This is a genomic window from Ezakiella peruensis (assembly GCF_900215725.1).
In the GTDB taxonomy this organism is placed as follows: Bacteria; Bacillota; Clostridia; order Tissierellales; family Peptoniphilaceae; genus Ezakiella; species Ezakiella peruensis.
In genome coordinates, this window is sequence record NZ_LT962471.1 from 115,343 (window position 1) to 160,031 (window position 44,689).

Below are 44,689 nucleotides of genomic sequence, written 5' to 3' on the forward strand. Positions count from 1 at the left end.
ACTGGATTTAAAAATGAGGACCGTTTGAAGTTAAAGCCTCTGCCATTTGTCATCAACAAGACAAATAAGACCAAAAGTGTGGTCACGTAAGTGATATTTATAATTATCTTGCCAGTTTTATTTACATCACTTGTATCGATTACCTGCATCAAAATCGCTGTGCCGATCAAATAGATAACTGCGATAATGGTGATTAATTTTTTAGCATTTAATTTTCTCATACTAGTGGCTTGTATTCGCCGTACCCCCTTTCGTCCATTTCCTCATAAGGAATAAAGGTGATGGCTGCCCCGTTGATGCAGTACCTGAGTCCGCCTTGGTCTGCAGGTCCGTCGTTAAAAACGTGACCCAAGTGGTTGTCGCCAGCCCGGCTTCTGACCTCGGTCCTAATCATGCCGTGGGAAGTGTCTTTCAAGTAATTTATTTTGTCTTGCAAGATTGGCCTGGTAAATGATGGCCAGCCGCAGCCTGCATTAAATTTTGTCGACGATGCAAATAGTGGTTCGCCCGTAATCTTGTCAACGTAAATTCCCCGCCTGTATTCGGCGTTTAATTCGCTGGTCCCTGCGCGTTCGGTCTTGTTCTCACGCATAACTGCGTATGAGAGCTCGTCCATCTCGGCTTTTAACTCGTCGTCAGATTTCATTTTATAGTCGCCCACAATTAAGGGCTCATGTGCCAAGGCTAAGTTGACATGGCAGTAGCCTGTAGGATTTTTGTCCAAATAATCTTGGTGGTAGTCTTCGGCCTTGATGAAATTTTTTAGTGGCTGAACTTCCACAGCCAGGTCACCGAGTTTTTCTTCAAAGTACCTATAGACTGACATGATTGCTGGCAAATCGCTTTCGTCTGTATAATAAATTCCGGTCCTGTACTGCCTGCCCCTATCTCCACCTTGCTTGTTAACTGACTTTGGATCGATAATCCTAAAGTAGTGGAGGAGAATTTCTTGCAGGGAAATTTTTGAAATATCGTAAATGATTTTCAAAGTTTCTGCGTGATCGGTTGCGTCCACCTCCTGGTAGTTGGTGTAGTCTGTATTGCCGTTGGCGTAACCAACTTCTGTATCCTCGATGCCAGCGATTTTTTTGAAGTAACCTTCCGTTCCCCAAAAGCATCCAGCCGCCAAATAAATTATCCTATGTTTCATTTTGTCCTCCTTATTGGTCCAAGAGTTTTTGTAATTCTTTGGCCAGTTCAAAGTACTCGTAGACTTCCAAGAACTCGACTTCGCCTGCGTCTACAGCCCGGCCAATGTCCGTATCAAAAGGAATTTCTGCAATCCGCTTTAGGCCTGGGCGTTCGTCGTACTTGCCAAATAAATATTCTTTTTCTCCGCAATTTTTGCACCTGTAATAGGCCATGTTTTGAACTTCGCCAATTAAATTTTGGTTGAGCCTTAGAGCCATCTCAACGGCCTTGTCAACTGCCACATTGGCCATCTTGGATGGGGTCGACACAACTACGACTCCGTCAACATTATATGATTGGTAAATAGTAAGTGGCACGTCGCCAGTTCCCGGCGGCATGTCCAGAATTAAAAAGTCCAGGTCCCCCCAATTAATTTTGGAATAAAAATCCGAGAGCACGTTCATAAGTACGGGCCCCCTCCAAATTACTGGGTCAGTCTTGTTTGGCAAAAGCAAATTCATAGACATGAGGCTGATGCCTGTGTCAGTTACATTGGGATAGAGCTCGGTCTCGGTCCCGTGGGCCAGGTCCTCTACGCCAAAAATTTCTGGTATGGATGGACCTGTTAAGTCGCAGTCCAAGATGCCGACCTTGAGTCCCAGCTTGTTTAAATGGGTCGCGATAAGGCTTGATGTGAGCGATTTGCCAACCCCGCCCTTGCCGCTTACAACAGCGAGCGTGTATTTTATCTTTGAATTTTCATTTAAATTAAATTTTTCTACTTGCATATTAATCCTTCTTTATCATAGCTATGGCCAGAGCCTCGATTGAAAGCCCTTGACCGCTTGCGTCCATCTTTTCTTTTGTGGTGGCCTTTATGGCGATCTGACTCTGGCCAAGATCCAATGCCGCCCCAATATTTGCCTTCATCTTTTCTATGTGGGGATTTAGCTTTGGCTCCTCGGCAATGACTGTCGAGTCGATATTGCCAATGGTATAGCCAGCCTCGTCCAATTTTTTCTTGACTTCTTTTAAAAGTTTAATTGAAGAAATCCCCTTGTACTTGGGATCGGTGTCAGGAAAATAATAGCCAATATCCCTGAGGCCAGCCGCGCCCAAGAGGGCGTCCATAATGGCGTGGATGAGGACATCCGCATCGCTGTGGCCCAAGAGGCCATCGTGGTCCCTGAGCTCCTCCCCACCTATAATTAGCGGCCGCGACTTTTCAAAAACGTGAATGTCGTAGCCTTGTCCAATTCTAAACATTAATTTTTAATTCTCCTTTAATGACTTCCTGAAAAGTTCCGCCAGGACCAAGTCCTCTGGTGTGGTAATTTTTATATTGTCGTAGGACCCCATGACCATGGTCACCTGGAGGCCAAATTTTTCCACCAGGGACGAGTCGTCGGTTCCCTCGATATTTTCTCTTTCTGCATAAATATAAGCCCGCCGCAAATCTTCCGCATAAAAAATCTGCGGAGTTTGAGCCGCCCAAAGTAGGGCCCTCTTTGGCGTCAGATAAACCTTGTTGGACCCATCGTCAAAAACATTTTTGATCGTGTCCTTGACCGGAACGCCAACCACGACCGCCCGTAGGTCCAGCATCTGCTCAATTGCCGAATCAATGGTCTCCACATGGACAAAGGGACGAGCCCCGTCATGGCTGAGGACAATGTCCACATCGTCTGATAAAATTTTCAGGCCATTTTTTATGGATTCCTGGCGTGAAGATCCGCCTTCTACAAGGGCGACCACTTTTTTAAAGCCGCCGGGCTCAATAATATTTTCGCGGACATAATCGATTTCCTCCTTGCGGGCAAGGACTATAATCTGGTCCACGTACTTGGATTTTTCAAATTTATTAATGGTGTGGGATAAAATTGGCTTGCCATCTATAAGCAAAAAAGTCTTGTTGATATCCGACTTCATCCTGTTGCTCATGCCGGCCGCCGCAATTAAAACCGCCACTTTCATTGATTCAATCATAGTTCACCTAAACAATTTTAACGAAAATCATCCGCCCAGCCGAAGTTTGCAAAACACTGGTAACCTCCACGTGTTGGCTGGTATCTACCAAACCTGATCCATCTTCGACCACGACCATGGTTCCGTCGTTTAAAAATCCAACGCCCTGACCAGCTTCCTTGCCCTGGCGGACAATTTGTAAATCAAATCTCTCGCCCGGCAAAACCACCGGCATAAGGGCAGCTGATAAATCATTTATATTGAGAACGCGAATGCTCTTGACTCCTGCGACCTTGTTTAAATTGTAGTCGTTGGTCATGACGACCCCGCCTTCCTTCTTGGTCAATTCCAAAAGTGCCAGGTCAACCGTGGTCTTCTTATCTTTTTCGTAATCCACAACCCGGACTTGATCTTTAAACTCGTGGGTCATTTGATTTAAAATATCCAGGCCTCGCCTGCCCTTTTCCCTCCGCATGGAGTCGGCCGAGTCCGCAATAAATTGGAGCTCTTCCAAGACAAAAGAGGGCACAATGAGGTCCCCATCAATAAAACCAGTTCGAAGGGCATCCAAAATCCGCCCGTCAATAATAACAGAGGTATCTAAAAACTTTTTACTAGCCTCAGTCCCCGCCGACTTGTACTTTCTAATATAAGCTTCCAGATCATCCTTGCGTCTTACGGCAATGCCCACCGAGACCATGATAACTGTAATATAAATAATAACTGAAAGAATATCCACAACGATCGGAATCTTGATTCCAGAAATTATTTTAACAGCAATATATGAAAGGCCCAGGCCAATCAAAAGCCCCACCGTCCCCAAGATAACATCGAGGACGCTTAGCTTTTTGATATCGCTATCCAATTTGTCAATTAATTTCCTAACCCGGTCAATGAAAAATTCAGATGATAAATAAAAAATAATAAAAAATAAAAGAACAGCTGCGGCATAAGTCGCAATTTCATATCCCAGTTTAGGAAATTCAAACTTAATTAGAGAAGTTACAAGCAGGGCCAAACCATAGCCTATAACTCCTCCCAAAAGGGCAATTAGCCACTTAATTATTTTTCTTGCCATAATAAACCTACTCTAAAATGCACTCTTCAATTCTCTTAATTGCAGTGGCCTCGTCAACATCGTAGGCCATAATGATTTCGCTCAAAAGCAAATTCATAGAATTGGTCAGCATCCGCCTGTCTCCGCCAGATAGATTTCTCTCCTTGCTCAAAAGTGTCAGGTCACGAACAACCTCGGCCACCTCTATAATATCGCCTGACTTGAGCTTTTCAAAATTATTTCTGTGCCTCTTGGACCAATTGCCATTGGTCTTTTTGGCTTCGGCCTTGAGAGTTTCCAAAATCCCGTCCAGCTCGTCCTTCTCAATAATAGGACGCAGGCCCAAATCTTCGGCCTTGTCAACTGGCACGGAAACCACAACCTCGTTTACAGGAATCTTGATCGTGTAATAATCCTTGACCTCACCCAAAAGCTCCTTCTTTGAAATTTCGGTGATAACTCCAGCCCCATGCATAGGATAGGAAACCTTGTCACCAATATTAAACATAAAACACCTCCTTATGTGTGTATGTAAAATTAAAAACTAATTTTGCTTACAATACGCCTTCTATACCATTGATACCCAAAGAGCAAGCAAATTACCCAAAAGGCATTTACGGTTAATTTCGCAATTGAGATTTCTCATACGAATATTTATCAGCATGTTGTAGGGTCCACTTGCAGCCCTGCCCAAGAGACAAGTCCGCAAGGACGCCGTCGATTGGTATGCATGACTCACGCAATTTGTTGACCAAGAAAACAAAATTGTATGTAGACTGTCTGTAAGAATCTAAAAAGCAAAAAAGCAAGGGCCATCAAGCTCTTGCTTTTAATTTTTCTAATATTTAATTCCCAGATAGTCCAAGATTTTTACTAAATCTTCCCTTCCAATAAAACTAGTCTTGTCTTCGATATTAAAATCCGTCATTTCAATGACCATATCGTCGATTCTCATTTCCTTATTTTCATTGTAGATGATGACTTTCTTGTCGGCCTTTGTGATCTCGGTCGTATTGGTATCTCTGATCCAATTAACCTCTGCACCCAGACCTTCAAGAGCTTTTCTCATGTAATAAAGATCAGCTGTTTTTTCATAGGCCTTTAGGATATCCTCTTTATCCGTCTCTTTACTATCATCAGCTTCGTCTGTAATTCCTTTTGCCTGTAGAATTTCAATTTTTTCTGGGGCTGCAATCGGTGGAAGGCTCCTGGTTGCGATTGTGTAGAGAACTAAAAGCTCGTTTGGCAAAAAGTCCTTCACTTCTTCGCCTGCAAAGTTTTTTGCCTTGCCGTCTTCGCCCAAATTTAAATCCAATCTATTGCCTATGCCGTGGCCGTCTTTGTCAAAATAATCCACGTCTATAGAAAATTTTGACTCGTCCACATTTACTCCGATGACGTCCGGAGTCATCTGTGCTGGTAGTGAAAGCATCATTGGCGTATCAGCCCTATAGAAATATTGGATTTTTTCTCCTTTTTTGAATTTGTAGCCTTCAACAAATTCGCCCGTCTTTAGGTCGACTACTTTTGTCTTTACATATAAAAACATTTCCTTTTCGCCCATGTCGCCCTTGTCCATATCGTTTTCGACTAAGATTCCCTCATAGTCGCCCTCTGGAACTTCTGTTACTGTGGCAAATCTCACTTCATATTTCATTGGCTTCTCCTCATTTTCCTTGGCAAATGACAAGCTGGTAAAAAGCATGACACAAGCCAAAGCTATAGATAAAATTCTTTTCATATTACATCTCCTTTTTGAATAACAAATATAAGCCTATCGCTTTATATCAGTACAATTATTTTAACACAAAGGGATTTTATTTTCAAATTTTACGATTGGTTTAAAGAATTTGATGTTTTGCGACCGAGTTTTATCATACGGATATTCTTTTAGCCATGTACCGTCCACTTTATTGTGGACACCTCGTCCACGGAGACTCGATGTCCCGTGGGCGAGAAAAACATTTTCTCCTGCGTATGCTTTTCAGAACGCTTTTGCCTGGCAAAATTCTCTTGCATATGATAAAATTAATACACACGATAAATATACACGAGGTGATTACATGAACATAGGAATCCTAGTTGCAGTAGAATTTGATGCTTTTTACAATATATATGGAGAACCCCTTGAGTCATACAAGCACGGGGGATTTGAGGTTTTAAAATACCATATCCACGGCAAGGACGTTTACGTTTGCCCTTCAAAGGCTGGACAAATTCGTGCGGCCATGGCTATGACCCTCCTTCTCGACTTTTACAAGTGCGAGACCATCATCAACTACGGTGTGGTGGGCGCCTTGAGCAACCAAGAGGTCGAAGATCTAGCAGTGGTCGATAGCGTTTGCCACTACGAATGGGACACAACTGACGCTGATGGTGGACCCAAGGGCAAGTACGAAGCCTTTGACGAAATATTTTTCAAGTCCACGCCAAGGCTTGTGGACCTGGCCCAAAAAATCGACCCGCATTTAAAAAAGGTCAAGCTGGCTTCAGGCGACAAGTTTGTGGCAGGCCTTGAGGCAAAGACAGCCCTCCACGAAGAATGGGGTTGTGACATCGTAGACATGGAAGGGGCTGCCATAGCCATCGCTTCAAAACTCTACGGAGCCAACTTCGTCATGATAAAGGCGGTTTCAGATGCCCTGACCGAAGGCGGCGCAGCCTTTTACGACAACTTTGAACGCGCATCCAAGGTCGCAGTTAAAATCATCGACGACCTGATAAGAGAAATTTAATTTATAAATGCACCTTACAATTTAAGTCCTGGCCACCTGGTCGGGGCTTTTTGTCTTCAAAAAAATATTAAAAGACCGGCTGATAAATAAAAATCAACCGGTCTTTTCTTTTGCAAAAATTCCCAAACAAAAAGAAAAATTCGATCCACATAAAGTGGACCCTACAAGCTTTGTCTTATTTTTCTTTTTTGATTAAATATAAATTAATGTTTGCCCTTCATTTTAAAAATTTCCCTGACCATGGGGAGGGACCCGCAGCACAAAACTATATCCTTTTCACTAGCCTTGTCCACAGCGCACTTGTAGGCCTCTTCAAGGTCTGGAATCACCTGAACATCTTTCCTGTATTTCAAGACCCTAGCCTCTAAGTCATCAATGTCACATGAGTGATTTGGATCGTAAGTTTTTGTCAGCACAAGGTCATCTGCCAGGCCACAGACTTTTTCCAAAACATAATCGTCGACCTCATCACAAGTATAAAGGACCACAAGCCTGTCATAGATAAAGAGTTTCAAGGCCTCAGCCAAGGCGTCAACCGCCACTGGATTATGGGCATCGTCAACCAGGACGCGTGGATGCTTAAAGGCAAGTTGCAAACGCCCGTCGGACTTAGCCGTGTAAATGCTCGGCCTGATGATCTCTGTATAGACTTTAAAGTCACCCTTTAAACGATGCAAGACGATCATGGCGAGGGCAGCATTGTACATCTGGTGGATGCCAATAAGGCTAGTTATCATTCCAGTGTAGCCCATAAAATGAAAATCCGTTTCGTGCTCGTTAATGGCGTCGACAACGACCTCTTCCTTTTTAAAAGTGTAATAGTCCGCATGATTTTCTTGGGCAATTTCCCTTAAAATTTCGTCAACCTCATCCTCTAGGGGGTAGGCAAAAACTGGGCAGTCTTTTTTTATAAGCTTTCCAATATTTTTTGCGACCTCTTCAAGAGTCTCGCCCAGACCCGCTGCCTTGTCCACATAAATTTTTGTAAGCACAGTGGCAAAAGGCGAACTCACGATATTGAAAAGTTCAGCCGATTTATGGGCTGCAAATTCAACCACAGCAAAGTCCACATTTTCCTGGCAAAAATACATAAACATTATAGCCATCAAAATGTCCTGGCAAGAGACCCTTAAGCCCTCCTCGTTCAAAGCAGCAATCACTGGACGCAAGCTATCAATATAAAACATGAAGCGTTTTTTGGAAATGCTCTCATAGTTAATGGAAATACTATTGTTGATTTCGCCCAAATAAGGATCTATAAAAAGCCCACAGGAACCCGTCTTCCGTAAATTATTAGTCAGGAAATTACAAACCGACGACTTGCCATTAATTCCGCCAACAGCAATTACCTTTAACTTGTCCTGAGGCTTGTCAAAAAATTCCATCAGCCTCCTCAGGCCCTGACCATTAGAAAGCCCCACCCGCGAACCTATAAAATCCACGTATTCACCAAAGTCTGCCTCATCGTAATCCTCATCCTTAAATTCCAGATTCCTTATTTCATCAATAGAAAAATCTTTCATCCCATCACCCCTTTCGTATAATACACTAATTTAATTTTATCAAAAAGAGGAAAATACTTCAAGAAAAAAGCCCAGGATTTGTCCTGGGTCTTAAATTTCTTACTCGTGAATTATATCGGTATTATAATTCGCTTCAACATATTTTATTAGTCTATCCATTACTACAGCAAAATATTCGCGAGTAACTTCTTTGTCATAAGCATTTTCTCCATACTGGTTAACTTCAATAAAATCTGCTTCAACTAAATCAATAACTTCATACTTACACCAATCAAGTAAATATGAATAATCATTCTCATCCACATCTTTTACCTTTGGTAGTTCAACACCAAATTTATTAAGCATTCTATGAAGCATTACAGCAAATTCTTGTAAAGTTATCTTTTGATTTGGTTTGAAAGTTCCGTCTTCATAACCCTTAATAATGCTCTTAGCTGCAGCCCATCTAACAGATTCATAATACCAATCACCAAATTTGATATCCAAGAAATTTATACTCTTATCAATCGACTTGTCAATCGATAATCTCATAAATACTTCTGTGATCATAGCTCTTGTAATTGTTGTTTCTGGCTCAAATTTATTATCACCAGTACCCTTCAAGATACCTCTGGCCACTATATCTCTGATTGCATCGCCTACCTCGGTTATAGGAATATCAATCAAATCTACAGTATAAATTGGCTTTTCAATCAATAGAGGACTGTCTGGTTTTTCTTGACCTTTAGTTTCATCTTCAGTATTTTCTTTGTTTTCATCTAACTCAGTTCTATCGCTATTTTCTGGTTTATATTCTGGGCTAGGTTCATAATAATGACCATCGTAAATTGGCCAATCATCAGGTCTAGGCCTTGGGCTTACTTCAATTTTTTCCCACTTTGCATATAAAGTAATATTAGAAATTATACGTGTATTAAAATCAAATTTTTCAGTCAAATCTTGATCCAAATACCATCCTGCGAAGTCATAACCTTCTCTTACTATTTCAAGAGCCGAGACCCTTTGACCTTCTATAACCTCTATAAATTCATCTTCTGACCCATTGCGTTTTACGAATCTAACTTCAAAAGTTCTTGGCTCTACAACGATTTCTTCCCACTTTGCGTAAAGAGTTGTGTTTGATTCGATAGGAGTTTCGAAATTAAATTCTGTAGTTAGTTCTTTATCTGTGAACCATCCTACAAAGTCATATCCTTCCTTTTCTGGGTTTTCAGGTTTCGCGATTTTTTCGCCGTCTCTAACTTCAACAACTTCGTTATCTGTTTCGTTGTTCTTTACAAAAGTTACTTCGAATTTTGCTGGATCTACTACGACTTCTTGCCACTTTGCGTAGAGAGTTGTGTTTGCTTCGATAGGAGTGTCGAAATTAAATTCTGTAGTCAATTCTTCGTCTACAAACCATCCTACAAAGTCATATCCTTCCTTTTCTGGTTTTTCAGGTTTTTTAACTTTTTCTCCTTCTTTAACTTCTACAACTTCGTTATCTGTTTCATTATTCTTTACGAAAGTTACATTAAAGGTTTTCGATTCCTTATCAACTATTACATTGAATTTTACTGGTGTATAGCTACTTTCAGAATTATAATAAGTTGTCTTAATTGGATTTTCAACAACCTTCATGCCTTCAGGAATATTAATTGCCTTTACTTCAGATTCATAACCGGCAGCTGCAGGAACCTTATCTATTGGAAATTCACCATATTTTTCACCTTTTTGTCTAATGACTATATATTCTAAGTCAACTCTTTCTCCATCTTGGTCCACAGCGCTTACATCAATCTTAGTTGGTTTCCTAAAAAATACTGCATCTGTAGATTTAAAAGTGATTGGTGAGCTATAAACATTAAATTTACCATAACTTTGATATTCAGGTAATAGTCTATCTTCATCTAAACTCCTAGCCTTTATCTCGTACCTGCCTTTTTTAAGATTAAACTCAGCATTATAGTAATTAGTATACTTACCCTTAGTTACAGTTCCAATGTGTTCATTTCCATCTTTATCAACTACATAAACTTCAGCATTTTTATAGTTGAAATTCCTGCTTAAATCTTGTATAGGAATAATTACTTTGACCCTAGACTGATCGAGTTCATGCCACTTAGCATAGAGGGTTTTATCATCCTTAATTGGGCTTTCAAAGTCGAATTCTTCACTAAAGTTTGCATCTGTAAACCAGCCCAAGAATTTGTAGCCTTTCTTTTGAACTTCAGGTACCATTACCTTTAATCCATCAGGAACTTTTTTAATTTCATCGGCTGAACCATTGTCTTTAACAAATTTAACCTGGTGGATTCTTGCACTTGCATCTACTGTGATTTTAAATTTAACCGGTTCAAAAGCTCCTTGTATAAAGGTTGGACCATTAAAAGAAGTCTTAAGTGGATTTAGTTCAACCTTTATACCCTCAGGAATATTTATTACATAAACCTCATAGTTATTATCGCGAACTGCAGGAACCTTGTCTATATTATATTCGCCATGCATATCCCCAGATTTTCTAACTACCTTATATTCTAGCTCAACCTTATCTCCATTTTGGTCTTCTGCACTAACATCCACGCTAAAGGCCTTCCACAAATAAATTTTATCTTTCAATCCTACCTTTGTGGTGTCGGATTTAACTGTAAAGTTGCCATAGCTTTCATATTCAGGCATTACAATGCCATCCAAGCTTCTTGCCTTTAATTCATAATCGCCATTTGGCAATTCAAATTCCACCTTAAAGTTACGACGATTTTGGATGATTTTTCCTATGTGTTTAACACCCTTTGAGTCAACAGCATATATTTCCACATTGTTATTTAGCATCCCTGTTTTATCAAAACCATCGGCGCTAACTTTAATTAATCCATCATCATATTTTTCCCATTTTGCATAAATGGTTGTATCGGCTTTAATTGGGTTTTCAAAATCAAATTTTTCAGTTAATCCCTCATCTTTAAACCAACCCACGAAGTCAAAGCCGTCTTTTTTAACTTGAAGTGGCACAACTTTATCGCCTTCTATAACCTCAACAACTTCATCTGCTGAGTCATTGTTTTTTACGAAGGTTACCTTGTATTTTGTTGGCTCTGGTTCTGGTTGAGTTTCTTCCCACTTTGCAAATAGTTCTAGCTTTGATGTAACTTCTTTGTCGAAATCATAGGCTTGTGAAAAATCTTGATCCATATACCAGCCTTTGAATTCATAGCCATCTCTCGTTGGTTTTGCAGGCTCTTTTGCTTTTTCACCTTCATTTACTTCTGCTATTTCAACTTTATCATCATAGCCATAATTAAATTTTACTTGATATCGCTTCATATTTGGGTCGACTATTACTTTGAATTTTACTGGATTAAATGATCCATCAAAGTAGTTACCGTAGAAGGCAGTTATTAATGGATTTTTTTGAACCTTTATGCCCTTTGGTAGATTTATTGCTTCAACCTCGCATTCTTTACCCCTAACTGCAGGAACACTATCAATAGAGTAAACTCCCGTTTTACTTTTATCTTTTTTTGTTACTTTATATTCAAGGTCAATTTTATTTCCGTTTTGGTCTACTGCGCTTGCATCAATCTTAAAGGCCTTGTATAAATTTGTCTTTAAAGCATAAATAGATTTTCCAATCTTATCATCAATAGTAAATTTACCATAATTGGTAAATTCAGGTTGGATTCTGTCATCCAAGCTCTTGACTTTAAACTCATATTCTCCGTACGGCAATTCATACTCAACTCTAAAACTTGATCCATCTGGAACAATCTTGCCCTTATATTTTTTGCCGTCAGTAGAAATAGCTGTAAACTCTACGTTGTTATCAAGAAGTTTTGAGTTGTCATATATATCAGAATAAAACTGTTTAATCTTTTGACTAGTCTTTCTTACTTGGATTACAATTTCTTTTGTTTGACTATCTATACTTACATCTTCAGTCTCATTAATAACTTCAAATTTAACCGGCAAGTCTTTGATAGATAACTTATAATTGCCAGCCTTAACTTTGTTTACTCCATCATGCATGGTCACGTCGTCCAAAGTAAATTCTACCGGAGATACAAGTTCGCCCTCGCAGACAAATTTAAATTCAACATCCACCATGCTATCGCTTGTCTTCTTAACGATTTTAATTGTTTGATCAAAGTTTTTAGACGATACTATAAAGCTCTTAGGTTCAGTGGTGTATCCATCTTTTAAATTTGAAATTTCAATCTCATAAGATCCATAAGGAAGATTTATATTTTTAGAATCAGGATCTGCACTTTCATACCTGTGGCTTATCTTGCTTCCTATTTTTGGACTTAAAATATAAGAATAAGAATAATCTCCGCTTGAAGATTCATCTTCTATCTTAATTTTCCCATGGCCCACTGGATCTTGACCGTTGTACTCGTTATATTTAAATTCTACAGTCTTTGCAATATCTTCTAGATTTACAAAAGTGTAATCCTCACCTGTATCAATAGCTAATCCGTAATAGCTTTCGTTGGATGGAGTTTTAACCATATACCTGCCCTTGGCCAGTTCAATAGTTCCATTTGACGCTACAATATATTCATTGCCTCCATCCATGCCCAAGTATGACTTGTAATCATAAATCATATAATTAACAGGCTCATTTGCAGGTAGGTTATCTATTACTGTGAGGGAAATCTTGGACCCATCATCTTTAACATAATCCATATAAACATCCGCATATGGCTTATCTTCTGTTAGAGTAACCGTTGGATATGCATCCTTTACATAATATCCTGCTGGTGGATTTACCGGAATTATTTCATAACTTCCTGTCGTAAGCTTATCCAAGCTTGTAAACTCTCCAGAACCAGGCTTAGATGCAACATATTCAATCTTGTCATGACCAAGCTTGCCTAGGCCACTTTCAATTACATTTATCTTGTTGTCGCTCTTGATAACTTTACCAATTATAATTTGCTTATCTTGGTATTGGTCGTTGATAATAAATGGTATTGTTGTATCTTCAAGCTCAAGTCTATAGTTTCCTTTTGTAGGGTCTTTCAAACGGAGTTTAAAATCATAGGAACCATAAGGAAGTTCTATAGTGTGCATATTTTTCATAGTGCGGTGACTCTTAAATGGATATACCTTGTCAGCTATCTCTAAGTCAACAGCAACTATATCAAAGTCATCATAAGATAAATCAGAAATATCACTTACATTTATAGAAAGAGTTCTTCTCTTGGTCCAACCAAATGAAATATCTATATTTACTTCTTTTTCTTCAGCTGTAATTTCAAAATCTTGAATAGTTGGAGAAAGCAACTTATATTGGTCGCTGTATTTGGTAACTTCTAATTTATACTTGCCTATGGGAAGAGTTGTAGATGGATGAGTAACTTCATATTCTTTACCGCTTGCATCATATATCTTATACTCTGCATCGACTGAGTCAGGTGCATACTTAACAAAATTAACATTTACTGTGCCGTATTGGTCAGCATTTACAATTTGATCAACAGTTTTGATTCCCTTGTTATAGCCTCCATCAATAGCTTGGATATTAATCTTGTCTAGGTCCACATTGGCTGGAAGTTTTACAGAATAAATTCCTCCCTCAGCTTCTTCTATACCAACAAAATCTCCACCATCGACCTGGTAATTAACCTCCCTAATAAAAGATTGGTCTTTAACTTTAAATGTGAGGGTGTTGGTAGATTCATCTAATTTTGCATCTATAAATTCAGGCACCTTTGTATCAACAGTAAAGTTAAATCTTGTATAGGTGTCCTCATACAAGCCCGTAGAGCCTTTTAAAGGAGATGCTATGACCTCTAGTTCATATTTGCCATCCTTTAAAGAGTCCAGAATAATTTCTCCAATATTAGTATATCCAGCTTCAATATCACGGTCGCCTTCAGGCATATAAGAGAAATTCTTAGCTTGTGTTCTTATATAATCTCCACCAATTATTTGTTTTTTCTCATCTAAAATCTTGATATAAATTGGAGCAGTCCTAGTCATAACCAAGTGAAGGCTAGGAGTGTCGTTTAAACCATCACCATTTGGTGAAAAAATCAAAGGTTCAAACTCTGGCTTAGGTTCTTGTGGAGTATTTTTCTTCTCGTTTATTTCATCAAAATTTTTTAATCCAGCAATCTTATAGATTGGCTTGCCATCTTTGTCAAAACCTTTTTCAGTCAATAAAAGAGTAGCAAAATTAAACCATTCTTTTTGAGTGAAATTATAATTCCACCACATTGGCTGTTCTGTATCAAAATCAAATTCATATATTGGCTTTTCAATTGATGGAATAGCACCATAATCGCCCTTGAACGAAACAAAAGCAAAGTTTGCGCTCATTCCGTTTTGATCTTTGAAATTTATAAATCCATCTACAAATGCCCCATTTTTAAAAGGTTCGATTTTTTCTAAATTTCTAATCGGAAACTCAAGAGTAATACTCTTTTCTTCACCTGGGCCAACTTGGAATTGGCTATCAGAAAGAATATCTGAGAATAAATCCTCTGGCCTAAAAGTAAGCTTCTTACCTTCCCTTGCTTCAATAGTTGCAGCCACACTTGGAGTAATGGTCTTTGCCTCTTTGGAATAGTTTTTTACAACTAAATCAATTTTGATTTTATCATCTACATTTCCTACAAATTGTGAAGGGATGCCCGAATCTTTGGAGACAACCGTAAAATCAAGTTCCGTTGCCTTTTTAAGATTCATAACACCAGCACCTTGCCTACGAGGGGATGTCAGTTTTCCAGTCTTTGGATCTTGGTGAGGAACAGCTGAGTTCATCAATAGAATTTTTGTAAACTTAGCTTTTTCTGTAATGTCTCTAAACTTGGGGTTACTTTCCATATACTGGCGCACAACTGCAACTCCACCTGAAACATGTGGTGTGGCCATAGAAGTACCACTCATGTCACCATAAGAATTTCTCACAGTTCCAGGCACATTTGTTTGTGCAGAGAATATATGTCCACCAGGAGCGGTAATATCTGGCTTCATCAAACCACCTGCTGATAAACCCCAGTTTGTAAAGGCGCTCATCTCACCGTATTCTGGATTATTAAATTTTTCTAATCTTGTACTAATTGTAAATTTTTTAGTGTTTGCTTTTTTAAGCATATCCCCAGTTTCAGTACTTACAGATATAGCAGGAATCTTATTATTCTTTACATCCATCGTAAATAAACCAGAAATATTGTTAGCAACAATAACGCCAACAGCTCCTTCTTTTTGAGCATTTAAAACTTTTTCATTAAAAGTAATTCCACCACGATAAATTAGAGCTACTTTTCCATCGACGCTTACACCTTCAAAATCTTCTGGATTACCTTTGCCACAAAAAACATATTCATAGTCGCCTGCTTGGAAATATACATCCCCTGAAGTAAGATATTCATATTTGTTGCCTTCATTAAAAAGTCCATAGGCGTGCATGACTTTATTTTCAAGAGATGCAACAGTAATAGCATTTGTAGCAATACCAGGGTTGCTAATCGTTCCAAAGTCTGGATTATCAATACTCATAAAACCTTGATATTCGCCTTCGTTACCAGCAGCTATAACAAAGTTTGTAGACTTAAGGTAGTTGGTGTCAATCAAATTTTCTAACAACTTATCAACAGAACCCGGAACGCCCTTGCTTGTGCCTAAGCTGTAGTTTACAGCTGCAGATCCCAAAATAACTGCGTCAATAGCAGCAGATATATAACTTTTTGCTGACGTTTGACCTTTGTACATACAATTTAAAAACAGAAGCTGAACATTGGGTGCCACTCCGTGCCAATCCTGTCCATCAACTACTGAGTGATTTCCCCCCATAGTTCCAGCAACGTGCTGACCATGAGCCGCCTTTTCATTTTCAGGATTTAATTCAGCCTTATTAGTAAAATAGTTAAAACCAAAAGGAATCTTGTTAACCCAAGGATCGTCTGCCTTAATGGCATTGGAATTTGCGTCTAGTTTTATTTTGCCATCGCTGCCATCCAATCTCGTTTGTATATCTTGGTATGAAAGTTTACCTTCCACACCATCACTTAAGTAAAAAACTTCATGCGAAGGATCCATATTACCATCAATAACAGCAAGGACTTGACCCCTCCCATCATACTTTGATTGGACAGAACTATCATTACCTATCAAATCATTGGACTCTATCATCATAGGTTTCATAATGTTTGAAGACCTATACATCCTATTTTCTACATTATTAGAGATATAAATAGGTTCGTCTTTATAAACACCAATGACGTGGTCCATGAGCTTTATTTTGTCAATAGCTTCAGCTGTGGCGCTGACAAATAAAGATGGGACCAAAAGATTTATCCTATCATAAACCTTGCAACCTTTGATATTATTAATCCCAGCTTCAAATTCATCTAAGGCCTTATCAGCTATAGACATAGCCAGCTGAAATTCCTCATTAAATAAAGCTTCTTCATATCCATTTGAAATTGAATTAACATCAATATGGATAATGAAATTTTCTTTCTTCTCATTTGCTAATATTTCATTATAACCAGAAAAAACACTAATAAACATTAGTGTAGCCACAATAAACGATATAACTCTTTTTCTCATAACCGCCTCCTTAATTTATCTCATAATTAATTGTAACACTTAAACAAAAGCCCTTCCAATAAAATATATCTATAACATATTTGTTTGTATTAATTTAATCTATAATTTACAAAAAAGATACAAAAAATCTAGGCAAAAATTCCCAAAGAAAAAAGAGGCCGGAGCCTCTTTCTTAAAAACTATTTACCTGTATAGGTCTCTTTGAAATCTAACTTGGTAGATATTTGTTCTGTACTCGTCGTTGTTCAAGATTTCCCTGTAGGTCTTGATGTCTTCGATAGCGGTTGTTGGTCCGTCATCAAATGTTGCATGGTTGACCCAGAGGTCATATCTGCTGTCCTTGTTATCGTAATTTACAAAATAAGTGTTGGCAGCTATTAGGATTTCGTAGTAGGACCACATATCTTTGTTTATATCTTTGAAAGTCTTTAGACTGTCAATATATTCGTCGATATATCTTTGGTCGACAGGTCTGGCAAATGCCTTGTTGGCAATGGCCACTACTTCTTCACGAGTGATTACCTTGTCTACATCAAAAGCCTTTGTGCCCTCTTGGTAAATCTTTAACCAGCCTTCCTTGGCTGCAGCATTTACTTCTGCCCTTGCCCAGTGGTCGTCTCTTATGGTCATGATGTTTTCCATTGAGTCGCTTAACTTTTGGAAGCGTTTCAAGGTTGAAATCAATTCGCCTTGAGTTATTTCCCTGGTTGGTTCAAAGTTGCCCTCGTCTGTTCCCTTGAAGATGCCTGCGTTTGTTACTCTGGCAACAGCCTTTGCATACCAAGCGCTTTCATCTACGTCAGGGTAATTTACATGTGAGTCATCAAAGTATGTCTTGTCATAATCCAGAGCCCTTGCAAAAATTTCTGCAATCTCTGCCCTGGTGATTCCCTTGTAAGGCATAAAGTCGCCTTCATTGCCCTTTACATACCATCTGTATAGATCAAAGGTTCTTTCTTTTGCTTCAGGTTTTTTGTTAAGGTAATCTGGACTTGGGTCATACCAGTAACCAGGATCGTATGGCTCAGGCTTTGGTTCTGGTTTTGGTTCAGGTTCGTCTTCCTTGAAAACATAAGATAGCTTTACTGGGTCCTTGACTTCGCTTTCATCAATTCCTAAATTTTGTTTTAACTGAAAGGTTATTTTACCTGCACTAACACTTCCTGCTGATGCAAATATATGACCTTGGATGGATCCAGTTATATTAATATCATCTTTTCCTTGACCCTCTGCAAGGGCCTTGGCTTTTTTATCAGAAATCCTAATGATATCCTTGTTTTCAAGTTCATCTTCAGATCCCATAACCCTTAGAGTCATATTAGAAATAATTGTTTCAGCAATGGTTTTACCTTTATCTGGAGTAATTTTGCTTTCAGAAATTCTTTCTCCACTAAAAGGTGTTTGATGAGGCTTTTCAACTGTATTATCCCATTCTCTTAAGACAACCCTAACTGTGATATTCCTGTAGTTTTTCTTGTTACCTTCTGCATCTGTATAGTCTGTCTTAACATTGAATTGTGTTTTTGGATCATCTCCCTTTACATTACCTTTGAAATCATCAATTTTGTTTAAAACAACTTTGTTTCCTTCTTCATCATAACCAAAGGCGTAGAGAGGTCTCCAAGAATAGCTCTTAAATTCTAAACCTAAATTATCAGGAATTACTAGGCCATCATCATCGCCAAAATTCATATTTAAGTCAACATAGGTATATCCAGCTTTTTCTCCATCTTCAGTTGAAAAATCACTATTTTTATATCTGTCATTGTAGTCCCTACTTAAAATTGGTCTTAGTTGGTTACTACCTGTTTGATTCCTATAGGCAAGCATGGCAACGACCCAATCCATTTCAAACTCAGCCTTTAGAGTAACTTCATTTATTGTCTTATCGTCATCAGTCTCTTTGTAATAATCAACAATTTTATCACCTGATTCATGGTTTTCAGTATTTTTTAAAACATCGTCAGGCTTTACATTTTCATTAATCGTTACTTTATTATTATTTACTCTTCCTTTTAAATTTTCTAAAACACTACCTACAGCAATCAAAGAAAAGGGATCTTGTGGAAATGGTTTTCCATAAGGATTATTTATCTCATAGTAAACAGCATAGAGTTTTGCATCTTCTGGAATGCCGTTTGGAAAAACATCTGAAATTTTATCTTCTGGTGAGAAGATTCTGGCTCCTTCTGGTAAAACACCATTTGCGGTAGGTTCTTTATCTGACCAAACCAAAAACTGCTTAGCTAAACCCCTTAATAAACCAGAATTATATAAAGGCGTGCCAATTTTATCCGTAAGCTCATAATATTTTGGTGTATCTGTCTTTTCACTTGAATCCTTAACCCATTGACCAACAAGGGTTACATTTGGTTCTGGATCACCAACAGCTTCTGGTTCTTTTTCTTCGCTTATTTCAATTTCTTCTTCTTTTTTCTCTTCTACTTCTTCAGCAGGATTTTCTTCTTCACTTTCTCCTGTTACTTCATCTGTTTTATCTTCAACAGTTACTTCGACAGAAACTTTTTCGTCTTCTTCTTTTTCTTCTTGCACTTCTTGCTTTTCTTCTTGGTCTTGTGCCTGTTCTGCCACTTCTTCCGTACCTTCTGCGTTTTCTACGTTTTCTGCTAGGGCGTGGAAGGGGACCAGGCTGACCAGCATTAGCAAGGCCAGCAAGATACTTAATGTTCTTTTCATAAGTCCTCCATCTCTTTAATTTTTTACTTGTTGTAATGGTATTTTGGTGGGGTGAAGACGAATCTTTCTTCGTTGACTTCCAACCACCTTTCGTCCATACCGTTTGCCAATCTTTCAAAGATGTGACCATTGGCAGCCTCGTGGATTTCGTAGTAAGCCCAGTGGCTAGTTGGCAGGTCAATAAAATCTTTCAAAAGATATTTGTTTCTATCAATAAAATCCTTGTCTGGGTGTCTATTTACCAACTTGTTGGCAATCTTGACCGCCTCTGACCTGGAAATATTATTGTCCGGTTTAAAAGTTCCATCCAAGTAACCGTTGATCCATCCCTTAGCAGAAGATGAAACAATATACTTGTAAGCCCAGTAAGTCTCGGTCACGTCACTGTAAGGATTTGTACCAGTTTGCAAAGCTTCAAAACTTTCAACAATCTTTACAAATTCCGCCCTGGAAATCTTGTTATCAGGTTTAAAAGTACCATCTTCGTAACCATTGATGATGCCCCACTCTGCCAGGTAAGCGATTTCCTTGTAGCACCAGTAATTTTCATCCACGTCGGAAAAATCTTCGTGGTAGTTGTAATTGTCGCCTGGATATTCCTTGAAGAGCCTTGCAAACATAGCAGCTGCTTCGCCCCTGGTCATCTCGCCTTCAGGTTTGAAAGTCCAGTCAGGGTAACCAAACATATAAATCTTGTGGTCATCCTTGTTGAGCTCAGGCCTTTCTATAGGTTCTTCTTCAATAGGTTCTTCAGGTTCTTCCTTTGGATCTTCTCTCAAATATGGAGGACTAGGTTCATACCAATAACCAGGATCTGGTTCAGGCTTTGGCTCTGGTTGTGGTTCTGGTTGTGGCTCGTCTTCTTTTWATGTTGAAGTTGTGCTATCAACTTTAGAATCCTTGCCGTGAGTTACTGTCGCAGTGTTTGTAACTTTTTTTGCAGTTACATCAGCTTCTGTAACTGTATAAGTGTATTCAAAAGTTTTTTCTGCCCCTACTTCTAAGTCAAAAGTCGTGTCGTCACCTAATTTATCACTTCCAACTAGTGAGTCTGTGATGGTTAAGTTTTCTAACTTCTTTTCGCCAGTATTTTTTACAACAACTTTATATTTTAATTGTTCGCCAGCTTTTTCGTAAGTTTGCTTATCAACAGTCTTTGTAACTGAGAAGTCAGATTCTGGTTTTGGATCAGGTTTAGCTGCAAAAGTCCATGTACCTATGAATTTTACATCAGCTTTATCTATTGTTTTTGAATCTGCATCCCATGAAGTGAATGTCCATGTGCCGTTATTTGTTGTATCTTCATATGATGTTTGTGTTGGTTGCTTTGCGTTTACTGTAGCACCATCTTCATATTCGGCATCATCTGTTGGTTTGTATCCTTCAATTGCTGCTGGAAGTGCTTTTCCTTCTGTTCCGCTCTTAAATTCATAGGTTACTTTGTATTTTGTTTGTGGTTTTGCAGCAAAAGTCCAAGTACCTATGAATTTTACATCAGCTTTATTTATTGTTTTTGAATTTTCATCCCATGAAGTGAATGTCCATGTGCCGTTATTTGTTGTATCTTCATATGATGTTTGTGTTGGTTGCTTTGCGTTTACTGTAGCACCATCTTCATATTCGGCATCATCTGTTGGTTTGTATCCTTCAATTGCTGCTGGTAAATCTTTTCCTTCTGTTCCACTCTTAAATTCATATGTTGCTTTATATTTTGTAGTCGGTTCTGGTTCTTTTTCTGCAAATGTCCATGTGCCTACAAATTTTACATCGGCACCATCTATTGTCTTTGAATCTGCATCCCATGAAGTAAATGTCCATGTGCCATTATTTGTTGTATCTTCATATGATGTTTGTGTTGGTTGCTTTGCAGTTACTGTTGCGCCATCAGCATATTCAGTATCATCAGTTGGTTTGTATCCCTCAATTGCTGCTGGTAAATTTTTGCCTTCTGTTCCGCTCTTAAATTCATATATTACTTTATACTTATTTGTAAAAGTATTTGTAAAACTATATCCATCATCACTCTTAGTTGAGGTGTAATGATCTACTGGAGTTTCTTCTAAAGTGTATTTTACTTCTTGTTTGTTTTTATATTTTGGAAGTTTTTCAAATTTCCAAGAATTGCCTGTTTTAGAATTATTTGTAGCTTTTCCGTCTTCATATAAAGTTACAGTAACTTCAGTTGGTTGTTTTTCTTTTGGATTTACGCCGTGTTCCCAAGTCTTACTGCCTTCTATAGTTATAAACTCAGTTGAGTTTTTAACTGTAAAACCATTTATGTCATCGCCAGTTACAACGCCTACTTCATATCCAGTATATTGTTTTGGCTCTTCTTTGACTTGATATCCTCTAAAAATTTTCGGTACTCTAATGTTTCTAAATTCACCCTTCCAATTGTTTTTGGCATTAAGTTCTATTGGGCTTGCTAATAAAGCACCACCTGATAATAGCTTAACTGTAACTTTATCTGGACGGTTACCATATTTATCATTATTATCGTCCCAAACTTTTTCAACCAAAATAACTTTTTCCCAACCAGCATAAAGTTCATATTCATTTGGATCAATTATAGATGTGATTTCACCAGTGCCTTCAACAAGTTTTTGTTCTTTAACTAGAGTTTTACCAGATTTATTTTCGTCAGCTGCATCATCATTTACTTTTGCTTCTTTATACCAACCTGTAAAAGCATAACCTTTGCGCATTGGCTCAGGAGCCAATATAGCTGATTTTGGTCCTGTTGCATAAATGTCATAAATATCTTCTTTCTTGTCTTCAGATGGTAATTTTGTTAATATACCTTTCTCATCATCTCGACCTTGATTAACATCTTCAAATTTAGCAGGAGTACCAGCCTCTCCATTTGCATCTAAGGTTAGTTTTACCCTTTGACCAAGGACAACTTTCTTTGACTGTGGATTTAAAACAAAATCCCATTTTCCAGTGCTTTCTTGATCGCCAAATTCTGCTCTTGCTTGAGTTGTATCTTTTGAAATATAATGGAGTTTATTTGCATCATTATATGTTGCAGTATAACCATCTTTACCAGCTGCAACAACAAAGCCAACTTTTCTACTAGCCTTTTCACTGCCTCCTACAATTTCACTTACAGAAACATCAATTTCTTTTGTTAAGGCTCCTGTTAAAAGTATTTTGGATTGTCCGTCTAAAACTCTTACGTCTTTGCCTGTTGTAATATTTGCTTTTGGAGTTATGGTTACATCTTTTTGTGCGTAAATGTTAACTCCAGCATATTCATTATTTTTTCCGTGGCTTGGAGTATATTCCCAAGTTGAAAGTCCAACAAATCCACCGTTAATTGTTGCTTCATCGACTGTTAAGACTCCGTTATTATAAATTTCTCCACCAAGCTTACCACCTTGTCCGCCTGTTAATGATGAGCCACCACTTATTGTTAAAGTACCTTCGTTATATACTCCACCACCAAGTGCTGCTCTGTTACTTGAAACGGTGTCGCCTGTCATAGTAACTGTAGCTCCAGGACCTACAAAAACTGCACCACCAGCTTGACCACCCCAAATTAGAGTTCCGCCATCAGAAATTTTATTTCCGCTCATAGTTACTGTTGATGGTGTGCTTTTACCTTTATGTGTACCAATGGCAATAGCGCCACCATTATCAGAAGCAGATGCTCCTGTTATTGTATTGCCTTTAATAGTAACGGTTGCATTTGCACCTTCTTCTACACTGATAGCTCCACCAAAGGAAGCTATTTCCGTACCATTTCCTTTACCAGCTCCTGTCATGGTGTTATTATCAATTATATGTTCTCCACCACCGACGATGTCGATAAAGCCCCCTGCGTGGTATAGTTTTGATCCAGTGCATGTAAATTTTGAACCTTCTACTTTACTTTTACCGTTTTCAAAACACAAGGCTCCACCGCTATAACCATATCCATCTCCTAGGCCAGATATTGTAAATGTAGAATCGGTAACTGTTACATTACTTTTCCATGATCTTAAAAAACCACCAGTATTAAAGCCTTTTGCGATTTCAGCTGTAACACCAGAAATTGTAGCAGTTACCTTGTCTCTTGTGTGGATGCATGCACCTTGGGTTCCGGCATTGCCACCTTCAACGTGACCTTTATTATTTTTAAAAGCTGTTCCTGTTACATTTAAAGTACCATTTTCTTGATAAATACCTGCGCCGTGTCCGTAGGCTTTTACCTCATTATCTACAAAAGATCCACCAGTGATTTTAATATCAGCTTTAGTGCTTCCTGAATAAATAGCACCACCGTTTAAATCTCCATCACCTTGTGGAAGTTTTGTGTTTGTGCCAGGTTTATTGTTTGTAAAAACAGTTTTAGTTGCAGTTAATGAGCCGCCTCTTAAAAAGATTCCTCCACCTGGATTTATTGTGGAATCGCTTCCTGGGCAACCGTTACTTATGCTAGCATTGTTTAATTCAATAGTAGAATTTTCAGAATAAATAATTCTATTTTTCTCGCTTCCACTTAAGGTTAAATTTTCAAATTTAACACTTGAATCTTTAATGACAAACATAGTGTTCTTTACTTGATCAGTTATTAAAGCATCCCTTGCATTTATAAAGAGATTGTTTGCACTGAATGTTATGTTTTTACCACTAATAACAAGGGTTTCTGTTAGTTCTATATTTTTCGTAACAGTAATAACATCCCCGTTTTCTGCATTTTCTATTGCTGCTTTCAGATCGTCAAATGTTCCTACGCTTACTGGCGCTGCCTTTACTGGCACGGCGACCATTGGTAAGATCATTGCGAGTGTGAGCAAGATGCTTATTATTTTTCTCATAGTCTCCTCCAAATTTGAATATTTATAGATTACCTATATAGTTTCATTATATATATATATATATTATGTCAATGATTTTCTTTATATGTCTAATAAATATTTTTTATAATTATTTCTTTTAGGTGATTTTTCCCAAACAAAAAAGAGGCCGGGGCCTCTTCTTAAAATTTTTATTTTTCGCAAATGTTTTTGCGGATTTTATTTGTCTTTAGATTTTTTCTTGAAAAGTATTTTTTCACAATTTTTTTCTATCTACAAAAATTATTTGTCAGCCAAGATATTTTGCATGGTGTGCCATGAAAGGGTCGCACACTTTACTCTGGCTGGCATGTTTTTAATATTCTCGAGGACTCTGGCGTCCTTTAGGCTTTTCATTTGATCGGCCGTGAGCTTTTCGCCCCTGATCATATCCAAATAGCTTTGGATGATGACCTTGGCCTCATCAATCGTCTGTCCTTTGATTGTATCGATCATAAAGGACGTGGAGGCCTTTGATATGGCACAGCCTTCCCCATGATAAGACGCGTCTGCAATTTTGTCGCCGTCAAATTTGACCACGATTGTAATTTCGTCCCCGCATGATGGGTTGTGGCCCAGCTCTTCCACATCAGGATTTTCAATTTCCCTTTGGTTTTTCTTGGATGTGGAGGCCTCCAAGATTAAATCTGTGTATATTCTATCTAGATCCAATTTTTAAAACCTCCTTTACATATTGTATGGCCTCGACTAGTTTGTCGATTTCGTCTTCTGTGTTGTAAATATAAAATGATGCGCGGGCGGAAAATGGCCTGCCCAAATATCTATGCAAGGGTTGGGCGCAGTGGTGGCCGCTTCTTACCATGACTCCCCTGGTATCTAAAATCGTCGCTATGTCGTGTGGGTGGGCGTCTGCAATATTAAAAGACATAACTGCAAGCCTGTCCTTGGAGTCGGCCGTGTACATTTGCACGCCGTCGATGGCAGATAATTTATTGTAAGCGATTTCAGCCAAGTGGTCCTCATAGGTGTGGACCTGGTCCATGCCGATGGCATTTAAATAATCTATGGCCGCTGCCAATCCCACAGCTGCGCCTACATTTTGCGTGCCTGCTTCAAAGCGGGCTGGCGCATCCAGATAAGTCGCGTGGGTCTCGTAGACGTATTCAATCATGTCGCCCCCGTAAAGGAGGGGACTAAGTTCATTTAGCTTTTCTTCCTTGCCATACAAAACGCCGATGCCCATGGGGGCTAGCATCTTGTGGCCGGAGAAGGCCAAAAAGTCGCAGTCCATATCGACCACGTCAGTTTTCTTGTGGGGAACGGATTGGGACCCGTCCACGATGATTGTCGCGTCAGATTTATTGCGAATTTCCTTGATCAATTTTTTGGCATCTGTAATATAGCCTGTGACATTTGACGCCTCTTGAAATGATACGACCTTGGTCTTGGCGTTTACCTTTGATAAAAATTCGTCTATGTCCAACTCTCTTTTGTCATTTAAATATCCGATGACCAGCTTTGCCCCAGTCGCCTTTGCCACTTCTTGCCAGTTGACAAAGTTGGCGTGGTGTTCGGCGATTGTAATCAAGATTTCGTCGCCCTCTTGTAATTTCCTCATAAAATAATTGGAGAGTATATTTAAGGATTCAGTCGCGTTTTTGGTAAAGACGATTTCCCTTTCGGATTTTGCATTTATAAATTTTGCTACGGTGGCCCTGGCGTTTTCATAAGCTTCCGTCGCCGCTTGGCCAAATTTGTGGGCCGACCTGTGGGGGTTTGCGTTTGCAGACTTGTAGTAATCCATGACTGCATCCAAAACTGCCTGCGGCTTTTGAGTTGTCGCAGCCGAGTCCAAATAGTGGGCGCCCTCGGTCAGGATTGGAAAATCTTTTTTGATTTGTCTTGCGTCTAGCATTTTATCTTCCCCTTATAATTTCTTCCAGCCTCTTCATGGCCAGGTCCTTGGTATCCTTGTCCATCATGTCCATGGCTGCTTGGAAGTGGCCTTCCACTACCATGAGTGTGGCCGTATCCCTGTCGATTCCCCGTGAGCTGATATAGTCGATGGCCCTTTCGTCAGGCTGCTTGAGGGTTGCCCCGTGGGCGGCCTCGATTGAGTCTTCGCCAACCAAAAGGATAGGCACGGTTACGTTTTTAAAATCGTCGCCAATGGCAATAACCGTTTCAGTTTCTTCGCCCTTGGACCCGTAACAGCCCTTTGGAAAATCGATATTGTATTTGTAAAGCTTGGATGCCCCATCGTCCAGGACCCCGTTCATATTGAGTAAGCTTTCGGTTTCCTTGGAGTCGTGGATGACTTCCAGATTGATGTCGTAATTTGATCCGTCGCCTGCAAAGTAAGCTGCCTCCATGTGCATCTTGGCGTTTTCTTCTTTCAAATGCGAATGGATGTTGTAATAAATATTTTTGCCTTCAAGGAAAACCATGCCCATTTCAAGCTCGGCGCCTTCGTTTACAATAAATTCCACGTCGGCCAGCAGGTCTCCCCCCTTTAAATCGTAGAGGAAAAAGAGTTTGGCCTTTGCGTTTTTTTGCAGCTCGATTTTGAGCCTTTGGGCTTGCTTGTCTTGGCCTGTAAAGATGATTCCGTTTTGCACTTGGCCGCCTTCAAGGACGATAAAGTGATCGCCCTCAATGGCCCAGCCGTCGGTATTTTGAACTTGTCTTTTGATTTCTGTGTCTTTAACTTCTATTGGATTTAAATCACTGGCGTATAGGAGGTCAAAACCCTTTAGGATTTCCTCGTCCCTAATTTCCGTGTGATTTACTTTTAAGTGTTTAAATGTTGGAAATGAAATTTTATTTACTTGCATACTATCACCTAACCTACAGTTCCTTCTAGTTCCAGATTGATTAAATTGTTCATCTCAACAGCATATTCGAGCGGAAGTTCTCTGGAGATTGGCTCAGCAAATCCGCGAACGATCATGGACTTGGCTTCGACTTCTCCCAGGCCCCTGCTCATCATGTAGTCGAGGACCTCTTGGTCGACCTTGCCGATAGCGGCTTCGTGGCCGGCAACAGCGTCTGGGCAAGAGTTAATAATTACTGGAATGGTATCGGCCCTGGATTCGTTATCCAGCATGAGCGATTCACAAGATGCGGCTGACTTTGATCCGTGGGCGTTTTTGGCAAACTTAACCGTGGACCTAAAGACTGAAATGCCGCCTGATTTTGAAATGGACCTTGAGTCGACATTACTCATGGTGTTTGGCGCATTGTGGAAAATTTGTACGCCCGATTCAATAATTTGTCCGCTGCCGGCAAAGTTTAAGGTCAGATTGTCTGAAATTGCGTTTTCCCCGTTTAAAATTGATCCCGGATAGAGCATGGAAACTTTTGAACCAAAAGATCCGCCCACCCATTCAATGTGGCCGTTCTTTTCGACAACTGCCCTCTTGGTGTTTAGGTTATACATATTCCTGGACCAGTTTTCAATTGAAGTGAAGTTCAAGTGAGCCCCTTCTTCGACGAAGAGTTCAACAGACCCCGCGTGAATATTTAAAACATTGTACTTAGGAGCAGAACAGCCTTCGATAAACCTGCATGAGGCTCCCTCGTCCACGATAATCATGGTGTGTTCAAATTGGCCAGCGCCCGGTGCGTTCAAACGATAATAAGTTTGCAGGGGCACTTCGACCTTAACTCCTTTTGGCACGTATACGAAGGTCCCCCCTGACCAAACTGCGTAGTGGAGGGCGGCGTACTTGTGGAGGCCGGCTGGGATTGCCTTTTGGAAATATTTTCTAACCAAGTCCTCGTGTTCTTGGACGGCTGTGTCGAAGTCCAAAAATATAACGCCTTGGTCGGTTAATTCTTTTTGTACATTGTGGTAGACGACCTCTGAGTCAAATTGAGCGCCAACACCAGATAATAGAGATTTCTTTTCGGCTTCAGGAATGCCCAGCTTATCAAACATAGTTTTGATTTCGTCTGGCACAGCTTCCCAATTGTCTTCCATATCTGCATCAGGGCTGATGTAGGTGGAGATGTTATCCAAGTCTACTTCGCTCAAGTCCGGACCCCAAACAGGATTTTCTAGCTTGTAGAAAATATCTACAGCCTTTAACCGGAGGTCCAACATCCACTCAGGTTCGTTTTTTTCTTTTGAGATGGCCCTTACGATGTCATAAGTCAAACCATTGTCGAGTTTTTTTCTAAACTTGACGTCGGAAATGGTATCGTAGACCCCTCTTTCTATATCATCAACTTGCGTTCTTTTTCTTTGTGTCATATTATCCCCTCAAAAAACCAAAGCCTTCTGCATCAATTCTTTGCATCAAATCTTCTGTGCCAGTCTTGACCAGCTTGCCGTCCATAATTACGTGAACGTAATCGCTGTAAACATGGCGAAGGATTTCGTGGTGGTGGGTGATTACAATCAGGCTGGAGTTGTCTCTTTCCCTAAACTTTTCAATGCCGCGGCCGACCACGTCAATGGCGTCGACGTCGAGGCCTGAGTCAGTTTCGTCAAGGATGGCGAGTTCTGGTTCTAGCATCAAGAGTTGCAAAATTTCAGATTTTTTCTTTTCACCGCCAGAAAAACCAACGTTTACATATCTGTCCTTGTAAGAAGGATCCATGTGGAGCTCTTCCATTACGGCGTCCATCTTGTCGCGGAGTTCAAAAAATCCAACTTCCTTGTCGCGGGCCTTCATGCTTGCCCTGATAAAATTTTCGAGTGTAACACCAGGAATGTCAACAGGATTTTGATAGGACATAAACATGCCCATGCGGCCGCGCTTTTCTGGGCCTTCATCCGTAACATCTTCCCCTTTAAAAATAATTTTACCATTTGTAACGGTGTAGCCACCTGTATTCATAATAACATTTGCAAGTGTGGACTTGCCGGACCCGTTAGGGCCCATTACAACGTGGACTTCGCCAGGCTTAACATCCAGATTAATGCCCTTTAAAATCTCCTTGTCATCGATACTTGCACTAATATTTTCTAATTTTAATAGCATAGCTCCTCCTTAAAATATATATTTGTGAGTTCCCTCATAAAAACATAAAAAAATCTACATATCCAAAAACGCTTGTTTGAATATGTAGATAAAATTTCTAGAAAAAATATGTAAATCCCTAAAAGAATATTCTCTTGTCCCTTCAATATATACCCAATTGTATCAAAAAGCAAAACAATTGTCAAACAAATTTGTGATTAAAATGGGATTTATTTTGGGTCGAAAGATTGGATGGGAAAAAGTAAAATTTTTTTAGATTTTTGCGGCGACGACTTTTTAAATTCAAATTGTAAATTTTTTTGACTTTCTGTGGCCGTAAGTTTTGAAATTTAAATCCCAATATTTTTTTATAATTCTCCGCCTCCGACTTTACAAATAAAAATTGCCTTTGCCTTTTATTTTTCTCCATTCCTATTATTAATAGAAGATAATGGGTATGTATTATTTATGATTATATGTGCAAATCTTTAACTTAGAGGAGGTTTTTATGGATAAGATTGACTATATAAATAACTTTGAATACTTTAAGATGGCCAACGAACTGGCAACAGAGCTCTACCCTGATGAGCTTGAGGACAAGGCCGAGAGGGAAATGCTCATCGATTACAAGGCCGTGATCAGAAAGGTTTTGAAATCAAAATCCAAGATTATTGCCCACGACAAGGCCGACACTTTACTTAAATTTTTAAATCCTAAACGCAAGTGGCCTTGGGATCATGGTCAAACTCTAACCATGACCTATGAAATTGAGCCCAGCTTTGAAGTCTTTTTTGAACTTTTAAATGCCTGCAATTTTCACATGGAAAACACCAATGAACATCTGATTTACAAGTTTTTGATTTTAAACGAAATCTACGACCGGGATATATTAAATTATCTCTTTGCAGTTTACGGCTTGGAAATTCCTGTGCCTGGAGATCCTTTTGCCGATGAAAACGGGGCGATCCCGACCGAAGAGGAAATCAAAGAAGGTAAGGCCCACATCAAGAAGGGTAAGTTTAGGCCTGATACTTGCTTGTCTTTACTTAAGTTTTCTATGGAAGAGGACTTTGACTTGGACGACGGCGAAGATGACGAGGAGGAAATCTCCAAGCTCATGAAGATGTCGGGCATCGAAGACCTTGATGATATTGACGACATAGAAGACGTTGACATCGAGGATATCGATATTGAAATCGACGATGTTGAGGTTGAGGAGATTGATTTGGATATGGATATGGACTTGGACGACGAGGACTTTGACGACGAAGACGAATACGAAGAGATGAAGAAGCCCTCAAAGACAGCTCTAAAGACCAAGCCACTCATTCAAAAGACCCCTGACGATAAAAATAAAAACAAAAATAAAAAATAAAAGGAGATTGATTATGAACGACAAAAAATATGCAGAACTTATTATCAAAGAGGCCCTAGCCGTACAAAAACGCGAAAATCCAATCATCTGGATCAACGCCAACACAGAAAACCTGCCCTTTGCCAGAGAGCTCACAAAGATGGCCTACGAATGTGGGGCCGCTGAGGTAAAGGTAAATATAGCTGACGAAGTTTTATCCAGATTAAATATGGAGGGCATGAGTGAAGAAAGGCTGGCCCACTTTGGCGAGTACAGGCTGGACGAACGCATGGACTACATCAAAGACGGAGTCGCCTTTATTTCCATTACAGGATCTGACCCAGATTTATTTAAGGGTATCGATCCAAAGCGTTTACAAATTAGAAATCGCGCTTCATCAAAGGTTATGAAGCCTGCCATGAAATACACCATGAACGACATCAACTCATGGACAGTTGTGGGCTACCCAACCAAGGCCTGGGCCAAAAATGTTTTCCCTGACCTGGACGAAGACGAGGCCTTTGAAAGATTAAAAACAGAGATTTTCAAAACTGTTAGACTGGACCACGAAGACCCAGTTGCAGCTTGGGAAGAACACTTGGACAAGCTAGCAAAGAGGGGTGAGGTCCTAAACAACTTGCAATTAAAAGAACTCCATTACAAGACCGACCGCGGAACGGACTTTAGGATAGGACTCCCAGAAAATCACATCTGGGTGGGTGCGGAATCCAAGGACGACAAGGGTTATCGTTTCCTACCTAACCTGCCAACCGAAGAAATTTTTACAGCACCAGACAACCGTGTGGCTGAAGGGATTGTTTATGCGACAAAGCCTCTCAATTTGAGCGGAACCCTGGTCGAAGATTTCTGGATTCGTTTTGAAGGCGGCAAGGCAGTTGAAGTTGGCGCCAAAAAAGGCGAAGACCAATTGAAGGAATTAATCAGCCGCGACGAAGGTGCTTGCAGGCTGGGCGAAGTTGCACTTGTAAGTGTCAAGAGCCCAATCAACACTTCAGGTCTCATTTTCTACAACACCCTCTTTGATGAAAACGCCTCCTGCCACCTGGCACTGGGCGCTGCATATCCAACTTGCGTGGAAGGCGGAGTCGACATGAATGACGAAGAGCTCAAGGCCCATGGCATCAACGACTCACAAATCCACGACGACTTTATGATTGGCGACGAAACTTTGTCTATCGTTGGCATCGACAAGGACGGCAAAGAACACCAAATCTTCAAGAATGGAGATTTTGTAATCTAGGAGTATAAATGTATCAAAAAAATTATTACGAAGATTTAAAAAGATTAAATAGGGAGGAAGAGGATTGCTCTTCCTTCCAATTACTTACAGCCAGCGGAGAATTTTTGTGGAATAAGATGGCGGTAGCGACCTTGATTATTGCGATCCTCATGACGGTCCTTCCCCTTGTCCCATATATTATCCATGGCAACTTAGGGGCTAATTACTCGCCAGAACATCTGGAGACCTATTTGAAGATCAAGCTTTCAAACTCTTCCATTTGGATAGACTTGGCCAACTTGGTCATCGAGGCTTATTTTATCTTTTTGTTTTTCCTTAAGGCTAAGGACTTTGATGCTTGGGCAAGCAAGTCCAACTTATTTTTAAAAGGCTTGGGGAAAATATTTTGGACTTCAATTTTGGCCTTCCTAATGCTCACCATCTATATGATAATCGCATACTTTTTGCTTTCTGCCATCGGAACTATCGGAACTCTTATCCTTGCCTTTGGCCTGGCAGCAATTCTCTTTTTTGTTCAGGTCTTCTTCATCTCCATTATGGACGACACCAGGGTCAAAATGGGAGAAGCTTGGGACAGATTGACTGAGACCTTTAAGAACAAAAATTTCTGGAAGAAAATTCTCTTTATAGTTTTCCTAAACACTATCTTAAGCTTAACTTATGAAAATCTTATGAAAATTATCCCAGACCCAGCCAAGATCTACGCAGGCTTGGGCTTGGATTTTATTTCAAATATTTTGTCACTCATTATTAGTGCTTTTACTATATCAAGTTTTATTTATTACTCAGACCATGTCAAATATTATCTGCCGGACACTTACGCCCGAGATTATGGACCTGACGATAACGAAATTATAGAGGGGGATGACTATGAACAATACTAGCGGAGAAAGAGTTGGCCTAATCGGGATTATCATGAACCTGATTATCGCCATTCCAAAAATTATCTTAGGCCTCATGAGCCAGTCTATTTCTCTTTTTACTGACGGAATTAACAACGCCTGCGACTCTCTGACGGGAGTGGTAACTTATATTGGCATTAAATTATCCAAAAAGCCTATCGACAAGGGCCACCCCTACGGCCACGCCCGGGCGGAATACATTGCAGGCTTTGTAATTGCAATTTTTACAGCTATTGTGGGCATTCAATTTTTTATATCCTCGGTCAAGGTTTTGATCCATCCGCGGACGCCTGATGTGGATACCATTGGCAGAGCCTTTTTGATTTTATCAATCGTATTGAAGGCAGGCTTTGTCCATCTCAATCATATCGAATACAAGAAACACAAAGCGACAATTTTTGTGGCTAACCGCCAAGACGCCCTCATGGATATAATTATCTCGACCTTTATATTGGTCTCATCATTTTTCTTTGCTGGCCACGAATGGCTGGACGCAGCCTTAGGGATTTTGATTTCAATCCTTATCCTCTACCAAGCTTTTGAAACTTTGAAGGACACGGTGACACCTCTGGTTGGACCGAGCCCAATGACCAGTGACATAGATACGATTGTCCAGGCCTTGAATAAGTCTGACCTCATTAATAGCGTCCACGATATTTATGTTGACAGACAGTCCATGGGCAAGGTCATCGCGACTGCGGACGTGGAAGTCGACCCAAATCTCACGGTCAAAGAAGTCCACGACGAAATTGAAATGATCACTGCAAACTTGAGGCAGAGTGCAAACATCGACCTGGTCGTCCACGTTGAGCCCCTTATCCAAGACACTAAACTCCTTCATATCAAGAGACTTTTGAAAAATATCGACGGAGTTATGGGCGTCTATGACCTCATTATGGACAAGGAAAATTATGTAACTCTTGCCATTAGCGAAGACGACCTGCATTCAAGAGAAGACATCAAGAGGCAAGCAATGGAAATTTTAAAGAAGGAGGACGACAAGGAATGGAACATGGACATAATAGTGGGCTTTCAAAGCAAATAACTCTGATAATGGCCTGCGATGGCAATTTTAATATTGGCAAGGACGGGACCATGCTCTTTCACATACCCAAAGACCTGGCCCGCTACAAGGAAATTACCATGGGGAAAAATTTGTATTGCGGGCGGAAGACCTTTGACGATATGGGGCCACTCAAAGGCAGACGGATAATCGTTTTGTCACGGGGCCAGGTTCCCAAGGCCGACAAGGTCATCCACGACTTCGACGAATTTAAAGAGGAACTCACCAATGACCCCAAGGGATATTTTGTGGGCGGAGCAAGTTTAACCAAGAAGCTCTATCCGGACATCAGTAAGATTCTGATGACCCGAGTCTTTGAGACCTTCGATGCCGACACGGGCATAGGCGACCCCGAGGACCATGGCTTTGTCATCGCCGAAGAATCTCAAATGATGGAGGACATCGGCCTACATTTTAAATATGTGACCTATGTAAGAAAATAAAATTAAATTTCGCCAGCAAAATCGGCTGGCTTTTTTGTTGTAATGGGATGGATGAATACAATTTATCCTACGGATATTGTTCAGAACGTTGTAGGGGCGACTTTATGTCGCCCGCAAAAGTCTTGCCCTAAAAGTTGAGGAGAATGTCGCCCAAGAGTCTCGCTAAAAATAAAAATTGAATTCTTCTACGAAAGCCACATCACATAAAAATCAAATATATATTCATAAAATACATACAACAAAACAAAAATTGAGGGTTCGGGGGTGAATTATTCCTACAAATCATCTCATTAAAAAAGCAAGAGAAAATCCTCTTGCTCTTTTTGTGTTATTAATCATCAGATTTATTGGGGTCGCCTGTAAATTCCTGGCGAAAGTCTCTCATGGAATAGGTGTAGACATTCTTGTATATAAAGCCCTCGTACTGGTCCAGGCCAAATTGCCTGTAGCGGAGCTTGGCCTTCTTAAAAATCCCCCGCTTCAGTTGGTCCTTGTAAAATGAATTGGAAACCTTGTTGGCCTTGAAGGGATTTTTCTTATAATTGTAAACGAGAATAAAATCCATCTTTGACCTGATAAATTCCAAGTCCCTGCCAGTAATATCCGAATAAATGAGGGCCGAGGTCAGCATTTTTTCCTTAATATCCCGGACCAAGTCCCTGTCGACAGTCCCGTTTTTAAACTCGATCATAGTGAGATTCCCGTCACGGTCTACAAGAGCGTCCGCAGACTTGGGATGATAATATAATTCCTTTTCATATACATAATCTTCCTTGACCCGGTCAAAGTCCACGGCCATCTCGTCTGACTCGGTCATGTACTCGGGATTAGATGGATCGTGGTTATCGATTGAAATGTCCTTGAGGGTCCTTAAATTTTTCTCGAATAACTTATTCATAGGCCTCAGCTTCCAACTTAGAAAAAGGCTCGGCCAGGCCCTTGTAAATGAGATCGATATCCTTGGTCACGTTGACAATGTCTGCAAAGTCCTTGGAGTTTTCGGTCAGATAAAATTTGGCATTTAATTTTTCCTTGGCAGAATAAACCTCAAAGGCCTCGACCAAATACGGGCTGTGGGTGTTTAGTAAAATCCTGGCCTGGTATTTTTTCACCAGGTCAATACAAATCTTGGCAAATACCAGCTGCCACTCTGGGTGAAGATGGACCTCAGGCTCGTCAAAAATCAAAACCGACTTGTTGCCCACCCAGCCATTGGCAAAAAGAGTTTTCAAAATTAAAAACATCTTGAGCCCCGACGAGGTGTTGTGCATGGAAAGCCCCTCGTTTTTGCTGTAGAAAAACTCATTGTTTTTTACAATTAAATCTCCATCCACAAGAGCGTTTATTCTCTCACTGGCAAAGCCCTGGCCATTTTTATTTGCCAACATATTGATAAGATCTATCCGCCTAGAATTTAAAACCTCCGGCAAATAAGGAGCTCCCACCTTGAAATCCAAAATATTTGGATCGTCAATGTAAATAAAATTAAAATCTCCCTTGGAAAAATCTCCTGAATGAATCTGTCCATCATCATCCACATGCAAGTCGCAAACCATGTCGCCCTCAATCTTAACGGACCCCTTGTCCGCCTCAAAACGGAGGACCTCGTCAAAGTCTTCACTGAGCTTAACTCCTAAGTCCGCACACTCGTCCATGGCCCTGGCAATGGAATACAAAACCTTGCCCACCGTCGATTTGCCCGAGTTATTTTCTCCTGCCAAAACCGCCACCGTCGATAAATCTACATCCGCCCGCCTAATCTTGCCAATATTTTCAATCTCAATCCTCATCTGACCCCTCCTTTAAGTACTTATATTTTTGAATCCACAAAATCATCATAACAAAGGCCACAAACTTATCAATCCTATTTAAAATCTCCAAGTCCTCCAAGCCCACAAAAATCCTGACCAAAAAATAAATCGCCAAAATCCATGTCATCTGAACCAAATATCCCTTGGCCAAGCCCGACACCATATAAAAAATTAATACCGCCCCAACAATCAGGGCAATAATAATATCAAAAGTTCCCATTCATCCCTCCACCCCCATTATAGCACAAGGCTTAAATATAAGAAAACCAACCAAAAAAATTTGTGGTTAAAACGGCGACCTCCACTCGTTTCGAAATCTTTGCTCACTGCGGAGGGCAGTAAGCCCACCTCATTCGCAAAATTTCTGCACTTCGTGAATCTCATCCGTTTTCCCTCACAAATTTTGAGTAGAAGGATAAGATAGAAACTAAAAAATTTGGCCAAAATAAAGTGGCCGCTACCAACGCTTCGCGTTATTTTTTAGTTTTTATTTTCTCTTTGCCTTTTTATATCTCTAAATTTGCGAGGAAAAATTGATGGATTTTTGTAGCTTGAGACTTTTTAGGAATGAGGCGTAGTAGAGCCTACGCCGCAGTGACGAAAAAGTCGAGCACTGCAAAAAGCCGCAATTTTAACCGCAAATTTAACGCGAAATATGACATTTTTCGTAACTATTTCGCAGGAAAATCCGATGAGATTCGAAGCAGCAAATTTATCCCCGACGCAGGTGTGCTTGAGTGCACATCGAGGAGCGGGATAAATTTAGATGCAAGAATGTCGCGGATTTAACGCGAAATAGTACGAAAAATTATTCGTAGGATTTGAGGGACTCCACCATATCAATCTCCCTCAACTGCCTTACCACAATTCCTCTAATCAAGAATACAAAGACCATGGTAATTATGGCTGAGAACAAGTATGGCCTATAGGTCAACAAGAGATTCATCTGTATGTCGTCGGGGCTTAGGATTTCGCTAACTACTCCCAGCATGCCCCAGCCGACCAAGAACCCGACTAGGATCCCTATAACCGAAAGCATAATGGTTTCCTTGTAAACATAATTGGTTAGCTCTTTGGAGTTAAAGCCCAAAACTTTTACGGTTGAGAGCTCTCTCATCCTTTCGCTGATATTTATATTGGTTAGATTATACAAGACGACAAAGGCCAGGGCTGCCGCGCAAAGTAGGATGACCACAGTGATTATCCTAATCGATCCCATCCAGTCTTCGATGATTTTTAAATTGTCGTCGAAGTTGGTGATGGTAAGAATCGAGCTATTGTCGCGGAGGCCTTCGATTGCTTTCGCTGAAGCCTTTGGGTCTTTTAATTTTACCAGGTAAGCGTTTGCCTCGAAGTCCTCGTCAAAGAATTTTTCATAGTCGGCCTGAGTCATTACTATGGCGTGGCCAATGTAGAAGTCAAACCAATCTGCCGGATCAACAGCCACTTGGAAATCTTGCAGATTTGAATCCTGTAAAGTCAGCTTGCCGCCTGTCAAATAATTTTGCAATTTACGGCTCATTAGTGGCCTGTCTAAATTCAATTCGACTGGCTTTCTCAAATAAATTTCCCTCTTCAAATGGACGAAGTTGGCGAAATCGTCTGGATTTTCCGGAACCATGAGTTGAACTTGTTGGTCCTTGCCCTCTTCGGCTTCCAAGAGAAGTTGGTCCATGTGCATCTGTGTGTAGGCCTCTACATCATCAGAGTCCAAGAACTTTTGCAGGTCGTCAAGGCCGTCTTTTGGTAAAGAGTTGTCTGTCGTAATCGTGACTTGATAGGTGTAGACGTCTTCGAATTGTCGCTTGTCCATGCCTCCAATGGCTTCCTTGAGCGAGAAGCCCAGGAAGATAAGTCCCGTACAGCCCGCCACGCCAAAGATGGTCATAAACATCCTGGATTTATATCTGAAAACATTTCTAAGAGTAACCTTGTTTAGGAAACTCAAGCGATTCCATATAAATGGAATTTTTTCTATCAAAATCTTCTTGGCCTTCTTTGGGGCCTTTGGTCTCAAGAGGCTAGCTGCATTTTCCTTCAGAGTTCTCTTGATAACCAAGATTATAGTAAGCACATTTGCCAAAACTCCAACCATGATGGCCGTAATGTTTATGCCAATGGATGGGGTGATTTGCAATTTTTTAATAACGAAGGAGGCGCTATAGGCCTTGTAAATTGCCTTGAGTAAAAGGGTTGACCCCAGCGAGGCGCCTATGATACCGCCGATCAAACTGGAAATGAGCCCGTAGAGAATATATTTTTGGTAGATGTCCATCTTGCCGTAGCCCAGGGCCTTGTAGGTCCCGATGTCAATCCTGTCCTCTTCAATCATCCGCGTCATGGTTGCAACTGAAACCAAGACTGCAATGAAGAAGAAAAATACTGGGAAGATCCATGAAACGTAGTCCAAGCTATTGGCAGATTCGTACATAAAGTAAAGAGAATCGTTGTCCCTCCTGGTTTGAACTGCAAAGTGTGGCTCGTTTAAATTCCTGATAATCTCCTTGGCGTCGGCGATTTTCTTTTCGCCGTCGGCAATGTCCACCAGGGCGTCTTTCTTTTTCTTGTTAAAGTCGGCCAGCTTTTCGTCATACTCGGCCTTGCCCTCGATGTACTCGCGGTTGCCTTCGTTGTACTGTATAATGGCGTCGGCAATCTTGTCATTGCCCTTTTTGATTTCTCTTTCTAATTTTGCCTCAGCATCTTTTAATTCGGCCTCGCCGTCAAGTAATTTCTTTTCTTCTCTGGCCAAACGGTCTTTGGCGTCGTCCAACTTTTCCTTACCCTCGTCCAATTCTTTTTTGGCCTTGTCAAGTTTTTCCTTTTCTTCAGGAAGCTTTTCTCTAGCTTCATTTATCATTTTTAATTTATTTTTTAAATCGGTCTCAGCTTGTTGAGCTTCAGATAAACCTGCGCTGGCAGAGGCAATCCCCGCTTCAGCTTGGGCCCTCTGACTAATCAGAGCCTGCTTTTGCCCCTCCAGCCCAGCAATTTTTCCTTGAGCTTCATCGTAGCCGGGTGCCCCTTGTGGAATACCACTCAGCTGGCTAATGGCCCCTTCGATTTGCCCAATGCCCGCATCGATTTGACCAAGAGCCGCTTGGGCCTGGCTCATACCCATATTGGCTTGGGCCTTACCGTTTTCAACTTCTCTAAGGCCTCGTTTAATTTTATTTTCGTTGTCGTCGAGTTCCTTGACCCCGTCTTCGTATTTTTTGAGGCCGTCCTTGTATTTTTTTAATCCGTCATTGTAATCGGTCTCGTGGTCGGCCAATTCCTTCTTGGCATCGGCCAATTGGATTTTGCCGTCGTCAATCTTGGCTTGGGCGTCTGCCATTTCCTTTCTGGCATCAGCCTCGCCCTTGGCCAAGTCGCGCTTGCCCTGGGCAATCTTCTTTTGCCCGTCGTCCAATTTGATCTTGGCGTCTGCCAATTTTTTCTCGGCGTCGTTGAATTTCTCTTCGGCATCTGCAATCTGGTCCTTGGCGTCCTTGATATCGGCCTCGCCATCACGGATTTTTTTGAGATTTTTATCCTTGAGCTCTTGGAATTTTATAGTCGAACGCGGTGCAAGCAGGTCTTTGATTTCAGATTTCTTTTCACGAGCGTGATTAATATAGGCTGAGGATTCTGGATTTTTCCCAGCGATTTCCTCCAGCCTTAATTTTACAAAACTGTAGTCTGCTTCGTTAAAATTTTCTTCCAGCACATAGCCGATGGTCCCAATGCTGGTCCCCGACTTAAAGCTAACGCCCTTAAGCCCCTGCATAATATAGTCGGTCGATATGGCCTTGCCCACGACCGTGTAAGTATAAGTTTTGAGGGAATCGGGATCGTCGTCTTCCTTGAACTTGTCAACTTCCTTGGCAAACTGAATTTGATCGCCAATCTTTACATCGTCAAAGGTGTTTACTGCCTCGATTAAAATTTCGCCCTCTTTTTCAGGCAGGCGGCCCTCGATAACTTCAGGCACAGAAATGTCAGTGCTCAGCGACTCTAGTTTGATATTTATTTTTTCATCGGGCCAGTTGAGATCAACCGAATAGCCGGCGTATAGGTCTTTAATTCCGTCCACGCCATTTATGAGCCTTATGTCCTCGTCGTCAATGCCCACCGGTCCCACAATCTGTATGTCGTACATATTTTGCCTGTCGGCGTGCATGGTCGCGTTGTCCCTCATGGCCGGGCCCGTAACTTTTAATCCCACCAAAACAAACACGCCCACCATAATCATTGCTGTTATGGATAAAAATCTGGTGCGTGTTTTCTTGATCTCTCTTAACATATCTTTTAAGAGTGCTTTTTTCTTCATAAAATCACCATTCAATCGTTTCAATATCTACGGGATTTTCGTTCTCGTAAACGTTCCTCACTTTGGCATCCCAAATCTCTATAACCTTGTCGGCTATTGGGGTAATGGCGGTGTTGTGGGTGATAATTACAACAGTTGTATTGGTCTTTCTGGCCGTGTCTTGGAGGAGTTTTAGAATTTGCTTACCCGTGTGGTAATCCAGCGCCCCCGTTGGCTCGTCGCAAAGTAAAATTGACGGGCGTTTTGCCAAGGCCCTTGCGATTGAACAGCGTTGCTGCTCGCCGCCAGAAAGTTGCGAAGGGAAGTTATCCATCCGCTTGTCCAGGCCAACTTGGGTCAAAATCACCTCTGCAGGAATTGAATTTTCTACAATTTGGCTGGCCAGTTCCACATTTTCCCTGGCCGTTAAGTTGTTTATGAGGTTGTAAAATTGGAAGACAAAACCAATCTTGTACCTTCTGTAATTGGTGAGCTCGGCGTCTGTGGCCTGGGAAATGTCTTCGCCGTCCACAATAATTTGCCCAGAGTCCGGCCTGTCCATGCCGCCCAAAATATTTAAAATAGTCGACTTACCGGCGCCCGATGGTCCAACTATAACCGTTAGCTCGCCCTTCTTTATATCAAAAGAAATATCATTGTTGGCATAGATTTTACTATTGCCAGTCCCGTAAGACTTTACGATATTTCTAACCCTTGCTCCTTCATTCTTTTCCATAAAATGCTCCTATTCGTATTTAAAGGCTGGTGCCGCGATGTACTCCCTGGCCGATCCTATAATGTTGTCTATGCCAAAGCGGCCGTAGATGCCCTTGAAAGCTTCGTTGTAGGAGAAAAGTCCCAGCATATTGGCCCGTTCAACCACATGCCACTCATCATTTTCGTCCAGCTCAATAAATTTCACAAATTTTTTCTCTACATATTCTTGGTAGATAAAGTCCTTGTTGTAGACTTCTTTTGCCTTTTCCCTGAATTCTGCTTCAGAATATTCGCTGCCCACAAAAACTCCCCGGGCCCCGCGGAGGTCGTTGGGTTTAAAGATATATTTTGCCCTGTCCCTGACAATCTCTTCGAAAAATTCATCGTCGCCTTGGAACTTGGCTGTAAAAGGAATGTGCTCTTCTATAAACATGACGTCTTCGATGTCCATGTCGTCTTTGACATCCTCGCGGTGGAGGACTTCAAAGAAGGTCTTGTTGTGGGCGATTTGCGACCTAAAGGACCCGATTGAAATAAAGGCGTCGTTTAGGTAGGCGTCGATAAAGGCCTTGGACTCATCGTATTTTTCCATGATTTCGCTGGTTACAGCCCGCCTGTAGACCATGTCAATCTTTTGTCCATCGAATTTTAGGGCATTTTCATTTGCATCATAAACCAAGTCTTCCATATCGGCGATTATGGCTTTAAGTCCTGCCTTTTCGTAGGCCTCTTTGAATTTCACAAAGTCCTTTGGCGTGCCTGAGCCCTTGAAATCCACGATAGCAACTGTGATTCCCTGGTGACTGCCCATCGCCATATCGTAGATGTCCAAAGACTTATTCACCCATGAATCATAGAGCTCGAAGGATTTTAAATTCCAATTTAAGTCCTTGAAGATTTTGGAATCTTCAAAAATCTCAGCTAAGCCTGAGTCCTCGCTCATGGCCGATGACCCGTCAGTATTTATCTCGCAGAATTTAAAGTCGCTTAGAGAATTAAAAAACACATCGTACCTGCCAATGGCAACTGGCACTTCGTATAGAGGATCGTGAAGGATCAGCTCTTCCAGCTCTTTTGAAAAGCCAAAAAGCGCCCGGAATTTTTCGTCGTGCAGGTATTTTTCAGTAATCTTGCGGATAATCTCATTGGTTCTCGTCACAATATATTTAAAGGCATCGTTGTCGCGTTTGGACACCAATAGCGGCTGATAGGTAAAAGGAACTATCTTGCCGTCATAGGTCACGTCATTTTTCAAGGCCAATTCTTGCAAGCGCTTAAAATCCTCTACATAGTCGCCATTTTTTACAAATTCAATATATTCATCAATTTTTTTGTCGCTATACATCAATATCCTCCAAATTCATTTTACAAATCTCAATCGCATGGTCACAAGTTGCGTAAGTCTTCCACCTGTCAATCTGTTGCCTGCGGAGGGTGTTTCCCTCCATAAGGGGTACAATTTTTTCTATATAAGGCTTAAAGCAGTCCTTAAAGTCCAGGGCCGATAAAATATCCACTCCCCAAGCCTCCATGGTTTTACCCATCATCTTTGTCTTGGCCCCTTTTTCATACATTTCAAGACGGGCCCGTTCGCTTTCCTTGAAAGTCAAATCGCCAATCAAATTGTAAACCCGATCCATATTGTCATTATTATAGAAGATTGAGTTCAAAAGTGCAACAGCCCCCAGATTGTAAGGGTAAGGAATGGAGTCCACCTGCCTAATTTCTATAAAGCGTTTGGTCCGCACGTCTGGGAAAACCATGGTCATCAGGTGCTCCATCTCCTTCTTTGACGCACCCGTCATGGCCTGGTCAATAGTCCCATCGAAGGCGTGAAATTCTCCGTCCTTTAAAGTGAAAATCGCATCATTTGATAAAAGAAATTTGGCGTAGTCCTCGTATTTAAAATCAGGACGAAAAGCAGCTTCAAAAGTTCCACAGCGCTTGCGGTCAGTGTTGTTCCAAACCATGGACCTAAAGGCGTAAGTGTCGATTGGCCTGCCGCCTTTAAAGGCCACATTGTCAAATAAAATATACAAAATATTTGAAAGCTTGTTGGCCAAGGCATATTTGCGACCGTAGTCCTTTTCGTTCAGGAAATCCAAAGACACTTGGACGCTGGCCGTCCCCTTCATCATAAATTTGCCCATGGTACCAGCAGTTTTAAAATAATTGTACATAGCGTGGTAGCGTTCCTTGGGCAAAATTTTTATATCGTCCACATCACTTAGAGGTTGGAAACCCAAAGTGTAAATGTTGGAATCAAAAGGCTCAAGGGCATCGATTGCGTCCCTGTAAAATTTAAAGAGCTCCGACTTAACTTCGCATGGATTTTCCAAGGGGTCAGTTGAAAATTCCAGCTGGCCGCCCGGCTCAGTTGAAATAATGAGTCCGTCCTTTTCGATTGAAAGCACAAATTCGCCTTCGAAATTCCCCTTCCAACCCTTGTCAATCATAGCTAAAAAGAGGTCCCTTGATCCACCTGCATCATAATATGAACGCGCCCGCGCCTGTGAGTCCAAAAGCAAATGCTCAAATTCAACCCCCATCCGTAAATTATCAGGAGCCTTCTCCTGAGCCTTGAAGTATTCGCAAACTTTGTCTATATTTTTCAGCATAATATCAAAAACCCCTTTACAAAAAATTTTATTTAGTGTATAATAAATAACGGTATCAAGAATACCAGCTAGTTAATTATACCCTATTAACAAGGCTAAGTCACAGACTTTGGCCAAATAGGCAATAAAAAATATGCGGATGTGGCGGAACTGGCAGACGCGCATGGTTGAGGGCCATGTGATCCTAGATCGTGGGGGTTCAAATCCCTTTATCCGCACCATATTAAAAAACAGCACCCATCGTGGTGCTGTTTTTTAATATGAAGGAGGTGGAGGGAATACAAAACCCCGCGCTATTTCGCAGGAAAATTCGATGAGATTCGAAGCGGACCAATTTTTTGCCGACGCAGGTGTGCTCCAAGCACATCGAGGAGGGAAATAAATTAGGGCCGCGAGAATGTCGCGAATTTAACGCGAAATAAACGTGGGGGGACAAACCTCCCTTTATCCGCACCAAAAATATCCTCAGTGTGGGTGTTTTTTGTTGTTGTGTGGATAAAGCTGGAATACAAACAACAACGCTATTTCGCCGATAATCTCGCCCACGGGACATCGAGTCTCCGTGTGCGAGGTGTCCACAATTTTCCTCAGATTGTTGCATCCAATCAGGAAAAATTCGGTGTCCTGTTCCCCGAAAATTGGACACAAAAGGAGGAGAACATGGACTACACCAAAGACTACAAAAAGAAAAAAGTAGAAGAATATCTAAACTCAAAACTATCACTTAGAAAATTTGTAAAAATTAACAACATACCCAAAACAACCCTTCAAGGTTGGATCCAAACATACAACGAATACGGACCAGATGCCTTTATGGACTCAAACAAAAGAAACA

At 40.7% G+C, this 44,689-nt stretch carries 30 protein-coding genes and 1 tRNA gene (1 of these 31 only partly in view); 7 read left to right on the top strand and 24 right to left on the bottom strand.

Going from position 1 to position 44,689, the window contains the following annotated elements; all coding sequences use genetic code 11:
• The 8 genes from CUU59_RS07375 to CUU59_RS07410 all read right to left on the bottom strand — a co-directional run.
• Nucleotides 1-221 carry the start of a hypothetical protein gene (locus CUU59_RS07375; protein WP_099951320.1) on the bottom strand. The gene continues 229 nt to the left of window position 1, outside the view, so only the first 221 of its 450 coding nucleotides appear in the window; it begins with the start codon at nucleotides 219-221; its stop codon lies off the left edge, out of view.
• A complete protein-coding gene (msrB, locus tag CUU59_RS07380; protein WP_099951321.1) occupies nucleotides 218-1,150 on the bottom strand; it encodes a peptide-methionine (R)-S-oxide reductase MsrB in 933 nt (310 codons plus the stop codon). The genes CUU59_RS07375 and msrB overlap by 4 nt, the downstream gene beginning before the upstream one ends.
• Before the next feature lie 10 nt (nucleotides 1,151-1,160).
• Nucleotides 1,161-1,919, bottom strand: a complete 759-nt coding sequence (locus tag CUU59_RS07385; protein WP_099951322.1) for an Mrp/NBP35 family ATP-binding protein — start codon at nucleotides 1,917-1,919, stop codon at nucleotides 1,161-1,163.
• Nucleotide 1,920: 1 nt separating this feature from the next.
• On the bottom strand, nucleotides 1,921-2,397 hold the full coding sequence (gene ispF / locus CUU59_RS07390) for a 2-C-methyl-D-erythritol 2,4-cyclodiphosphate synthase (protein ID WP_099951323.1): 477 nt from the start codon (nucleotides 2,395-2,397) through the stop codon (nucleotides 1,921-1,923).
• A gap of 6 nt (nucleotides 2,398-2,403) precedes the next feature.
• The gene (gene ispD / locus CUU59_RS07395) at nucleotides 2,404-3,117 is read right to left on the bottom strand and encodes a 2-C-methyl-D-erythritol 4-phosphate cytidylyltransferase (protein WP_099951324.1); all 714 of its coding nucleotides are present in this window, start codon (nucleotides 3,115-3,117) and stop codon (nucleotides 2,404-2,406) included.
• A 7-nt stretch (nucleotides 3,118-3,124) separates the two neighbouring features.
• Nucleotides 3,125-4,174: a PIN/TRAM domain-containing protein gene (locus tag CUU59_RS07400; protein WP_099951325.1), complete on the bottom strand. Its 1,050-nt coding sequence runs from the start codon at nucleotides 4,172-4,174 to the stop codon at nucleotides 3,125-3,127.
• Between the two features lie 7 nt (nucleotides 4,175-4,181).
• Nucleotides 4,182-4,661, bottom strand: coding sequence for a CarD family transcriptional regulator (locus tag CUU59_RS07405; protein ID WP_099951326.1), 480 nt, complete (start codon nucleotides 4,659-4,661; stop codon nucleotides 4,182-4,184).
• A 330-nt stretch (nucleotides 4,662-4,991) separates the two neighbouring features.
• The gene (locus tag CUU59_RS07410) at nucleotides 4,992-5,894 is read right to left on the bottom strand and encodes a stalk domain-containing protein (protein ID WP_099951327.1); all 903 of its coding nucleotides are present in this window, start codon (nucleotides 5,892-5,894) and stop codon (nucleotides 4,992-4,994) included.
• A 322-nt stretch (nucleotides 5,895-6,216) separates the two neighbouring features.
• Here CUU59_RS07410 and CUU59_RS07415 point away from each other — a divergent pair, with 322 nt between their 5' ends.
• On the top strand, nucleotides 6,217-6,888 hold the full coding sequence (locus tag CUU59_RS07415) for a 5'-methylthioadenosine/S-adenosylhomocysteine nucleosidase family protein (RefSeq protein WP_169922892.1): 672 nt from the start codon (nucleotides 6,217-6,219) through the stop codon (nucleotides 6,886-6,888).
• 203 nt (nucleotides 6,889-7,091) lie between these two features.
• On the opposite strand, the gene CUU59_RS07420 is transcribed toward CUU59_RS07415, so the two are convergent.
• The 9 genes from CUU59_RS07420 to sufC all read right to left on the bottom strand — a co-directional run bounded on the left by CUU59_RS07420 (nucleotide 7,092) and on the right by sufC (nucleotide 29,415).
• On the bottom strand, nucleotides 7,092-8,411 hold the full coding sequence (locus CUU59_RS07420) for a bifunctional folylpolyglutamate synthase/dihydrofolate synthase (RefSeq protein ID WP_099951329.1): 1,320 nt from the start codon (nucleotides 8,409-8,411) through the stop codon (nucleotides 7,092-7,094).
• Nucleotides 8,412-8,510: 99 nt separating this feature from the next.
• The gene (locus CUU59_RS07425; RefSeq protein WP_099951330.1) at nucleotides 8,511-16,949 is read right to left on the bottom strand and encodes an InlB B-repeat-containing protein; all 8,439 of its coding nucleotides are present in this window, start codon (nucleotides 16,947-16,949) and stop codon (nucleotides 8,511-8,513) included.
• Nucleotides 16,950-17,132: 183 nt separating this feature from the next.
• On the bottom strand, nucleotides 17,133-19,646 hold the full coding sequence (locus tag CUU59_RS07430) for an S-layer homology domain-containing protein (RefSeq protein WP_099951331.1): 2,514 nt from the start codon (nucleotides 19,644-19,646) through the stop codon (nucleotides 17,133-17,135).
• Between the two features lie 23 nt (nucleotides 19,647-19,669).
• Nucleotides 19,670-24,448: an SHIRT domain-containing protein gene (locus CUU59_RS07435; protein ID WP_099951332.1), complete on the bottom strand. Its 4,779-nt coding sequence runs from the start codon at nucleotides 24,446-24,448 to the stop codon at nucleotides 19,670-19,672.
• Nucleotides 24,449-24,709: 261 nt separating this feature from the next.
• The gene (gene sufU / locus CUU59_RS07440; RefSeq protein WP_099951333.1) at nucleotides 24,710-25,138 is read right to left on the bottom strand and encodes a Fe-S cluster assembly sulfur transfer protein SufU; all 429 of its coding nucleotides are present in this window, start codon (nucleotides 25,136-25,138) and stop codon (nucleotides 24,710-24,712) included.
• The gene (locus CUU59_RS07445) at nucleotides 25,125-26,342 is read right to left on the bottom strand and encodes an aminotransferase class V-fold PLP-dependent enzyme (RefSeq protein WP_099951334.1); all 1,218 of its coding nucleotides are present in this window, start codon (nucleotides 26,340-26,342) and stop codon (nucleotides 25,125-25,127) included. The genes sufU and CUU59_RS07445 overlap by 14 nt, the downstream gene beginning before the upstream one ends.
• Before the next feature lies 1 nt (nucleotide 26,343).
• Complete coding sequence (locus CUU59_RS07450; protein ID WP_099951335.1) at nucleotides 26,344-27,261, bottom strand: SufB/SufD family protein; 918 nt, start codon at nucleotides 27,259-27,261, stop codon at nucleotides 26,344-26,346.
• 8 nt (nucleotides 27,262-27,269) lie between these two features.
• Nucleotides 27,270-28,682, bottom strand: coding sequence for a Fe-S cluster assembly protein SufB (gene sufB / locus CUU59_RS07455; RefSeq protein ID WP_099951336.1), 1,413 nt, complete (start codon nucleotides 28,680-28,682; stop codon nucleotides 27,270-27,272).
• A gap of 1 nt (nucleotide 28,683) precedes the next feature.
• Complete coding sequence (gene sufC, locus CUU59_RS07460) at nucleotides 28,684-29,415, bottom strand: Fe-S cluster assembly ATPase SufC (protein WP_099951337.1); 732 nt, start codon at nucleotides 29,413-29,415, stop codon at nucleotides 28,684-28,686.
• Nucleotides 29,416-29,902: 487 nt separating this feature from the next.
• On the opposite strand from sufC, the gene CUU59_RS07465 reads away from it, so the two are divergent.
• From CUU59_RS07465 to CUU59_RS07485, 5 genes are read left to right on the top strand one after another with little or no spacing between them, the layout of a single operon-like run.
• Nucleotides 29,903-30,769 (top strand): hypothetical protein, encoded by an 867-nt coding sequence (locus CUU59_RS07465; protein WP_099951338.1) that lies wholly within the window; start codon nucleotides 29,903-29,905, stop codon nucleotides 30,767-30,769.
• Nucleotides 30,770-30,782: 13 nt separating this feature from the next.
• The gene (locus CUU59_RS07470) at nucleotides 30,783-32,009 is read left to right on the top strand and encodes an aminopeptidase (protein WP_245870580.1); all 1,227 of its coding nucleotides are present in this window, start codon (nucleotides 30,783-30,785) and stop codon (nucleotides 32,007-32,009) included.
• Nucleotides 32,010-32,017: 8 nt separating this feature from the next.
• Nucleotides 32,018-32,893: a hypothetical protein gene (locus CUU59_RS07475; RefSeq protein WP_099951340.1), complete on the top strand. Its 876-nt coding sequence runs from the start codon at nucleotides 32,018-32,020 to the stop codon at nucleotides 32,891-32,893.
• A complete protein-coding gene (locus CUU59_RS07480; protein WP_169922893.1) occupies nucleotides 32,880-33,956 on the top strand; it encodes a cation diffusion facilitator family transporter in 1,077 nt (358 codons plus the stop codon). The genes CUU59_RS07475 and CUU59_RS07480 overlap by 14 nt, the downstream gene beginning before the upstream one ends.
• Nucleotides 33,917-34,417 (top strand): dihydrofolate reductase, encoded by a 501-nt coding sequence (locus CUU59_RS07485; protein ID WP_099951342.1) that lies wholly within the window; start codon nucleotides 33,917-33,919, stop codon nucleotides 34,415-34,417. The genes CUU59_RS07480 and CUU59_RS07485 overlap by 40 nt, the downstream gene beginning before the upstream one ends.
• 331 nt (nucleotides 34,418-34,748) lie before the next feature.
• On the opposite strand, the gene CUU59_RS07490 is transcribed toward CUU59_RS07485, so the two are convergent.
• The 7 genes from CUU59_RS07490 to CUU59_RS07520 form a co-directional block, all read right to left on the bottom strand.
• Nucleotides 34,749-35,315 carry a hypothetical protein gene (locus tag CUU59_RS07490; protein ID WP_099951343.1) on the bottom strand — a complete coding sequence of 189 codons (567 nt, stop codon included), beginning with the start codon at nucleotides 35,313-35,315 and terminating at the stop codon, nucleotides 34,749-34,751.
• The gene (locus CUU59_RS07495; RefSeq protein ID WP_099951344.1) at nucleotides 35,308-36,207 is read right to left on the bottom strand and encodes an AAA family ATPase; all 900 of its coding nucleotides are present in this window, start codon (nucleotides 36,205-36,207) and stop codon (nucleotides 35,308-35,310) included. Before CUU59_RS07495 ends, CUU59_RS07490 begins: the two co-directional genes overlap by 8 nt.
• Nucleotides 36,197-36,448, bottom strand: coding sequence for a hypothetical protein (locus tag CUU59_RS07500; RefSeq protein WP_099951345.1), 252 nt, complete (start codon nucleotides 36,446-36,448; stop codon nucleotides 36,197-36,199). The genes CUU59_RS07495 and CUU59_RS07500 overlap by 11 nt, the downstream gene beginning before the upstream one ends.
• A gap of 588 nt (nucleotides 36,449-37,036) precedes the next feature.
• A complete protein-coding gene (locus tag CUU59_RS07505) occupies nucleotides 37,037-40,540 on the bottom strand; it encodes an ABC transporter permease (RefSeq protein WP_099951346.1) in 3,504 nt (1,167 codons plus the stop codon).
• A gap of 4 nt (nucleotides 40,541-40,544) precedes the next feature.
• Nucleotides 40,545-41,255, bottom strand: a complete 711-nt coding sequence (locus tag CUU59_RS07510; RefSeq protein WP_099951347.1) for an ABC transporter ATP-binding protein — start codon at nucleotides 41,253-41,255, stop codon at nucleotides 40,545-40,547.
• A 9-nt stretch (nucleotides 41,256-41,264) separates the two neighbouring features.
• Complete coding sequence (locus CUU59_RS07515) at nucleotides 41,265-42,581, bottom strand: ATP-grasp domain-containing protein (protein ID WP_099951348.1); 1,317 nt, start codon at nucleotides 42,579-42,581, stop codon at nucleotides 41,265-41,267.
• Nucleotides 42,574-43,854 (bottom strand): glutamate-cysteine ligase family protein, encoded by a 1,281-nt coding sequence (locus CUU59_RS07520; protein WP_099951349.1) that lies wholly within the window; start codon nucleotides 43,852-43,854, stop codon nucleotides 42,574-42,576. Before CUU59_RS07520 ends, CUU59_RS07515 begins: the two co-directional genes overlap by 8 nt.
• A gap of 135 nt (nucleotides 43,855-43,989) precedes the next feature.
• On the opposite strand from CUU59_RS07520, the gene CUU59_RS07525 reads away from it, so the two are divergent.
• Nucleotides 43,990-44,075 (top strand) — tRNA-Leu (locus CUU59_RS07525).
• Nucleotides 44,076-44,689: the final 614 nt, after the last annotated feature.

Excerpts from the sequence above, each read along its gene's own strand:
- msrB (WP_099951321.1), bottom strand. The coding sequence starts at position 1,150 with ATGAAACATAGGATAATTTATTTGGCGGCTGGATGCTTTTGGGGAACG.
- CUU59_RS07385 (WP_099951322.1), bottom strand. The coding sequence starts at position 1,919 with ATGCAAGTAGAAAAATTTAATTTAAATGAAAATTCAAAGATAAAATAC.
- ispF (WP_099951323.1), bottom strand. The coding sequence starts at position 2,397 with ATGTTTAGAATTGGACAAGGCTACGACATTCACGTTTTTGAAAAGTCG.
- ispD (WP_099951324.1), bottom strand. The coding sequence starts at position 3,117 with ATGATTGAATCAATGAAAGTGGCGGTTTTAATTGCGGCGGCCGGCATG.
- CUU59_RS07400 (WP_099951325.1), bottom strand. The coding sequence starts at position 4,174 with ATGGCAAGAAAAATAATTAAGTGGCTAATTGCCCTTTTGGGAGGAGTT.
- CUU59_RS07405 (WP_099951326.1), bottom strand. The coding sequence starts at position 4,661 with ATGTTTAATATTGGTGACAAGGTTTCCTATCCTATGCATGGGGCTGGA.
- CUU59_RS07410 (WP_099951327.1), bottom strand. The coding sequence starts at position 5,894 with ATGAAAAGAATTTTATCTATAGCTTTGGCTTGTGTCATGCTTTTTACC.
- CUU59_RS07415 (WP_169922892.1), top strand. The coding sequence starts at position 6,217 with ATGAACATAGGAATCCTAGTTGCAGTAGAATTTGATGCTTTTTACAAT.
- CUU59_RS07420 (WP_099951329.1), bottom strand. The coding sequence starts at position 8,411 with ATGAAAGATTTTTCTATTGATGAAATAAGGAATCTGGAATTTAAGGAT.
- CUU59_RS07425 (WP_099951330.1), bottom strand. The coding sequence starts at position 16,949 with ATGAGAAAAAGAGTTATATCGTTTATTGTGGCTACACTAATGTTTATT.
- CUU59_RS07430 (WP_099951331.1), bottom strand. The coding sequence starts at position 19,646 with ATGAAAAGAACATTAAGTATCTTGCTGGCCTTGCTAATGCTGGTCAGC.
- CUU59_RS07445 (WP_099951334.1), bottom strand. The coding sequence starts at position 26,342 with ATGCTAGACGCAAGACAAATCAAAAAAGATTTTCCAATCCTGACCGAG.
- CUU59_RS07450 (WP_099951335.1), bottom strand. The coding sequence starts at position 27,261 with ATGCAAGTAAATAAAATTTCATTTCCAACATTTAAACACTTAAAAGTA.
- sufB (WP_099951336.1), bottom strand. The coding sequence starts at position 28,682 with ATGACACAAAGAAAAAGAACGCAAGTTGATGATATAGAAAGAGGGGTC.
- sufC (WP_099951337.1), bottom strand. The coding sequence starts at position 29,415 with ATGCTATTAAAATTAGAAAATATTAGTGCAAGTATCGATGACAAGGAG.
- CUU59_RS07465 (WP_099951338.1), top strand. The coding sequence starts at position 29,903 with ATGGATAAGATTGACTATATAAATAACTTTGAATACTTTAAGATGGCC.
- CUU59_RS07470 (WP_245870580.1), top strand. The coding sequence starts at position 30,783 with ATGAACGACAAAAAATATGCAGAACTTATTATCAAAGAGGCCCTAGCC.
- CUU59_RS07475 (WP_099951340.1), top strand. The coding sequence starts at position 32,018 with ATGTATCAAAAAAATTATTACGAAGATTTAAAAAGATTAAATAGGGAG.
- CUU59_RS07480 (WP_169922893.1), top strand. The coding sequence starts at position 32,880 with ATGAACAATACTAGCGGAGAAAGAGTTGGCCTAATCGGGATTATCATG.
- CUU59_RS07485 (WP_099951342.1), top strand. The coding sequence starts at position 33,917 with ATGGAACATGGACATAATAGTGGGCTTTCAAAGCAAATAACTCTGATA.
- CUU59_RS07490 (WP_099951343.1), bottom strand. The coding sequence starts at position 35,315 with ATGAATAAGTTATTCGAGAAAAATTTAAGGACCCTCAAGGACATTTCA.
- CUU59_RS07495 (WP_099951344.1), bottom strand. The coding sequence starts at position 36,207 with ATGAGGATTGAGATTGAAAATATTGGCAAGATTAGGCGGGCGGATGTA.
- CUU59_RS07500 (WP_099951345.1), bottom strand. The coding sequence starts at position 36,448 with ATGGGAACTTTTGATATTATTATTGCCCTGATTGTTGGGGCGGTATTA.
- CUU59_RS07505 (WP_099951346.1), bottom strand. The coding sequence starts at position 40,540 with ATGAAGAAAAAAGCACTCTTAAAAGATATGTTAAGAGAGATCAAGAAA.
- CUU59_RS07510 (WP_099951347.1), bottom strand. The coding sequence starts at position 41,255 with ATGGAAAAGAATGAAGGAGCAAGGGTTAGAAATATCGTAAAGTCTTAC.
- CUU59_RS07515 (WP_099951348.1), bottom strand. The coding sequence starts at position 42,581 with ATGTATAGCGACAAAAAAATTGATGAATATATTGAATTTGTAAAAAAT.
- CUU59_RS07520 (WP_099951349.1), bottom strand. The coding sequence starts at position 43,854 with ATGCTGAAAAATATAGACAAAGTTTGCGAATACTTCAAGGCTCAGGAG.